Raw genomic sequence first — 54,312 nt, forward strand, 5'->3', positions numbered from 1 at the left:
GACGGCGGATGAAGAGCGCCGTGTTGGAATGGGCAAGCTCGCGCTCGTCGGGTTCGGGAAGCGTGGACATGGGTCAGCTCTTCGAGCCGGAGGGGGCGGCCGCCTCGGGCTCCACCAGCGCCACCGGGCCGCCGGGGCGCAGCGTCTGCACGCCCTCGACCACCACCAGATCGTCGGGGCGGAAGGTGGCCTGCACCAGCACCGCATCGGCGTCGCGCTGCAGGATCCGCGCGGAGACCCGCTCGGAGCGGCCCTCGCGCACCACCCAGACATAGGAGCCGTCGGCGCCCCACTGGATCGCCAGCGGATCGACGGCGGGGCGCGGCTCGCCCGGAAGCTCGAGCCGGATCGAGAAGGACATGCCCGCGCGCAGCCGGTCGTCCGCATTGGGGATGGTGGCGCGGATGCGCAGAGTGCGGCTCGCCTCGTCCACGCGGTTGTCGAGCGCGCTGATCCGGCCCTCGAGCGGCTCCTGCGGGCCCGAGAGCGGCGTGGCCGTCACCCGGTCGCCGATGCCCACCTTGCCCACCACGCGCTCGGGCACGCGGAAATCCACGAGGAGGCTCGTGCGGTCGTCGAGCTGGGTCAGCAGGTCGCCCCGGCTGATCTGGTCGCCGACCTCGACCTCGATGATGCCGACCCAGCCGTCGAAGGGCGCGACGATTCGGTGCTGCGAGAGCTCGAAGCGCGCCTGCTGCAGCTCGAGCTCGGCGGTGCGGACGGCCAAAAGCGCCTCCTGCCGCGCGAGGTCGCTGGTGACGCCCGAGCCTGCGAGCCGCTCGGCGCGGGCCAGATCCTCGCGCGCGTCGGCGAGGATCAGCTCGGCGCGGTTGACGGCGATGCGCGCGGCTTCGCTGTCGAGCGAGGCGATGAGGTCGCCCGCCGCCACGCGGCTGCCGGGCTCGATGGGGATGGCGTCGATCCGGCCCTCGACCTCGGGAGCGAGGGTGACGGCGCGGACGGCGCGGGCGCTGCCCACCGCAGTGACGATGGCATTGAGCGGGCGCTCCTCGGGCGGCGCTGCGACGACCCGGGTGGTGGGCGCGCCGCCCGGGCCGCCCCGCGGGCCCGGAGCCGCCTGCGCCTCGCTGTCCTGCGCCACAAGGCCTATCCGCTCCATCGGGGCGAGCAGCCCCACCCGCGCCAGCATGGGCCGGGCGGCGGGCACATAGAGCACCCAGATGACCAGAACCGCCGCGGCGACGGCCAGCACGAGCAGGCCCTGCTTCACCAGTGACATCGTCCCTCCTCGGTTGTCGCGGCCCCTGATACGCCGCGCCTGCCTCGTTCCGTCGTTTCTTCTAGCGCGAAGGCTGTAAAGATCGCAGCCCCATCCCCGCCGGAGCCTGCACATCATGGCACAAATGCGTGATCGGCGGGGGAGGGCGGCGCGGGTTCACGCGGACGTGCGCTTTCGGCGCGGAACTTGAAACGCGGCGCGCCCTGCTATCATTGAGACTTGCGGTCGCCCGAGGTCACCCATGTTCATCGTCAGTCCCTCCACGATATGGAACCGGAACGCGCTCGAGACGCGGCAGGTGCCGCGGCGGATCTTCGGGCGGGTGATGCTGCTGCCGCGCCGCGGCTTCCCGCTGCGCCTCGTCTGGCGGATGGCGTTCGAGACGCAGATGCTGCGCTTTCTGGGCGTGCTCGCGCCCTTCGTGGCGGCCATGTTCGTCTGGCGGCAGAGCGCGCTCGCCATCGCGCAGGCGCCGCTCCTGATGATCGTGGCCATCCTCTATGTCGAGACGAACGTGCTGCGCATCCCGAAGGAAAGGCGAGCGAAGATGATCGACCGCGCCGAGGCCGACCGGGGGCTCGACCTGCTGCAGGTGCGCGGGCGGGCGATCCTGACGCGGATCGCGGCACGGCGGCAGCTTGCGTCCGGCGTTCTGCATCTGGTCGTGGAACAGTCGGACATGGCCTATATCACGCCGCTGACCTTCGTCTCGGTCCAGTCGGAAGCGGAGCCGGAGGTGGTCCGTCTGAGCCGCGAGGAGGAGGCCATGATCCGCCGCGACCTGTTCGGCGCGCCGCTCACCGAACGGAAGCTGCTGCGGATCAACCTCCTCGAGAATGTCTTCCTGCGCGACGTGGCGCTCGACATGCGAGGGGTCTCGGCGCATGCGCGGCTGGCGGCGCTGTCGGGCTGAGGCGACGGCCGGTTGAGGCGAAGGCCGGGGGCGCTGCCCCCGGACCCCCGGGATATTTGGGCAGAGTGAAAGACGGGAGGTTCAGCCGAACGCCAGGGCCCGCGGGCTGCCGGGGGGCGGCGGGCGGAGGCTGCGGCCCTGACGAGGAGCTAGGGCGGCAAGGGGCGCAGGGTGCAGGCTGGAGGCGGACCCCGAGAGAGCTCGAGCGGTCCTGCTGTGTTCCGGGCGGCGGATCCGAGGAGCCGCCGCCGGGTAATGCCCGCCTTGGGAGGCGGTCTCAGTCGGCCTCTTCGGCGGCCACCAGCACCATCACGCTCTGCCAGCCGACCGGGAGGGTGCCCAGAGCGGGCTCGTCGCAGGCGATGCGCTCGCGCGACGTGTCGATCTTCAGCCGCCACTCGCCCTCGGGCAGCGCGAAGTCGCCGTCGTCGCCCGCGTTCAGCACCACGAGGAGGTCGCGCCCGCGCGGGAGGTCGAGCCGGAGCGCGAAGAGCCTGAGCTCGCCCTCGTTCCAGTCGCCCTCCTCCATCTCGCGCCCGGCAGGATGGAGCCACGTAGCCACCGGCGTGTCGTGCTGCACCGCGTCCGGGCCCACGGCGAAGCGGGCACGCGATATGCCGCCGTCGGCCTTGCGGAACTCGGCGAGGTCCGCCACGGCGCGGATCAACTCGTCGCGCGCCTCCTCCCAGTCGAGCCAGGCGATCTCATTGTCCTGGCAGTAGGCGTTGTTGTTGCCCTGCTGGCTCTGGCCGAACTCGTCGCCCGCGAGGATCATGGGCACGCCCTGCGACAGGAACAGCGTGGCGAGCATGGCCTTCACCCGCCGCAGCCGCGCCTCGAGGATGCCGGGATCGTCGGTCGGCCCCTCGGCGCCCAGATTGTGCGACAGGTTGTGCGAATGGCCGTCGCGGTTGTCCTCGCCGTTCGCCTCATTGTGCTTCTCGTCGTAGGAGACGAGGTCCCAGGCGGTGAAGCCGTCATGGGCCGCGATGAAGTTGACCGACGAGGTCGCAGGCCGGTGCGAATGGGAGAACTGCACCGGCGAGCCCAGAAGACGCTGCGACACGTCGCCGATCAGCCCGGGGTCGCGCCGCCAGAAGGCGCGGAGGTCGTCGCGCGCCTTGTCGTTCCATTCGCGGAACGGCCAGGGGAAGCCGCCGACCTGATAGCCGCCCTCGCCGATGTCCCAGGGTTCGGCGATCAGCTTGACCATCGAGAGCACCGGATCCTGCCGGATCGCCGCGAAGAACGTGCCGCCGCGTTCGAACCCCTCGGGCTCGCGGCCGAGTGTCGAGGCGAGGTCGAAGCGGAAGCCGTCGACATGCATGACTTCGACCCAGTAGCGCAAGGAGTCCATCACCATGCGCAGCACCATCGGATGGGCCACGTTGAGCGTGTTGCCGGTGCCAGTCGTGTCGAAGGAATGGCGCTTCGCCTCGGGCGAGAGCAGGTAGTAGGAGGCATTGTCGATGCCGCGGAACGAGAGCGTCGGGCCCTTCTCGTTGCCCTCGCAGGTGTGGTTGTAGACCACATCGAGGATCACCTCGATGCCGGCATCGTGGAACCGCTTGATCGCCCGCTTCACCTCGCGCATGGAGCCCGACTTCGTGTAGGGCCGATAGGGCGCGAAGAAGGAGAGCGTGTTGTAGCCCCAGTAGTTCGACAGGCCCTTCTCGATCAGGTGGCGGTCGTTGAGGAAGCCGTGGATGGGCAGAAGCTCGATCGCCGTGACCCCGATGGCCTTCAGATGGTCGATCACCGCCGGCGAGGCGAGGCCCTTGAAGGTGCCGCGATCCTCTTCCGGCACGCCCGGATGGCGCATGGTCAGACCCTTCACATGGGCCTCGTAGATCACGGTGTCCTGCCAGCGGTGCCGGAGCGCCTTGTCCGCCTCCCAGTCGAAGGCCGGATCGACCACCACCGCCTTCGGCATGAAGGGTGCGCTGTCGCGCGGATCGAGTTCGAGATCGTCGCCGCCGATCGGATAGCCGAAGAGCGCATCGTCCCAGATCAGGTCCCCGCGCAGTTCGCGGGCATAGGGGTCGATCAGCAGCTTGTTCGGGTTGAAGCGATGGCCCTCTTCGGGCGCATGGGGGCCGTGGACACGGTAGCCGTAGGTCTGTCCTTCGCGGATGCCGGGCAGGTAGCCGTACCAGATCCCGCCCTCGTAGGAGGGCAGATCGAGGCAGTGGGTCTGGGTCTGGCCGGTCTCGTCGAAGAGGCAGAGCTCGACCCGCGTGGCATTCTCGGAGAAAAGGGGGAAATTGGTGCCCTCGCCGTCGAAATCCGCCCCGAGCCGGTTGGGATGGGCCGAGGACATGTCGAACTTGAGCGGCGGGGCCGGGCGGGTCGGGCGCTTCATGCCGAGCGACCCATGCGGGAGTCGGCGAAGGGCGCGACCAGCCGGCCGCGGTCGGCGGCGCGGCGGGCGAGCATGGGGGTCGTCACGAGAACCGTGCCCTCCTCGGTGCGGCGGAACCAGCGGGCGTCCTCGTCGGGATCCTCGCCGATGACGAGACCTGCGGGCACCGAGGTGCCGGGGGCCACGATGGTGCGGGTGAGGCGCACGCCGGGCGCCACGCGCGCGCCGGGCAGCAGCACGCTCTCGTCGAGCATGGTCCAGCGGCCGGGCAGGTCCCCGCCGAGCCGCGGGGAATGAAGCGCGATGCCGCCGGTCTGCATGCGGAAGGCGAACTGGATCAGCTCGCCGGTCGCGGCCTTCATCTCGTGCTCGCTCGCCGCGATGCGCGGCGGCAGCGCGCAGGGTGCCTCGCCCGTCTGGAACTCGAGCTGTGCCAGGCGGTAGGCATCGAGCGTGCCCACGTCGCGCCAGTAGAAGTTGTCGCCCGGCACGCGGTAGGCATGGGCCTCGCCCAGGGCCACCGCGAGCGGCAGGATGTCATGGCCGAAGTCCTGCGTTGCGCCGGGGATGATCCGCAGCACCGAGGCAAGCCAGTCGAGGTCGAAGACATAGATCCCCATGCTGACCTGCGCCCGTCCGGGAATGGCCGGATCGGCGGGCACCACCGCGGGCTTTTCGAGGAAGCTCTCGATGCGGCCGCCTTCGCTCGTGCGCACCACGCCGAATTCCGAGGCGCGGTCGGTGGGCACCGTATCCACGGCCACCGTGGCGGAGGCGCCAGACGCACGGTGGGCCGCCACCATGTCCGCGTAATCCATCTCATAGACATGGTCGGCCGCGAGCACCACGAGCTCGCGCACCCCTTCGGACTGAAGCTCGGCGAGGTTCGCGGCCACCGCCGCGGCCGTCCCGCCATAGCCCTGAGGACTGCCCGTCACCGCGGTGCCCTCGCGCAGACGCAGGCTGCCCCCGGCGAAGCGGCTGGCCCAGCGGCTCTCGAGGTGGTGGGCCAGCGTCTCCGGGCGGTATTGCGTGGCCACGATCATCCGGGTCAGGCCCGAGCGCGCCGCATTGGCGAGGGTGAAGTCGACGATCCGCCGCGGCCCGGCGAAGGGCAGGGCGGGCTTGCATTCGCGGGACGTCAACTCATGCAGGCGGGAGCCGCGACCTCCCGCGAGGAGGACCGTAAAGGTGGTGGACAGGTCCGGCCGTTGGGCGTCGCGCATGGGGTTCGCATCCAGTTGTCGTGAAGTTGCGCGCTTCAACCGCCCGGCTGTCCCGCGGTTCCGCGGCGGCATGAAAAAAGGCTTGCGATCCGGGAGCCTGTGCCACCGGCTGCCTGTCCGCTGTGCAGGCGGCTGCGGCTCTCGGTCAGGCCTGCTCTTTGCGGGTCAGGACTGGGGTGCCGCACGACGTCGCGAGGCACGTCCGCGTCCGCGGTCCGGCGCGCATGGCGCGCCTCGGGACGGGACAGGATGCGGAACCTGCGGCCGGCCTGAGCCACCGATCCGGTCCGGCGGGCGGAGCGGCCGTTCGGGCAGAGATGCTGGCGGAACCGGCAACTTCATGGGACGTTCCTCTGCCCAGATCCGAGGAGTCGCGCATGGCCGACAGCAGCTTCCGCACCACGCCCCGCCGGGCATCTGCCGCGACGGCGCGCAGACCGGACGGGGGTGCGGCTGTCCGCGGCGTCGGTCAGGTCCGGCGCTGCCAGGCCCGCACGAGCGCCGCCGCCGCATCCGCGAGCTGCCGGCGGCTGTCCATCTCGAGCCGGGCGGCCACCGCCCCGATCCGGGCCAGCTCGCGCGTCAAGGCGCCCGCATGACCGGCCGCGGCCTCCTGTTCGGAACTCCCAGACCGCCCAAGCTCGAACTGCGAGCCGAGGAAATAGTCGGGATGCCCGATGCTGCCTCCCACGGGATGCAGGAAGAGGAGATTGTCGAACCGCTCGCCCGAGAATCGGTAGTTGCGCAGCACGACCTGCGTCTCTTGCCCCTTGGACAGCGCCTCGCGGATGTCGGCCCGCGCCTGCTCGTTCTCGCCCTCGCGCTGGAGGAACCGGCAGTTGAACCCGAGGATCCGCCCTTCGGTATAGCCGGTCATCCGCAGGAACGGAGGGTTGGCCAGCACCAGCGGCTGTTCGGACAGGGACATGTCCACCAGCGTCAGGGCCACGCCCGAGCGATCGAAGATCCCGCGGATCTTCTCGAACTGTTTTTGGTCCATTCCCCCTCGCCTCCTGTGCCGCCGGAGCGTATGCGTCGGGTTGTCGCAGTTCCAGACCGAAAGTTTACGACATGACGGAAATGCTTTCCGCCGCCGAATCCGCGGCCGATCGCGACCTGGTCCTTCTCGGGATCGGGGCCTCGGCCGGCGGGCTGGAGGCGTTCCAGAGCCTGCTCGGTGCGCTGAGGCCCACCGACCGGTTCGCGCTGATCCTCGTGCAGCATCTCGATCCGGAACATGAAAGCCTGCTGCCCGAGCTTCTGTCCAAGCGCACGCGGCTGCCGGTGCAGTCCATCGAGGACGGAATGGAGATCGAGAGCGGCAACGTCTATCTCATCCCGCCGGCCTTCGGCCTCGACATCCGCGGCCGGGTCCTGAAGCTCGTGCCGTTCGAGGCGCCGCGGGGGCTGCGCCGGCCCATCGACAGCTTCTTCCAGGCGCTCGCGCGCGAGCATGGCAGCAATGCGGCGGGCGTGATCCTGTCGGGCACGGGATCGGACGGATCGAACGGCGTCCGGGCGATCAAGGAGGCGGGCGGTCTCGTCTTCGCGCAGGATCCCAAGGACGCCCGCTACGACGGGATGCCCCGCTCGGCCATCGGCACGGGGGCGGTCGATCTCGTGCTGCCTGCGGCCGAGATGATCGGCGTGCTGCGCGATTTCCACGACCGCGCCTCGGGGATCGCGCCGACCATCGAGAGCGACGCGGAGTTCATCGAGAAGGTGGTGCGCAACGTGCGCTACCGCACGGGCCACGACTTCTCCGGTTACAAGAGCGGCACGCTCCTCAGGCGAATCACGCTGCGCATGTCGGTGCTGGGGCTTACGGAGCCCGGCGACTATCTGCGCGAACTGGTGCAGAACCGGGGCGAGGCCGATCGGCTGTTCCGTGACCTGCTCATCAATGTCACCAGCTTCTTCCGCGACCCTGCGGCCTTCGACGCGCTGGCGCGGGTGGCGATCCCCGGGATCCTCGAGGAGAAGGGCCGCGGCGACGAGCTGCGGGTCTGGGTGCCGGGCTGTTCGACGGGGCAGGAGGCTTATACGGTCGCGATGATCCTCGCCGACGCGATGACGCGGCTCGACGTGCGTGCCCGGCTCTGCGTCTTCGGGACCGACATCGACGAGGATGCGCTCGCCATCGCGCGGCGGGCGCAATATCCCAATTCCATCGCCTCCGAGGTGCCGCCGCAGTTTCTCGAGCGCTACTTCACCCCCACCCGGCACGGTTTCGAGGTGCGCGGAGAGCTGCGCGACATGGTGCGCTTCTCGTCCCAGAGCCTCGTCAAGGATCCGCCCTTCTCCCGCCTCGACCTCATCACCTGCCGCAACCTGCTGATCTACTTCAATCACGAGCTGCAGGAGCTGGCGCAGCGCGTGTTTCACTACGCGCTCCGGCCCGGCGGTTTCCTGATGCTCGGCCCCTCCGAGACGGCCAAGGCCGAGGGCGACCCCTTCGTGAATGTGGTGCCCGAGCACCGGATCTACCGGCGCAACGATGCGCTGGCGCGTTCGCTCGACCTGCCGCGCGGCTTCCGCAGCATCTCGCTTGCCTCCGAGGCAACGCACGATGCGCTGCCCGAGCAGATCTTCGGGCTGCCCTATGCCGCGGCCGAGGCGCTGGTCGTGCGCCATGTGCCGCCGTTCCTGCTCATCGGACCGCAGGACGAGGTGACGCGCGTGGGGGCGGGCGCCGAGAGGTTCGTGCGTCTCAATCCCGGCACCGCGTCGCTCGGCATCCGCGCCTTGATCCTTCCCGAGCTCGAGCAGCCGCTGAAGCGGCTTCTGACCGGAAGCGGGCTCGCCGGCGGCAGCTTCCGCCAGACACGGGTCGAGCTTTCCCGGGACGGAGAGGCGCAGGAGGTGACGATCGGCTGCGAGACCCTGTCGAACGGTCTGCGTCTCGTGACCTTCGGCACCATCGCCAGCCCCTCCTCCGGCTCCGCCGCGGACCCCGACACGCGGATCGTGCTCGACGAGGCCTATGTGAGCCAGATCGAGGACGAGCTCGAGGAGGCGCGCCTGATGGTGCGCACCACGGTGGAGGAACTCGAGACGTCGAACGAGGAGCTGAAGAGCTCGAACGAGGAAATGATGTCGATGAACGAGGAGCTCCAGTCGGCGAACGAGGAGCTCTCGACCACCAACGAGGAGCTGCAGACCAAGCTTGCCGAACTTGCCGAGGTCAATGCGGACCTCGCGAACTTCATGTCCTCCACCCAGATCGCGACCGTCTTCCTCGACCGCGAGCTGCGGTTGCGCTCCTTCACCCCCGAGGCCGCCACCTGGTTCCGCTTCGTGGAGCAGGACCGCGGGCGCGAGATCACCGACATCCGCGCGCGTCTCGATATCGGGACCATCGCCGACGTCTGCCGTCGGGTGATGGCGGAGGGCCCGGCCGAAGAGGTGGCGATGGTCTCGACCGATGGCGAGTCCGAGGTGATCGTGCGGTTCGCGCCCTATCGCAGCGGTTCGGGCGATCGGGGCGGGGTCGTCTTCTCGATCTTCGATGTGACCGCCGTCACCCGCTTCGCCCGCGCCGCCGAGGAGGCTTCGGCCGACGCCCGCGCCAGTGCCGAGGAAATCGAGGAACTCTATCTCGGCAGTCCCGGCGCGATGGGCCTCGTCGACCGCGACTTCCGCTATCTGCGCGCCAATCCCAAGATGGCCGATTTCAGCGGCCTGCCCAATGAGAACCTCATCGGCCGGTCGATCTCGGAGGTCCATCCCGACGTGGCGGGGCGCATGGTGGCCTCGGTCCGCCGGGTGTTCGACAGCGGCGAGCCGGTGCTGCGGCAGGTGGTGCGCGGCACGACGCCCGCCGATCCCGACGTGCCGCGCGTCTGGGAGATCGACTGGTATCCCGTCCATCGCTCGGACGGGGTGCGGGCCGTGGGCTTCAACGTCACCGACGTGACCCGGCTTCTGGAACTTCAGGCCGACCTGCGCCGCATCATGCGCGAGCTGCAGCACCGGGTGAAGAACATGCTTTCGAACGTGATCGCGCTGGTCAACCGGGCGCGGCGCGAGCAGGGCGACCCGCAGGAGATCCTCGAGACGCTGGCGCAGCGGATCCGGGCGCTCGCCAACACCCACAATCTGCTCACCTCGGAAAACTGGGCCTCGACCTCGCTCAGCGACATCTTCGCGCTCGAGCTTCTGAACGTCTATGGCGAGGAGCGGGTGACGCTCCGCGGCCCCGAGATGCGGCTCAACGCCCGCGCCACGCTGAGCCTCGGCATGGTGATCCATGAACTCGCCACCAACGCGTCGAAATACGGTGCCTTCTCGCGGCCCGAGGGGCGCGTGTCGGTGCGCTGGTCGCGGGTGGACGAGGGAGAAGGCGAGGAATTCCGTCTGGTGTGGCAGGAGAGCGGCGGTCCGGCGGTAAATCCGCCCTCGCGCGAGGGTTTCGGCACGCAATTGATGCGTTCGATGGTAGAGGGCTCCTTCTACGGCAGCATCGAGAGCAACTGGGAACCGGCCGGTCTTCGCCTCGTTGTGGCCCTGCCATGGAATGCAGCAACCGAAGTGGACTATGACAGTGACCTGGACCCCCTCCGCCATGCGGATCCTCTACCTTGAAGACGAAGCCATCATTGCGATGGAAACGGTGGAGACGCTGCGAGACATGGGGTTCGAGCAGATCGACATGGCCTACTCCCTGCCGGCGGCCGAAAAGTTCGTGGCCGAGGCACTGCCCGACATCGCCCTGCTCGACGTGAACCTGAGCCACGGGCGGACCTCGTTCGAGCTCGGAAGCCGCCTTCTGGGCGAGGGCGTGCCTGTCGTCTTCGCCACCGGCTATGCCAGTTCCAGCCTGCCGGCCGATCCCCGGGCGACCGTCATCGAGAAGCCGGTGACACCGGCCGCGCTGGAGCGCGCGCTGAACTCCGCCGCCTGCGCCTCCGAAGGCTGAACCGGAGGGCGCTGCCGGGAACAAGCGCGGCAGCGGGACGTTGAGCTTCAAAGGCGGTGGCCCCGCCGCATCGGAGGATGAAGCCCATGTCCAGCGAGACCCTGTCCCTGAGCCTGACCCTCGTTGTCGCCGCGACGATCGTGGTGACCGCGATCGCCATGGCGCGCCGCGAGAAGCGGCTGGTTCCCGTCACGGTGCCGGCCCGGGTGCGTCAGCGGGGGCGCTGATGGACCGGCTGAGCATCCTCCTCACCCTGATGACCGGAGCGGTCATCACGGGCGTCCTCGTGATCCTGTTCTTCAGCATGGGCTGGTATGGCTGGACCCCGATCGCCATCGGAGCAGGGGCCGGCATCCTCCTGTCGTGGCCGGCTGGCTACCTCATCTCGCGCCGGATCAAGCGCACCGACCCCCAATGGGACGAGAAGCGGGTCGAGCGGGTGCCCACCACGATCCCCAAGCCCGACGCGCCGGAAGTTTAAAAGCGTCTCAGGACGCTCCTGTTCCGAAGCCGTGGCGGACCACCCCTGGCCGAGATCATGAGGGGCGCAGCAGCGCCCCTTGGTTTTGGCGCCTCGAAGGGGCTTCTGGGCGCGGCCGGCCACCTCTCCAGATCGCGCCGCGGACCGGATCTGCCGACAGGGAGGCGCGGGCGGTCCTTCAGCATCGACTTTTTCCCGCGGGCACCGGCTCCAGCCAGAGCCCGGAGTCCTTCCTCCCAACACCGTCTTGCATCCGATTGCCCGGCAGAGGTTCCGCAGCCTTGCGCTTCGCCGAGGCCTGCGAGGTTCCCGCAGGGAGAAACTTCAGGCAGGACCCTCGTGTTCCCGCGATACCGGCGTCAGTCACGCAGCGCGGATCGACGCGCGGAATCGATCAGTCCAGACGCTCCAGCAGCTGTCGGGCCGCCTGAAGATCGTCCCGGAACCGCCTGCGCTCCTCGACGCGCGCGGCCTCGTCCGGCAGGCGCAGGATGTAGGAGGGATGGACCGTCACGAAGACCGGCGTCCCGTCGTCGAGCCTCTCGACCGACCCGCGCCGCTTCAGGATCCCCGCCCCCGAGCCGGTGAGCGAGGCGAGCGCCGTTGCGCCCATCGCGACGATCAGGCGGGGGCGCACCAGATCCCGCTCGAGATCGAGCCACCAGCGGCAGGCGGTCACCTCGCCCGCATCGGGCTTCTGGTGGATGCGGCGCTTGCCGCGTGGGGCGAACTTGAAGTGCTTGACCGCATTGGTGACATAGACCGATCCGCGATCGAGGCCGGCCGCTGCCGCCTCCTCATCGAAGAGCTGTCCTGCAGGGCCCACGAAGGGCCGGCCGGCCAGATCCTCGCGATCCCCCGGCTGCTCGCCCACGATCATCATGCGCGCCGTGGCGGGTCCTTCCCCGAACACGACCTGCGTGGCATTGGCCCAGAGGCCGCAGCGCCGGCATCCTTCGGCCGCGGTCTTCGCTTCGGCCAACGTGCCGGGCGCTGAGCCGTCGCCGGCCGCAGCCGGTCCGCCGGCCGCCGCCGCACGCTGCCGCGCCACGGCCGCCGTTCGCGCGGGCGGCTCGGTCGGCGCTGCGGCCTGCATCTCGGCCGCCCGTTCGGCCGCACCCCGGATCAGGCCCGGAATCAGCTCCGCCTCGGGCAGGTTCTTCCAGTAGCGTTTCGGCATCTCGGACTGCATCGCCTTCACCATCAGCCGCGCCGGATTGAAGATGTTGGCGTAATAGGTCCGCCACAGCTCTTCCGTTCCATCGGCGGGTGGCGCGGTGCGCTCCTCGGTCAGGGCGAAATCGAGCTGCCCTGCCACGAACCGCGCGGTAACCTCGGGCGTGACGATGGCCCAGTCCATGTCGCCGAACCGGCGGGCGAAGAAGGGCGTCGCCGCCTCCTCGACCGGATGGTCCGGCTCGAACCAGGCCGCGAAGGCGCGGCGGGGGCCCTCCGAGGGAAGCTCGCGGAAGCGGACGAAGGCGTGCATCTTGTGGATCTCGCGCCGAACCATCTTCTCCTGCGCAAGGAGCTTGCGCAGCGCGGGATCGCTCCGGTCGCCCCAGCGCAAAGTGCCGTCCGCCAGCCGCAGGAGAAGACCGTAGGCACGGCCGAACCGCTCGGGATCGGCGTGGCAGAGGGCAGTTTCCAATGAGCCGACCGCCTCGCGCGACAGCCGGATCTGGCGCGCCGGGCCCGCGGGCAGGGCGGGCAGGTCGGCAAAAAGGTCGGCTTCGCCCGCGCCCACGCGCCAGACGACGCTTTCCGCCGGAACACCCGCCTGCGCCAGCCGCCGGGCCTCGGCGCGCCAGGCCGCCACGGTTCCCAGACGCGGCAGGACCACCTCGGGCATCAGAAGAGGCTCAACTGTTCCGGCGGCGGCACGAAGCGCGCGCGCAGGCTGGCGTCGTCCAGCCCCTGCGGCCGCCAGCCGGGGGCCACGATGAAGGGGCGCGCCTGTTTCACCACCGCGCCCATCGCCACCAGATGCTCGTAGCGCACCGCCCCGTGCGCCCGCGCGGCAAGGATGCGGCCCACCGTCTTGGTGCCGAAGCCCGGCACGCGCAGCAGCATCTCGCGCGGGGCGCGGTTCACATCCATCGGAAAGGCCTCGCGATGCGCCAGCGCCCAGGCGAGCTTCGGATCGACCTCGAGATCGAGCATCCCCTTGTCCGCGATCTCGCCCACCTCGAAGCCGTAGAACCGCAGGAGCCAGTCCGCCTGATAGAGCCGATGCTCGCGCAGGAGCGGCGGACGCACGAGGGGCAGCGCCTTCGAGGCATCGGGAATGGGCGAGAAGGCCGAGTAATAGACCCGGCTCAGACCGTAGTTGGCATAGAGCGTCGAGGCATTGCCGAGGATGGCTGCATCGTCCGCCCCGTCCGCTCCCACGATCATCTGCGTGGACTGGCCCGCGGGCGCGAAGCGCGAGGGTCTGCGGCCGGAGAAGCTCGGCTCGCGCGAGGCCTCGCGCTTCAGCCGCACCTCGGCCATCGCCTTGCGGATGCCGGTGGCCGACTTCTCCGGCGCGAAGCGGTCGAGCCCGGCTTCGGTCGGCAGCTCCACATTGATCGACAGCCGGTCGGCATAGAGGCCCGCCTGCTCGATCAGCTCGGGCGCGGCGTCGGGAATGGTCTTGAGGTGGATATAGCCCCGGAAATGCTCGCGCTCGCGCAGGGTCTTGGCGATGCGCACCATGTCGGCCATCGTGTCATCGGGCGAGCGGATGATGCCCGACGAGAGGAAGAGCCCCTCGATATAGTTCCGCCGGTAGAATTCGACGGTGAGCGTCACCACCTCTTCGACCGAGAACCGCGCCCGCTCGACCCGCGAGGAGACGCGGTTCACGCAATAGGCGCAGTCGAAGATGCAGAAATTGGTCATCAGGATCTTCAGAAGGCTGATGCAGCGCCCGTCCGGCGCATAGGCGTGGCAGATGCCGCTTCCGCCCGAGGATCCCAGCCCCTTGCCATCCTTCGAATCGCGCCGTGTGCCCCCGCTCGAGGCGCAGGAGGCATCGTATTTCGCGGCGTCCGACAGGATAGCCAGCTTGCGGGCGAGGTCTTTCTTCATCTGTTCTTAATATGTTCCTAGCTGTTCGAAAGCAAGCGCAGAACCAATCATGACCGGAACGTGAAGCAGCGGCGGGCCCTCTTCAGGCGCGCCTTAGCTCCGGGGCAACCACCTCGCCGATCAGCCGCATCAGGTCGCCGAAATAGCCTTCGCTCCGGGCGGGCCGCGTCGGGTCGGAGGTGACGACCACCGTGGCCTCGAGATCGGGCAGGAGGCAGACGAGCTGGCCGCCGTAGCCGCGGGCCAGTGCGATCCGCTCGGTGCCCGCGCGGCCCACGAACCAGCCGTAGCCGTAGCCCAAGCCCGAGAAGGGCGAGCGCGTCCGCGGCTCGAGCGAACGGCGCACCCAGTCGGCGGACAGGACCTGCTCCCCGTCCCACCGGCCGCCCTGGCGGACCATCTCTCCGAAGCGCAGCAGCGCCAGAGGCGACAGCGCCATTTCGTTGCCGCCGAGGTAGAAGCCCTGCGGATCCTGCGTCCAGGGCGGGATCTCGATCCCGAGCGGGCGGCCGAGCCAGTCCCGCATCAGCGCGAGCAGGCTGCGGTCCGTGGCTTCGGAGAGGGCGGCGCCGAGGATGTGGAAGCTGCCCGTGGAATAGAGCATCCGGCTGCCCGGCTCGGCCACCATCGGGCGCGACAGGGCATAGGCCAGCCAGTTCCGGCTCGAGACCCAGGCGCCGTAGTTGCCGCCCGAGGTGCGTTCGAGCCCCGCGCGCATCGTCACCAGATCCTCGAGCGTCAGGTCCCGGACGCGGGGGTCGGCCTCGGCAGGGATGAGGCCGGGCGCGACCTCGCCCAGCGTGGCCCCGAGGGCGGGCACGGCGCCCCGGTCGAGCGCCGCGCCGAGCAGGGCTGCGACGAGCGTCTTCGAGACTGACTTCACATTGACCGCGCGATCCGGAGCGGGTCCGCGCAGCGCCTCGGCCACCAGCGTTTCGCCGCCCTGCGCGACGACGATCGCATGAAGCTGGTCAAGCCCGCGCGCGGCTTCCAGCGTGGCGGCAAGGGGCGGACGGCGCGGCGCCTGCGCGCGGAGGGCGCTAGGCAGGGCGAGCGCGGCGCCGGCCGCGAGAAGAAGACGGCGGGACAGGATCATGAAACCTCCGGGGGCTCCAGCGCACATGGCCCGCCGGCCTCCGGCATCAACCGCGCCGCCTCCTCACGATTTCGCGCGCAGCGAGGGCGGCCTTGCAATGATAAGCACGCTTATTATATGTCCCGCACATGGAAAAGGACACCGACAGATTGGGACTGCTGTTGCACGACGCCACCCGCGCCGTCCGCAAGCGCTTCGAGCAGAGAACCAGCCATCTCGGCCTCTCGACGGCGCAGTGGCGGCTTCTGGCGCAACTCTCGCGCGAGCCGCGGGCCACGCAGGCGCGGCTCGCCGACCTGCTCGACATCGAGCCGATCAGCGTCTCGCGGCTGATCGACCGGATGGAGCAGGGCGGCTGGGTGCGCCGCGAGGCCGACCCCTGCGACCGCCGCGCGCGGCTGGTGGCGCCGACCGACAAGACCAAGGCCGCTTACGCGACCATCAAGACCATTGCCGACGAGGTCTATGACGAGGCGCTCGAGGGGATCCCGGCGGACCGCCGCAGGGAGCTCGTCGCGATGCTGCGGACCATCGTCACCAACCTCAACGACGCGGAGGCCGAGCCCCGCGTTCCCTGCATCAAGGCAAACGGATGAACGCCCAGACCTCTCCCGAGAAGGCCCGCTCCACGCCCGTGGTGGCCGAGCCGAATCCCCGCAAGACGCGCCGCATCCTGCTGATGGCGGCCCTTCCCGCGGCCCTTCTGGGCGGCGCGGGCGTCTGGTGGGTGACCGGCGGGCGCTACGAGACCACCGACAATGCCTATCTGCATCAGGCGGTGGTCGGCGTGGCTTCGGAACTTTCGGGCCGCGTGACGCGCGTCTCCGTGTCCGACAACCGCCCCGTGTCGAAGGGCGAGGTCCTGTTCGAGATTGACCCCGAGCCGCACCGCATCGCGCTGGCCAAGGCCGAGGCGGCGGTGGCCTCGGCGCGTCTCGAGGTGGAGCAGCTGCGCGTGGCCTATGCTCAGGCTCAGGCGCAGGAGAAGCTCGCGGCGGACGACGCGGCCTATCTCGCCAATGAGCTCGAGCGCCAGCAGGCGCTGTCGCAGAAGGGCGTGGCTTCGACGACCTCGCTCGACGATGCGCGCCACGAATCGCTGCGCGCGAAGGAGCTGCTGCTGGTCGCGCGCCAGACCACCGCAAGCGCGCTCGCGGCGCTCGGCGGGGTCGCGGACGGGCCGGTGGACGAGCATCCGAAGGTGCGCACTGCGCTTGCCGCGCGCGACGACGCCGCCTACCAGCTGGCGCGGACCGAGGTCCGCGCGCCGGCCGACGGCATCGTCTATCAGGCCGCCTCCTTCAAGCCGGGCCAGATGGTCACCGCCGGCCAGTCGCTCTTCTCGCTGGTCGAGACAGGCGATGTCTGGATCGACGCGAACTTCAAGGAGACGCAGCTGGCCGGCATCGCCCCCGGCCAGAAGGCCGAAGTCACCTTCGACCTGCACCCCGACCGGCCCTACGAGGCCACGGTCGAGGCGGTGGGCGCGGGCACGGGCTCGGAATTCTCGCTGCTGCCGGCGCAGAACGCCACCGGCAACTGGGTGAAGGTGACCCAGCGCGTGCCGGTGCGGCTGCGGTTCGAAGAGGGGGCCGACATCGCGGGCCTCGCCTCGGGCCTGTCGGCGGAAGTGTCGGTCGATACCGGCCGCGTCCGCCACATCCCGGGGCTCGCGAGTTTCGCCGCCACCGCCGACTGATCCGGAGGGTGCCATGACCGCTGCTCAGAAACAGCCCGTGGAGCACCGCGGGCTGATCACCCTCGTGATCATGCTCGCCACGATCATGCAGGTGCTCGACACGACCATCGCGAACGTGGCGCTGCCCTCGATGACGGGCGACCTCGACGCCTCGGCCGATACGATCAACTGGGTGCTCACCTCCTACATCGTGGCCGCGGCGATCATGACGCCCGTGACCGGCTGGCTCGCCGACCGGATCGGCAAGCGCGAGCTGTTCCTCGTCTCTATCGTGGGCTTCACGCTCGCCTCGATGGCCTGCGGCCTGTCCTGGAGCCTGCCCTCGATGGTGGGCTTCCGGCTGCTGCAGGGCGTCTTCGGCGCGGCCATCGTGCCGCTGTCGCAGACCTTCCTGCTCGACATCAACCCGCGCGAGAAGGCCGGGCAGGCCATGGCGCTCTGGGGGGCGGGGATCATGGTGGGGCCGATCATCGGGCCCACGCTCGGCGGCTGGCTCACCGAGAGCTGGGACTGGCGCTGGGTCTTCTTCATCAACCTTCCCGTGGGCATCGTGGCCTTTCTCGGCTGCGCCGCCTGGCTGCCGCGGGCCGAGCGGGTGGTGCGCCGCTTCGACTTCTTCGGCTTCGCCATGCTCGCCATCGCGCTGGGCTCGCTCCAGCTCATGCTCGACCGCGGTGCCGAGGTGGAATGGTTCGCGGCCCTCGAGATCTGGATCTACCTGTTCCTGATGCTGACCGGCTTCTGGGTGTTCGTGATCCACATCCTCGGCGCCGAAAAGCCCTTCCTCGAGCCCGCGATGTTCGCCGACCGCAACTTCGCCACCGGCCTCGTCTTCATCTTCGTGGTGGGGATCATCCTGCTAGCGAGCCTCGCGCTCCTGCCGCCGATGCTGTCGCACATCTTCGGCTATCCGGTCATCACCACCGGCCTCGTGATGGCGCCGCGCGGGGTGGGGACGATGATCTCGATGCTGATCGCCGGGCGGATGCTGCGCTTCGTCGATGCGCGGCTGATGGTGACGGCGGGTCTCTCGCTCACCGCCCTGTCGCTGCACATGATGACGGGCTTCAGCCCGCAGATGGACAGCACGCCCATCGTGCTCTCGGGCGTCGTGCAGGGTCTGGGTCTGGGCCTCGTCTTCGTGCCGCTCTCGACCGTGGCCTTCGCCACCATCGCGCCGCGCTTCCGCGCCGATGCCACGAGCCTCTTCAGCCTCGTGCGCAACATCGGCTCGTCGGTGGGCATCTCGATGGTAACGGTGATGCTCACCCACAACAGCCAGATCAACCATGCCGAGCTCGGGGCAAATGTGACGCCCTACAATCCGCAGCTCTGGCAGCTTTCGCCCGACGCCGCGCAGGGTGGCCTGCAGTCGCTCGCGGTCATCGACCGGCTGGTGACGCAGCAGGCCACGATGATCGGCTATATCGACGATTTCCGCCTGATGATGCTCATCACTCTGGCGGCGCTTCCGCTGGCGCTCCTGCTGCGCAAGCCCAGGGTGGGCGGCGCGCCGGTCACCGTTCACGCGGACTGAGAGGGGGAAAGTGGCCGCGGGCGCAATGGGGAGGTCGCCCGCGGCCAGAGCCCTCGGTGCGGAAGGGACACGCGGAAGGGCCACTCAGCGGACATAAGCATCCGGCAGACGGGCGCAAGGGCAGGGCTTGCGACGCATTGCCCCCCGCCCGGTGCGGCGGCGGGCCAGGGCCGAGCGGCGCGCTGCTTTCGGTCTCCCCGCCACACTCCCCCGCGCCCAGAACCCTGCTGCATCCGACCCCGTCAGAACGCGCGGAGCGCGCCGCTCAGGAGGGCCGTCACGGCCCCGGCCGCGAGCGAGATCAGAAGCGCATGCGCCCCGATCGCCAGTCGGGAGCGGAAGTCGGAAGCATCGGGAGGGTTGTGACGGCGGAACGAGGGGCTCTTGGATGCCGGTCCCTCGCGGTCGCTTTCTTCGTGCAAACGGGTGTCTCCACCGGACTCGATACGCGCCCATGGTGGGACGCAGCCCGTGGAAGGTTCAACGCGGCGAAGTGGCCCGCTTGCAGGCCGGTCGACGCCTTCGGCAGGTCGGCTTCGGCCGATGCCCCGCCGGATCCCACAGAAAGACCGCTTGTCAGGAAGATGGTGGGCGACCCTGGAATCGAACCAGGCACGAGTCGCCTCGGCGGAGTTACAGTCCGCTGCCGCACCTTGCAGCACGTCGCCCACTGGCGGCGTGATTATCCGAGGGCTCGGGGGCGGTCAAGGGCCGATCTGCGCATTTCTTTCGCCTTGCGCCGCCCCCGGGGAGGGATCATTCTGCGGCCCGTTTTTCAGGAGTTCCAGATGCCGAAACCCGTCAAGCCCGCCTGGGTGATCGAGAAGGAGCGGTCGCGCCGCGCCGCCGCCCAGGAGACCGTCTGGCTGTTCGGCATCCATGCCGTGCGCGACGCCCTTGCCAATCCGCTGCGGCAGAAGCTGCGGCTGGTCCTGACCAAGAACGCCGCCGACCGTCTGGGCGAGGCCATCGCCGAGAGCGGGCTCGAGCCCGAGATCGTCGACCCGCGCAAGTTCTCGGTCCCCATCGACGAGGGATCGGTCCATCAGGGCGCGGCGCTCGAGGTAAAGCCGCTCGACTGGGGCAGCCTCGAGGATCTGGCCGCTTCGGGCGCAGGACAGCCGCTTCTCGTGCTCCTCGACCGGGTGACGGATCCGCACAATGTGGGCGCGGTGCTGCGCTCGGCCGAGGTCTTCGGCGCGCGGGCGGTGATCGCACCGCACCGCCATTCGGCGCCCGAGACGGGGGCGCTGGCCAAGACCGCAAGCGGCGCGCTCGAGCGCCAGCCCTATCTGCGCGTGGGCAATCTCGGCGAGACGATGGAGAAGCTGAAGGCCATGGGCTACATTCTTGTGGGTCTCGAGGGCGAAGCCTCCATGACGCTGGCCGAGGGCCTGGAGGGCACGGCCGGCCGGCCGGTGGCGCTGGTCCTCGGCGCCGAGGGGCCGGGCCTGCGCGAGAAGACGCGCGAGACCTGCGACCGTCTGGTGCGAATCCCGGCCGCGGGGGGATTCGGCTCCCTCAATGTCTCGAACGCTGCGGCGGTGGCCCTTTACGCCGCCGCAAGCAGATAAATGTTCACGGACGCGCGATCCGCTCTTTTCTTTGCCGTTGTGGCGCCCATGTTACAGGAGGAGCGGGGCCGGAACCCCCGTTCTACCTTCACTGTCCCTCGTTCCGCACTAGCGCCCGGCCCTTCGGTCAGGGCGCTTTTTTTTGACCCGCCCGAGTTTGACAGACACGGGGCGGGCAAGGAGGCTTCATGACCGACGATGCCGCGCGGGACATGCCCCTGACCGACGAGGAGGTGCGGCGGATCCTCGCCTTCACCCGCACGATCGCGGTCGTGGGATGGTCGCCCAACCCCGACCGGCCGAGCCATCAGGTCGCGGCCTTCCTGAAGGCGCGCGGCTACAGGGTCATTCCCGTCAATCCGGGGCAGGCGGGGCAGGAGGCGCTGGGCGAGACGATCCGCCCCGATCTCGCGGCGCTGGCGGGCGAAGGGGTTGACATGGTGGACATCTTCCGCCGCTCGGATCATGTGCCCGAGGTGGTCGAAGCCGCTCTCGCGCATCTGCCGGACCTGCGCACCGTCTGGATGCAGCTCGGAGTCCGAAATCCCGAGGCTGCGCAGGAGGCGCGCGCCCGCGGCATCGATGTGGTGGAAAACCGCTGTCCCGCCATCGAGATCCCGCGCCTCGGCCTCTGACCGATCCGGAGCGAGCGGTCCCGGCGCGCGTCCCATGGTGCCCCCGCCCTTCCGGCGAAGGACCGCACCGTCAAACCGGGGGATCAGGCCGAGATCCCGCCCCCGGCTTTCATTCTGGCCCAAATATCCCCGCCGGAGGCTCCCACCGGACGACCGGGCGCGAGGCCGGAGGTTCCGCCGCCCATGCAGAAGCCCGGCAGGTCAGCCCCGCCCGGCCTTCTCCGCGATGCCCGAGGTGCCCTCGCGCGCCTCGAGCACGGCCATCACCTCGGCCAGCGTCACGTCCCGGGCCGCGAGCATGACGAGGAGGTGATAGAGCACATCGGCCGCTTCCGAGGCGAGCTTCGCGCGGTCGCCGCGCACCGCCTCGATGATGGCCTCGACGGCTTCCTCGCCGAACTTCTCGGCGCATTTCTCCGGGCCCTTGGCAAAGAGCTTCGCGGTCCAGGAACTGTCGGGATCGGCGCCCTTGCGCGCCTCGACGGTGGCGGCGAGCCGTTCGAGGACGGTCATGCGAGCCTCACGGGGATGCCGGCGGCGGCCATGTGGGCCTTGGCCTCGCCGATGGTGAATTCGCCGAAATGGAAGATCGAGGCCGCGAGCACAGCGGACGCACCGCCTTCGGTCACGCCCTCGACGAGATGATCGAGCGTGCCCACTCCGCCGCTCGCGATGACCGGGATCGGCACGGCGTCCGAGATGGCGCGGGTGAGGGGGAGGTTGAAGCCCGCCCGTGTGCCGTCGCGGTCCATCGAGGTCAGCAGGATCTCGCCCGCGCCGCGGCTTGCCATTTCGCAGGCGAACGCCACCGCATCGATGCCCGTGGCGCGGCGCCCGCCGTGGGTGAAGATCTCCCACCGGCCCGGAGCCACCGTCTTGGCGTCGATCGCCACCACGATGCACTGGCTGCCGAAGCGGTCGGCGGCCTCGGCCACCACGCCCGGATCGGCCACGGCGGCCGAGTTGAAGCTGACCTTGTCGGCTCCGGCCAGAAGGAGCGCCCGCACGTCCTGATGGGTCCGCACGCCGCCGCCCACGGTCAGCGGCATGAAGCACTGCTCGGCGGTGCGGGTCACGAGGTCATACATCGTGCCGCGGTTCTCATGCGTGGCGTGGATATCGAGGAAGCAGAGCTCGTCCGCCCCTGCGGCATCGTAGGCGCGGGCGGCCTCGACCGGATCGCCCGCGTCGCGCAGATCGACGAAATTGACACCCTTGACCACGCGGCCGTCGGCCACGTCGAGGCAGGGGATGATGCGGGTCTTGAGCATGGCGGGATCTCCTGAACCCTGGGCGGCCGCGTCAGGGCCTGTCGTAGCGCCTCGGGGGAGCGGGGGGAAGGGGGCTCCGCCCCCTCGCCGCGCTGCGGCTCACCCCCGGGATATTTGGGCAGAGTGAAAGCGGCTCAGGCGCGGAGCGCCTGCAGGGCCTGCGTCAGGTCGAGGGCGCCGTCGTAGAGCGCGCGGCCCGAGATGGCGCCGGCGATGCTGCCTGTGTCGCGGAGGGCCAGGAGGTCGGCCAGCGAGGAGACGCCGCCCGAGGCGATGACCGGGATCGAGACCGCGCGGGCGAGCGCGTCGGTGGCCTCGATGTTCGGCCCCGCCATAGCGCCGTCGCGGTCGATGTCGGTGTAGATGATCGCCGCCACGCCCGCATCCTCGAACGAGCGCGCGAGGTCGGTCGCCATCACGTCGGTCTCGGTGGCCCAGCCTTTCGTCGCGACCCGGCCCTTGCGGGCATCGATGCCCACCGCCACCCGGCCCGGGAAGGCGCGGGCCGCCTCGCGCACGAGGCCGGGGTTCTCGACCGCGACCGTGCCGAGGATCACGCGGGCGAGCCCCTTCTCGAGCCACAAAGCGATGGTGGCCATGTCGCGGATGCCGCCGCCGAGCTGGGCCGGCACCGCGATCCGCGCGAGGATCGCCTCGACCGCGGCCGCATTGACGGGCCGGCCTGCGAAGGCGCCGTTCAGATCGACGAGATGCACCCATTCGCAGCCCGCCGCCTCGAAAGCCGCCGCCTGCGCCGCGGGATCGTCGCCGAAGACGGTCGCGGCCTCCATCTCGCCGCGCAAGAGGCGCACGCACTGGCCGTCCTTCAGGTCGATGGCGGGATAGAGGATCATGGCGCTCTCCGGGATGTCACTCTCTCGGGCGGCTTCTGGCACGCCCCGTCCCCGATGCCAAGGACCCGACGTCATGCTTGCCCGCGGGCGGCTTCGGCCGCGATCCTCGGCCGCAGGGATCTTCGGGGAGGAGATGAGGATGAGGCTCGGGATACTGGCGGCCTGTCTGGCGCTGGCGGCGGGGGCGGCGCTGGCCGATCCGGTCGAGGGGGTCTGGCAGACGGAGCCCGACGAGGGCGCCTTCGCGCATGTGACGATGGCGCCCTGCGGGCCGAAGATCTGCGGCACGATCGGCCGCACCTTCAGGGAAGGCGCCGAATATGTCTCGCCCAACCGCGGCAAGGCCATCGTCTGGGACATGGTGCCCGAGGGCCGCGGGCGCTACGGCGAGGGCAGGATCTGGCAGCCCTCGACGGGCAAGATCTACCGCTCGAAGATGGCGCTGGAGGGCGACCGGCTGAAGGTCTCGGGCTGCATCGGGCCCTTCTGCCGGGGCCAGACCTGGGTCCGGGTGAAGTGAGGCCGGGGCCGGGGCGTGCGGTTCCGGCCGTCCGGACAAAGGGAAACCGCGGGGTCTGGCGCCGCGGTGCGGAGTGCGGGAGGGACTTCTGCCTTTCGCCCATATCAGGGCGGGCGGACCTGCCGGGGTGGGGGCCGCGGGGCGCGGTGGCCGAGCCCTCGAGCGGTCGTCGCCGGACCGGGCCATCGGCGGACAGAGTCCGCCCGGCCGGACCTTCCCGCCGCTCAGGGCTTCCAGGTCAGGAAGTTGGCGATCAGCCGCAGGCCGGTCTTCTGGCTCTTCTCCGGGTGGAACTGCGTGCCCACCATCGTGTCGCGCCCCACGATGGCCGTGATGTCCGCGCCATAGTCGGCATGGGCCAGCCGCTCGGCATCGTGGGCCACCTGGAAATGGTAGGAATGGACGAAATAGGCGTGATCGCCCGTCTCGATCCCCGTCAGCACCGGGTGGGGATGGTCGACCGTCAGGTCGTTCCACCCCATGTGCGGCACCTTCAGATGCGGGTCGGAGGGCGCGATCCGCACCACCTCGCCCGCGATCCAGCCGAAGCCCGGCGTCTCCTCATGTTCGAGACCGCGCGTGGCCATCATCTGCATGCCGATGCAGATGCCGAGGAAGGGCCGTGCGCGCCGCGTCACCGCCTCCTCGATCGCCTCGGACAGGCCGCCGTAGCTGCCGAGCGCGCGGCGGCAGGCCGGGAAGGCGCCGTCGCCCGGCAGCACGATCCGGTCGGCGCGCGCCACATCCTCGGGCCTGTCCGACACGAGGACCTGCCCGGCCCCGGTCTCGGTCGCCATGCGCTGGAACGCCTTTTCGGCCGAGTGGAGATTGCCGCTGTCGTAATCGACGAGGACCGTCAGCATCACAGCATCCCCTTGGTCGAGGGAATGGCATCCGCCCGGCGCGGGTCGGGCTCGACCGCCTCGCGCAGGCTGCGCGCCACCGCCTTGAAAGCCGCTTCGGCGATATGGTGGCTGTTCACCCCGTGGATCAGGTCGACATGCAGTGTAATCCCGCCGTGGGTCGCGAGCGCCTGGAAGAACTCGCGCACGAGCTCGGTGTCGAAGCTGCCGATCTTCTCGGTCGGGAAGGGCAGGTTCCAGACGAGGAAGGGACGCCCCGAGAGGTCGAGCGCCGCGCGCACCAGCGCATCGTCCATCGCGAGGTGGAAGCTGCCGTAGCGGCGGATGCCGCGCTTGTCGCCCAACGCGCGCGTCAGGGCCTGCCCCAGCGCGATGCCGCAATCCTCGACCGTGTGGTGGTCGTCGATATGCAGGTCGCCCTCGCAGCGCAGCGTGATGTCGATCAGCGCGTGCCGGGCGAGCTGGTCCATCATGTGGTCGAAGAAGCCCACGCCGGTGCGGATGTCGTAGCGCCCCGTGCCGTCGAGATCGACCGTCACGGAGATGTCGGTCTCGGCGGTCTTGCGGCTGATCTCGGCCTTGCGCATGGGCGGCTCCTTCTCGGTCGGCCACCTTATAGGAAACTGCCGGGTCCGAGGGAAGGCCGCGGGAGAGGCCGAAATCCATTGATTCAGGTCAAGGCAGTGGCGCGGGCGCAGGTGGAGCAATGGGCGCAGGCAGGCCACGAAACACTGGCCAGACTTCCGGCAAGGACGCACACTGAGCCGGGGAGAGGCGCGTTGGCGGCTCTCCGCCTCCGGATTGTGCGATGGGAGAACGATCCATGAGCCATCAACCATCAGGCCCGCGCTGCGCCGCTCTGGTCGGCAGCTATACCTGCGGCAAGACGACCCTCTTCGAGGATCTGCTTTTTGCCGCGGGCGCCATCGACCGGCGCGGCGCGGTCAAGGACGGCAATACCGTGGGCGACGCGGCCCCCGAGGCGCGCGCCCGGACGATGAGCACCGAACTGTCGGTGGCGAACTTCGACTATCTCGGCGAACCGTGGGCGCTGATCGACTGCCCCGGCTCGGTCGAGCTGACCTACGAGGCGCAATGCGCCATGATGGTAGCCGACCTCGTCGTGGTGGTGGCCGAGCCGCTGCCCGAACGCGCGGTCACGCTCTCGCCGATCCTGCGCTTTCTCGACGACCGCAACATCCCCCACCTCATTTATGTCAACAAGATGGACCTTCCTGAGGCCACCGTGCGCGGCACCTTCGAGGCGCTGCAGGCGATCTCGGGCCGGCCGCTCGTGCTGCGCGAGATCCCGATCCGGGACGGCGCGGGCAAGGTCACGGGGATGGTCGATCTGGTTTCCGAGCGCGCCTGGCGCTGGAACCCGCACAAGCCCTCGGATCTCGTGGCCCTGCCCGACACGCTGGCGGATGCGAGCGGCGAGGCGCGGACGGGGATGCTCGAGGCGCTTGCCGATTTCGACGATGCGCTGATGGCCGAGCTTCTCGAGGATGCGGTGCCCTCGACCGACGAGATCTACGCCAATCTCACGCGCGATCTGCAGAAGGATCTGATCGTGCCGGTCTTCTTCGGCTCGGCCGAGAACGAGAACGGCATCCGGCGGCTCCTGAAGGCGCTGCGTCACGAGGCGCCCGGGGCCGAGGTCACGGCCGACCGGCTGGGCATCGCCACCGCGGGCACGATGGCGCAGGTCTTCAAGACGGTCTACGCGGGCCAGTCCGGCAAGATCTCGCTCGCCCGCATCTGGTCGGGCGAGGTGAAGGACGGGATCGGGCTCGGTCAGGATCGCGTGGGCGCGGTGCTGTCGCTGATGGGCCGCAAGACCGCACCGCGTGGCGTGGCGCGGGCGGGCGAGGTGGTGGCGCTCGGCCGGATGGCCGGGGCCGCGACCGGCGATCTTCTGACCGAGAGCGGCGTGGTCGAGGCCGACTGGCCCGCGCCGCCCGCGCCGCTTCATGCGCTGGCGATCCGGGCCGAGAAACAGTCCGACGATGTGAAGCTGCAGGCGGCCCTCGCGCGGCTGGCCGAGGAGGATCCCTCGCTCGCGGCGGCCCATCAGGCCGAGACGTCCGAGCTGGTGCTGAGCGGGCAGGGCGAGATGCAGCTTCAGATCGCGCTGGCGCGGATGAAGAACGAATACGGGCTGGCCGTGACCGCGGCCAAACCCGCCATCCCTTACCGCGAGACGATCACCAAGGCCGCCACGATCCATGCCCGGCACAAGAAGCAGTCCGGCGGGCACGGCGAATTCGCCGACGTCCATCTCGAGATCCGGCCGCAGCCGCGCGGGGCGGGCTTCGCCTTCGACGAGCGGATCACCGGCGGCGTGGTGCCCAAGTCCTACATCCCCGCGGTCGAGAAGGGGGTGCAGTCCTATCTCGGCAAGGGGCCGCTCGGGCACCGGGTCGTCGATGTGGCGGTGACGCTGACCGACGGCAGCTATCACACGGTCGACAGTTCGGACATGGCCTTCCAGAAGGCCGCGCAGAAGGGGATGGCCGAGGCCATGCCGGGCTGCGGGCCGGTCCTGCTCGAGCCGGTGCTGACGGTGGCGATCTCCGTCCCGTCCGAGTTCACGCCCAAGGTGCAGCGGATCGTCACCGGGCGGCGCGGCCAGCTTCTCGGCTTCGATGCCAAGGACGGCTGGCCGGGATGGGACGAGGTGCAGGCGCTGATCCCGCAGGGCGAGATGGACGGGCTGATCGTCGAGATCCGCTCGCAGAGCCTCGGCGTCGGCACCTACAGCTGCCGGTTCGACCATCTGCAGGAACTGTCGGGCCGCGAGGCCGAGAAGATCCTGGCCGAACAGGCCTGAAGCGGGAGGGGCGGCGTCGGCATCCGGGCCGCCCCTTCCTCGGTGCCGGAGGCGGAGGTGCTGGCTTTACCGTCATCCGCGGGGGCGCTCCCGCTTGCCCCTCCGGTGGCAGAGGCGCGTCCGCCCCGCCCCTCAGGCAGCGTCCCTCTCCGGCTGTCCCGCACCTCGGACATGCAGCACCAGCGCGCCCACCATCAGCAGCGAGGCGAGCAGGAACGGCGCGCCGGGCAGGTGCAGCGGCGCGCCCGGCGCGGTGAAGGCGCGGAAGGTCGCGGTCATGACCAGCGGCGAGGCGATCATGGCGATGGCGTTCAGCGAGGCCAGCACGCCCTGCAGCTCGCCCTGCGCATCCGCCGGAGTAGCGCGCGACAGGATGGACTGGAGCGCGGGCACCACCACGCCGCCGAGCGCCGTCACCGGGATGAGAAAGAGCACCCCCGTGCCGGATGCAAGGACGCCCAGAATCGCCAGGGTGACGATGTCGACCCAGATCCCCACCAGCGCCGTGCGGTGCTCGCCGAGGTGCCGGATCGCCGGCCCCACCAGCGCCACCTGTCCCACCGCAAAGCTGATGCCGTAGAGCGCGAGGGACGCCCCGACCATGCCCGCGCCCCAGCCGAACTGCGCCTGTCCATAGAAGGCCCAGACCGCCGGATAGACGTTCATGGCGATCCCGAGGATCAGGAACACGGCGAGCGGACGGCTGAGGCCGGGCAGGCGGGCGACCGCGCGCAGGGCGCCCAGAGGGTTCGCGCGCGAGAGCGTGAAGGCGCGGCGGGTGGCGTCCGTCACCGTCTCGGGCAGGATCAGGCTTCCGAGCCCGAGGTTGAGCAGCGCCATCAGCGCCGCCGCATAGAAGGGCGCGCGCGTGTCGAGCCCCGCCAGAAGGCCTCCCAGCGCCGGCCCCAGCACGAAGCCGATCCCGAAGCCCGCGCCCACCAGGGCGAAGCGCTTGCCGCGGTCCTCGGGCGGGGTCACGTCGGCGATGAAGGCCGAGGCGGTGGCATAGGTGGCCGACACGATCCCCGCCACGATCCTCGCTGCAAGCAGGATCGCCATCGTGGGGGCGAGCGCCATGGCGAGGTATGTGCCCGACATGAGGACGAGCGAGCCGAGAAGGATCGGCCGCCGGCCGAACCGGTCGGAGAGGCTGCCGATGGTCGGGCCGAACAGGAACTGCATCACGGCGAAGGAGGCCGACAGAAGGCCGCCCCAGACCGCCGCCTCGGACAGCGGCTGGCCCGTGATCTCGAGGATGAGGTCGGGCATCACGGGAAAGATCAGCCCGATCCCGATCGCGTCGAGCGCCACGGTGATCAGGATGAAGGCAAGGGCGAGCCGGGGCTGTTGCATGATGCATCCGCGGGGAAGGGCGGGCGGACCCTAGCCGGGGGTCGGGCGGCAGGAAAGCGGATTTGCCGCCACCGAGATGAGACGTTTTGCCAGAGCCTCGGGGCAGGAGAGGAAGGGCGAGTGGCCTGCGGGCAGGGTCGAGACGCTGCCCGCAGGCCAGTCCGCGGTCATGGCCTCCTGCGTCTCGGGCGGGATGGCGCGATCCTCGAGACAGCGGATGTAGTGCTTGGGCAGGGCGTGATAACGCGCGCTCAGGCGGATCCTCTCTTCCTGCGGGCCCACGGGTTCGGCGCCCATGCGGGCCAGCGCCGCGGCGCGCACCTCGGGCGGGCAATCGTGAAAGAGCGCCTCGCCCGCGAGGTCGGGGTCGAAGCTGTAGCTCAGCCGGTCGGGCGCGAGCCGGATCGCGGGGCGGAGCGGCTGGCGCGCCTGCGCGCGGCGCATCGAGGCCACGGACGCGCCGTCGCGGGGCGCATAGGCGCAGAGGAAGATCAGCCGCTCGATGAGGCCGGGGGCTGCGGCCTCGGCCGCAGCGGCGATGGAGAAACCGCCCGCCGAATGCCCCACCAGCGTGACGGGCGCGCGGATTTCCTGAAGGATTGCCGCGGCATGGTCGGCGAGGCTCAGACCGGGCGTGAAGATCCGCCCCGGCAGGTCGAGGGCCCGGGCGCGGGCGCCGTGGGCTGCCAGCGCCCGGATCGTCGCGTCCCAGCACCAGCCGCCATAGCCCGAGCCATGGACGAGCAGGATGTCAGACATGGCCGATGGAGCGGAGGAACTCGGTGACGAGCGCGGCCACCTCGGCCGGCTTGTCGACCGAGGGGACATGGCCCGCGCCGCGCACGATCTCGAACCGGCTGCCGCGGATCAGCTCGGCCGTCTCGCGCACGAGGTCGGGCGGGGTCGAGCCGTCCTCGGATCCGACCAGCGCCAGCGTGGGCAGGGTCAGGCGTGCCGTCGTCGTGTAGAAGTCGGTGCCCGCGATGGCCGCCGCGCCGCCCGCATAGCCGTCCGGATCGCCCTCGATGAAGCGCTCGCGCCAGAGCTGGCCCTCCGGTCCCTGCCGGAAGGCCGGCGCGAACCAGCGCTTCATCGTGGGATCGGCCAGCGACTCGAGCCCGTAGCTGCGCACCTGATCGATCCGGTCCTGCCAGATCTCGGGCGTGCCGATCTTCGCCGCCGTGTCGCAGAGGACGAGCCCGCGCACCAGATCGAGCCGCTTCACCGCGAGTCCCTGCGCGATCATCCCGCCGATGGAGCAGCCGACGAAGACCGCCTCGCGGATGGACAGCGCCTCCATCAGCCGTTCGGCGTCGCGGATGAGGGCGCCCATCGCATAGGGCGGCTCGGGTGTGGTGGATCGGCCATGGCCCCGCAGGTCGTAGCGCACGAGGCGCAGGTCCTGCGGCAGGAGGGGGATGAGATTGTCCCAGATCCGCAGGTCCGAGCCGAGCGCATGGGCGAAGACGACGGGCGCGCCGGTCGCGCGGCCCTCGTCGAGATAGTTGAGGCGCAGATCGCCGATTTCGATATGGGGCATCGCTGGCTCCGGGGCGCGGAAGGAGGCTTCAGGGGCCGCCATTCGCGAAGCGCGAACGGCAGGAGGCAGTAGGGTGCCACTCGCAACGCGCGAACGGCAGGGGGCTTGGGGTTGCCATTCGTGAACGGCGGGAGGCTTCGAGGGCGCCATCCGCGACGCGCGAACGGCAGGAGGGGTCGTGCGGCCCGCAGGAAGGCTTGCGGGCCGTAAGGCTCATCGGCGCGCGCTCAGTCGGCGGCCTCCGCGAGGGCGCGGGCAAAGAGGGGCGGATCCACATTGCCGCCCGAGGCGGTGCAGATCACGGCGTCGCCCTCGAGCGCGTCGGGCCGGAAGAGCGCCGCGGCCAGCGCCACCGCCCCGCCGGGCTCGAGCACGATCTTGAGCCGCAGGAAGGCCAGCGCCATGGCGCGGAGCGCCTCCGCGTCGGTGACGGCGAGGCCCGGCCCGCAGAGCCGCGCGAGGATCGGAAAGGTGATCCGGCCCGGCTGGGGCGTCACGATCGCATCGCAGATCGAGCCCGAGAGCGCCGCGTTCGACCGGATCTCGCCGGCGGCGAGGCTGCGTGCCGTATCGTCGAACCCCACCGGCTCGACCGGGCGGACCCGGAGGCCGGGCGCGCGCGCCTCGAGCGCCAGCGCGATGCCCGCGGTGAGCCCGCCGCCGCCGCAGCAGGTGAGGACATCGGCAGAGGTCACGCCCTCCTCGGCCGCCTGCTCGGCGATCTCGAGCCCGGTCGTGCCCTGACCGGCGATCACGAGGGGCTCGTCGAAGGGGCGGATCAGGGTGAGACCCCGCTCGTCGGCCAGCCGCGCGCCGATCGCATCGCGGTCCTCGGTCGCGCGGTCGTAGAGCACCACCTCGGCGCCGAGCGCGCGGGTGTTCTCGATCTTCAGCTGCGGCGCATCGGCGGGCATGACGATCACGGCGGGCGCGCCGTGGCGGGCCGCGGCCAGCGCCACGCCCTGCGCATGGTTGCCCGAGGAATAGGCCATCACGCCCTGCGCGCGCCGGGCCGGCTCCAGCGCCGAGAGCGCCGACCAGCCGCCGCGGAACTTGAACGAGCCCGTGTGCTGCAGGCACTCGGCCTTCACCAGCACCCGCCGCCCCGCGATCTCGTCGAGAAAGGGCGAGGAGAGAAGCGGCGTCCGCCGGGCATGGCCCGCAAGCCGGGCCGCTGCAGCCTCGATCATCGCGATGTCGCTCATGCCACCCGCTCCAGGAAGGCGCGGATCGCGGAAAGGCTCTCGGGCTCGTCGAGGAAGGGGATATGGGCGCGCCCGGGCACCTCGGCAAAGATCATGTCGGGCCTGCGCCGCCGCATCTCGGCGGCCGTTGCGGGCGACAGGAGATCCGAGTTGGCGCCCCGGATCAGCGCGAGCGGCAGGCCCTCGCAGGCGTCGAACAGCGGCCAGAGATCGGCGGGCTCGCCCTCGAAGGCGGCGAGGAAGGCCTCGCGCAACGCAGGGTCATAGGTGATGCGCAGCCCCTGCGGGGTCTCGGTGTAGTGGAGCTGCGCCTCGGCCAGCCAGCGCTCCGCCGGCACGTCCGAGAAGCCGGTCATGAGCTTCGGCAGGGCCGCCGCCAGCTCGGCATGGGTGGCGGGCGAGGGGTTGCGGCCGACATAGGCAAAGATCTTCTCGAGGCCCGACCGCTCGATCTCGGGCCCCACGTCGTTCAGGCAGAGGCCCCGCATCCGGTCCTTGACGGTCGCGGCGAGGAACATGCCCACCAGCCCGCCGCGCGAGGTGCCGAGGATGGCCGCCGCGCCCAAGCCCAGATGGTCGAGAAGCTCCACCGCGTCGCGCGCCTCGCGCGGAACGGTGTAGGTGGCGGCCCCGGTGAAGTCCGAGCGGCCCCGTCCGCGATAGTCCGGCCGGATCAGCCGGACGCCGGACAGGTGCGGCGCCAGATAGTCGAAGTCGGCGCCGGTCCGGGTGAGTCCCGAGAGGCACAGGAGCGGCAGGCCCTCGCCCTCGTCGGTGAAGGCCAGGCGGGCACCGTCGCTCGCGGTGAAGAATTGGGTCATGGGAAGGCTCTCGTGGCGTCGGTCGGGCGAGAGCCTTGCACAGCTTCGCCCGCGGCGGAAGCCCCGCGCGTGTGGCGATGGGGGCCGGACGGGTCTGCCTCGGGACGCCGCGGGCCGGGCGAGAGGCGCAGGCACGGTGGAGGGGCAGGTCAGGTGCCCCCGATGGCCTGCACCGTGCGGTGGGCAGCAACCCGGGGATGCTCCGGCTGCGGGCCTCCGCGCGGCACGCCGGCCGGCACATGATCCGCCTGCTTCCACTCCGTGAAACCTTCTGCCGTGAAGTCAGTCCGAAGGGTGCGCTTGCCGCGGGGGGCATTGCGGCCTAAACCACGCCGCGACAAGAGGAGGACGGGACGCATGGCATGAAGACCCACCACCCAGCTCGAGGATCGTCCGAAGTCGAGGAGGATGAGCGCGCTGCGGGGCCTCGTGCCGTTCCTCGCGCCCTACCGCAAGCTCACCTTCGGCGCGCTGGGCGCGCTCGTTCTCACCGCGATAATCAGCCTGATCCTGCCGGTGACGGTCCGGCGCGTGGTCGACGGCTTCATGGAGAACAATGCGGCCCTGCTCGACCAGTATTTCGCCGCCGCCCTCTTCATTGCGGCCGCACTCGCTGCAGGCACGGGGCTGCGCTACTATCTCGTGACGCGGCTCGGCGAGCGGGTCGTGGCCGACATGCGCCGCGCGCTCTTCGACCGGATGATGGGCATGAGCCCCGCCTTCTTCGAGCGGATCATGACGGGCGAGGTGCTGTCGCGGCTCACGACCGACACGACGCTGCTTCTGTCGGTGATCGGCTCCTCGATCTCGGTGGCGCTGCGCAACCTCCTGATCCTGATCGGCGGGCTGGTGCTTCTCCTGTTCACCTCGACCAAGCTCACTGGCCTCGTGATGCTGCTCGTGCCGCTCGTGGTGGTGCCGATCGTCATCCTCGGCCGCAAGCTCCGCCGCCTCTCGCGCGAGAATCAGGACTGGATCGCCCAGAGTTCGGGCAATGCGTCCGAGGCGCTCCTGTCGGTGCAGACGGTGCAGGCCTTCACCCACGAGCGCCAGTCGCGCGCCTTCTTCGGCGATGTGACGGAGAAGTCCTTTCTGTCGGCCAAGGACCGGATCGGGACGCGGGCGCTGATGACGGTGATCGTGATCTTCCTCGTCTTCACCGGGATCGTGGGCGTGCTCTGGGTGGGCGCGCGCGATGTGCGCGCGGGCACCATGACGCCGGGCGAGATGGTGCAGTTCCTCATCTATGCGGTGATGGTGGCGGGCTCGGTCGGCGCGCTCTCCGAGATCTGGAGCGAGCTGCAGCGGGCGGCGGGCGCGACCGAGCGGCTGAACGAGCTGCTGACGGCCGAGGATCCGGTGCAGGATCCGGCCACGCCGGTGGCGCTGCCGCGGCCGGTGAAGGGCGAGATCAGCTTCGAGGGCGTGCGTTTCCGCTATCCGGCGCGGCCCGAGGTCTCGGCGCTCGACGGGATCGATCTCGTCGTGCGGCCGGGCGAGACGGTGGCGCTTGTGGGGCCGTCGGGGGCGGGCAAGACCACGATCCTCCAGCTGCTCCTGCGCTTCTACGATCCCCAGCAGGGGGCCGTGCGCATCGACGGGGTGGATCTGCGCGACATGACGCGCGACGATTTCCGCCGTGCCATCGCCCTCGTGCCGCAGGATCCGGTGATCTTCGCCACCTCCGCGCGCGAGAACATCCGCTTCGGCCGTCCCGAGGCCACGGATGCCGAGGTGGAGGCTGCGGCCCACGCCGCCGCCGCGCACGATTTCCTGAGCCTCCTGCCGCAGGGCTACGACACCTATGTGGGCGAGCGCGGCGTGATGCTCTCGGGCGGGCAGAAGCAGCGCGTGGCGCTGGCGCGGGCGATCCTGCGCGACGCGAAGATCCTGCTCCTCGATGAGGCGACCTCGGCACTCGATGCCGAGAGCGAACGCGCCGTGCAGACCGCGGTCGAGGCGCTGGCGCAGAACCGCACGACGCTGGTGGTGGCCCACAGGCTCGCCACCGTGAAGCGCGCGGACCGGATCGTCGTCTTCGACAAGGGCCGCATCGTGGCCACCGGCACCCACGATGCGCTGGTGGCCGAGGGGGGGCTCTATGCCCGTCTCGCGCGGCTCCAGTTCACCGACGGGTCGGTCTGACGTTGCGTTTGTCGCGGGCGGGTGCCTTGCCGTGCGCGACAAAAGACCCCATCGTTCCGACCAATAAAGGGGTTTCCGGGGAACGGGAGCCGGGAGGAGGAAGATATGGGGAGTTTCGCCTGCGCCGCCGATCTCAGGGCGATCGGGGCTGAAGGGGCGTGGGCGGATCTCGGGACGCCGCGCACCATGCACCGGTTTCTGGGCCGGGCCGCGGCCGAACATGGCGACCGGCCGGCGGTGAGCTTCCAGCTCCTGTCCGCGCCGAAGAGCCGGGCCGAGACGCTGAGCTGGAGCCAGCTGCACCGCCGCGTGACGCAGGCCGCCAACCTTTTCCGCAGCCTCGGCGTGGGCGAGCGCGACGTGGTGGCCTTTGTGCTGCCGAACTGCACCGAGACGGCGGTGACGCTTCTCGGCGGCGCGGTGGCGGGGATCGTCAATCCTATCAATCCGCTGCTCGAGGCCGACCAGATCGCGGCCATCCTGCGCGAGACGAAGGCGCGGGTCGTGGTGACCTTGCGCGCCTTTCCGAAGACCGACGTCGCCCAGAAGGTGGCCGAGGCGGTGCGCCATGCGCCCGAGGTGCGCACGGTGCTCGAGGTCGATCTCTTGCGCTACCTCGGGCCGCCGAAGAGCCTGATCGTGCCGCTGATCCGGCCGAAGCTGAAGCCCGCGCATCACGCCCGGGTGCTTTCGTTCAACGCGGAGCTTGACCGACAGCCCGCGACGCTGGCCTTCCCCGATCCCGAGATCGACCGGGTGGCGGCCTATTTCCACACCGGCGGCACCACCGGCATGCCGAAGGTGGCCCAGCACAAGGTATCGGGCATGATCTACAACGGCTGGTGCGGGCAGCGTCTGCTGTTCCAGCCGACCGACACCGTGATGTGTCCGCTGCCGCTGTTCCATGTCTTCGCGGCCTATCCGATTCTGATGTCGATGATCGCGAGCGGGGCGCATGTGGTCTTTCCGACGCCCGCGGGCTACCGAGGCGAGGGGGTCTTCGACAATCTGTGGAAGCTGATTGAGCGCTGGCGCTGCACCTATCTGGTGACGGTGCCCACGGCGCTCGCCGCGCTGATGCAGCGCCCCATCGATGCCGACGTGAGCTCGCTCCGCGGGGCCTTCTCGGGCTCTGCGCCGCTGCCGGTCGAGCTTTTCAACCGGTTCGAGAAGGCCACGGGCGTGCAGATTGTCGAGGGCTACGGGCTGACCGAATGCACCTGTCTCGTCTCGGTCAATCCGCCGGAGGGGGCGAAGAAGATCGGCTCGGTCGGGCTGCCGTTCCCGCACACCCATGTCCGCATCCTCCATTCCAACGGCAGCGGTCATGTGCTGAAGGAATGCGGCGTGGACGAGGTGGGCGAGATCTGCGTGGCCAATCCGGGAGTCTACGAGGGTTCGACCTACACGGAGCTCGACAAGAACCACGGGCTTTTCGCCGAGGACCGGTTCCTGCGCACGGGCGATCTCGGGCGCCTCGATGCCGAGGGCTATCTCTTCATCACCGGTCGCGCCAAGGACCTCATCATCCGGGGCGGGCACAATATCGACCCGGCCGGGATCGAGGCGGCGCTGATGAGCCATCCGGCGGTGAGTTTCGTCGGCGCCATCGGCCAGCCCGACGCCTTCGCGGGCGAGCTGCCCTGCGCCTATGTGGAGCTGGTGCAAGGGGCCGAGGTCGAGACGGCGGCGCTCTTCGATCATGCCCGGGCCCATATCCACGAACGGGCGGCCGTGCCGAAACATATCGAGATCCTGCCCGAACTGCCCAAGACGGCGGTGGGCAAGGTGTTCAAGCCCGACCTGCGCCGCCTCGCCATCGCGCGGGTCTACGATGCGGCGCTGGCCTCTGCCGGGCTCCCCGTCCGTGTGGCCGAGGTTGTCGAGGATCGCAAGCGCGGCCTCGTGGCGCGGCTGGAACGGGCGGGCGAGGTGGATGAGGAGCGGCTGGCCCATGTGCTCGGGGAATATACAAGGCCGTGGGAGTGGGCCTGAGCGCGTGCCCTCGGCGGGAGGCACCGGGGGCCGCCGGCGCGCGGGGGCTGTCTGCCCCCGCACCCCCGAGGATATTTGGGCAGAGTGAATGGCGGGTGGGGCAGCCCCGCCGGGGCCGTCTGATTGCCGGGCTCGGGGCGGGCGGATGCGGGGGTGCGGCTGGCCGGCGGCTGGGGCCCGGAGCCTGTCGGCCGTGGCGGCCGGAACGCCCGGACGTCAGGGGTCCCGGGGTGCGGGCGGTCCGCTGACGGGGAAGAGCGGTGCCGGGGGCGTCGCGGCGCGGAGCGGATCGGGGGTGGGGCCGGCCGGACGGGCGCCATCGAGCGGAGACGGCGCGTCGTCGGGGGGGCGGTGACCGGACCCGCCCGGTCGTCAGGTCTCCATCCAGATCGTGACGGGGCCGTCGTTCAGGAGGCGCACCTTCATGTCGGCGCCGAAGCGACCGGTGGCGGTGGGGATGCCACAGGCCGCGATCTCGGCGGCGAAATGGCGGTAGAGGCGCTCGCCGTCGGCGGGAGGGGCGGCCGCCGAGAAGCCGGGACGGTTGCCGCGGCTGGTGTCGGCCGCGAGCGTGAACTGGCTCACCACCAGCGCGGCGCCGCCCGTGTCGCGGACCGAGCGGTTCATCTTGCCGGCCTCGTCCCTGAAGATCCGCAGCTTGGCGATACGGGCCGCCAGCGCGCTGGCCTGGGCCTCGCCGTCGCCCTGCATGGCGCAGACGAGGATCAGGAGGCCCGGGCCGATCTCGCCCAGAAGCTCGCCCTCGACGGTGACGGAGGCCTCGCTTACCCGCTGAATCAGGGCGCGCATCAGAGCTCGTCCACCCAGGGCGGGTTGGCGCCCGGCCGCGAAACGGTGACCGCCGCGGCCCGCGTGCCGAGCGCGAGGGCCGCGGCGAGGGTTTCAGGGGAGAGGGACGCCACTGCCGACCTGGACAGCGCACCCGCCTCGTGCAGCGCGGCCAGAACGCCTGCGTTGAACGTGTCGCCCGCGCCCACCGTGTCGGCCACCTGCACCGGCGTTGCGGCGCAGAACCGGTCTTCCGTGGCGGTGACGGCGCGCGCGCCCACCGCGCCCTCCGTCACGAGGACGAGCTTCGGGCCGCGGGCCAGGAGGCCGCGGGCGAGGGACAGGATCTGTCCCGGCCCCTCGAGCCAGTGCAGATCCTCGTCCGAGAGCTTCAGGATGTCGGCCAGCGCGATCATCCGGCCGATCCGGGCGCGGTAGGCCGCCGCATCGGCGATGAAGCCCGGGCGGATGTTCGGATCGAGCATGGTCACGCGGCGCGGCGCCTCGCGCGCCATCAGCGCCTCGTAGGTGGCGGCCGCAGGCTCGTTCACCAGCGAGATGCCGCCGAAGAAGAGCGTGCTCACCCGGTCGGGCAGGGCGGGCAGGTCGGCCGGGGCCAGAAGCCGGCCGGCGGTGTTCTCGTCGTAGAAGGCGTAGCTCGCCTGCCCGTTCGTGAGCCGCACGAAGGCGAGCGTGGTCGGCCGGTCCGAGCGGGCGCAGAGATCGGTCTCGACCTGGCTTGCGGCCAGCGTCTCGGCGAGCTGCACCCCGAAGAGATCGGTCGAGAGGCCCGAGAAGAAGCCCGCGGGCGCGCCGAGCCGCCCGAGCGCGATGGCCGTGTTGAAGACGGCCCCGCCCGCATAGGGCGCGAAGGCCGCCTCTCCTGCCGTCGTCTCGCGGGGGAGCATGTCGATCAGGGCCTCGCCACAGCAGAGGATCATGGCCGTCTCCCGGTCAGCGGGTGAAGTGGGGCGCGAGGTTCGCCCGGATCCGCTCGAGCGGCGTGGCGCCCGAGAGATCGGGCTCGAAGGGCCGGCCGGTGATCGTCTCGAAGGCCTCGATATAGACCTCGGAGGTGCGGCGGATCATCTCGTCGGGGATCTCGGGGATCGGATCGCGGTAGGGGTCGCAGCGCGCGGCGACCCAGGCGCGGATCACGTCCTTGTCGAAGGACGGCGGGCGCTGGCCGGTGCGGAAGGCCTCCTCATAGCCCGAGGCGATCCAGTAGCGGCTCGAATCCGGCGTGTGGATCTCGTCGGCGATGAGGATCCGGCCCTCCTCGTCGAGGCCGAATTCGTATTTCGTGTCGACGAGGATCAGGCCGCGCTCGGCCGCCATCGCCTGTCCGCGTGCGAAGAGCGCGAGGGCCTTGGCCGAGACCTCGTCCCACTGGGCGCGGGTGAGAAGCCCCTGCGCCACGATCTCGGCCTCGGTCAGAGGCTCGTCATGACCGCCGTCGAAGGCCTTCGAGGTGGGGGTGATGAGGGGTGCGGGCAGCACCTCGTTGTCGCGGAGCCCGTCGGGCAGGCGGTGGCCGTACATCTCGCGCACGCCCTGCTTGTAGAGCGTGAGCACCGAAGTGCCGGTGGTGCCCGCGAGATAGCCGCGCACCACCACTTCGACCGGAAGGATCGTCACGCGCCTGGCCAGCACCACGTTCGGGTCGGGGTAGGAGAGCACATGGTTCGGACAGATGTCGGAGGTGGCGTCGAACCAGAAGCGCGCGGTCTGGGTCAGCACCTGCCCCTTGAACGGGATCGCCGCGAGGATGCGGTCGAAGGCCGAGATCCGGTCCGACGAGATCAGGAGCCGCCGCCCGTCGGGCAGGTCGTAGCAGTCGCGGACCTTGCCGTAATAGGGATCGGGAAGCTCGGGGATATGCGCCTCGGGAAGGACGCGGGAGAGGTCGGGCATGGGGCCTCCGCTGCTGGTGCGGGCTCTATCTGCCCCACGGGTCCGTCTGTCAACGGGGAAGGGGCCTCAGCCCGCCACGGCGGAGAAGCCCGCGGCGAGAAGCGCGTAGCGCGCGGCCTTGCCGAGACCCACGAGGAGGAGGAAGGGCCAGAAGCCCACCTTAAGCATGCCGGCGGCCACCGTCAGCGGATCGCCCACCACCGGCACCCAGGCGAAGAGGAGCGACCAGAGCCCCCAGCGGCGGTAGCCCCGCTCGGCGCGGGCGAGGGCGGCCGCGGAGACGGGAAACCAGCGGCGGTCGCGGAAGCGGATGAGGAACCGCCCCAGCGCCCAGTTGACGAGCGAGCCCGCGAGATTGGCGGCCGTGGCCACCGCCACGAGCGGCGCTGCGGGCTCTCCGGCGGCCAGAAGGGTCAGCAGGAGCGCCTCGGAGGAGCCGGGCAGCAGGGTCGCCGAGGCGAAGGCGCTGAGCGCGAGCAGGAGGACCGCGGAGAGGCCGTCCACCGGATCAGCGCGCCTGCGAGATATAGGCCGCGATCCCGGCTGCGATCAGCCCGAGCAGGACCGCGAAGGCGATCTTCCAGGCCGACCAGGGCCGCTCGCCCTGCACGCGGCCGGTCTGGCCATTGACCACGAAGCGGTAGCTCTTGCCGCCGTAGCGGTAGGCCGCCATCCAGACCGGCAGCAGCACATGCTTGAAGGTCTCGCGGTCGTAGGCGGTCTCGACCTGGCCCACCCGCTGCTCGTCGCCGCCGATGTCGCGCGCCACGTCGCCCCGGATCGTGCGCGCCATGATCTCCTGCGCGCGGGACCAGCCCTCCGGCAGCCCGACCGTGTAGCCCTCGGCGGTGAAGCCCGCGAGCCAGTCGGCGCGGTAGGGCTCGAGCGCCGACAGGTCCCACGGTTCGAGCGCCTCGGTATAGTGGCGCGGAAGGCTCTGCGAGGCGAGCACCAGCACATCGTCGAACTCGCGCGCGACGCGGCCCGAGACCGGGGTCCAGCGGATCTGGCGCACGCGTTCGGTGCGCCGCTGCGGGCGGCCGTTCACCTCGACCGTGACGGTGCGGGTCGTGTAATAGGCGTCGCCCCGCTGGCCGGTGTAGCGGCTGCGGGTGGCGGCGTCGAAGGTCCAGTAGGGGACATAGAGGCCCGAGAGCGCACGGCCCTTGCGGGCATATTGCACGAGCCCGTTCGGCGCGAACCAGAGCCGGCCCAGCCAGTCGGTCATCGCCTGACGCGCCTCGCGCTCGGTCAGGCGAAAGGGGATGACGGCCTGCGGCTTCAGCAGCCGGGTCTCGCCGGTGCCCGCCACCACGGGCGTGGCGCAGAAGGGGCACTGGGTCGCGTGGGTCGCGCCCTCGAACTCGACCAGCGCGCCGCAGGAGGGGCAGGGGGTCGTGCGCACCTGCTCCGAGGCCGAGGCGGGCAGCCTGTCGGCCAGCGCGGCATGGAGGTCGAGCTCGCCCATGCCGCGGCGGTCGGTGGGGGCGGTCGCGGGGATCTCCTGCACATGTCCGCAATGGTCGCAGACGAGCCGGGTCTGCCCCGGCGCAAAGCGGAGATCGGCCCCGCAGCTTTCGCAGGGCCAGTGCCGGACGTCCTGCACCTCAGGCGCCCGGCGGCAACGGCGGCGGGATCCGCGCGAAGAGCGGCGCCAGAGCCGCGACCTCGCCCGCGGGAACCCAGCCCTCCTGTCCGGGGGTCCAGACGAGGGTGGCGCGCGTCACCTGACCCGCCGCCACGCGCCGGGCCAGATCGGCCTGCGCGATGGGTCCCTCGGACTGGCCGTTCGCCGCCACATGCCAGACCGGCTCGGTGGGCGGCGGAGGGGGTGGGGGAGCCGCGGGCTCGGCCGCCGCAGGCGCTGCGCCCCACGGGCCCATGCGCTGCGCCATCCCGAAGCCCATGGCCGCGCCCATGCCGCTTGCCACCGCGGCGCCGGCGGCCGAATTCGGCGCCGCCATGGCCTCGGCCGCGCTGTATTGGGTGAACTTGCCCAGATCGCCCACGATCCCCATCGAGGTGCGCTTGTCGAGCGCCTTCTCGACCTCCTGCGGCAGCGAGATGTTCTCGATGTAGAGCTCGGGGATCGAGAGGCCGTAGGCCGCGATGGTGGGCGCGATGGCCTCGGCCACGAGCTTGCCCAGATCGGCGGTGTTGGCCGCCATGTCGAGCACCGGGATCGACGAGGCGGCAAGCGCGCGGCCCATCTCCTGCACGATCACGTTGCGGATCTGGAAGCTGATCTCGTCGGCGGTGAATTCGCCGTCGGTGCCCACGATCTCGGTCATGAAGCGGCCGGGATCGGTCACGCGCATCGAATAGGTGCCGAAGGCGCGCAGGCGCACGGGTCCGAATTCGGGATCCCGGCAGATGATCGGGTTCTTCGTCCCCCACTTCTGGTCGTTGAAGCGGGTGGTATTGACGAAGTAGACCTCGGACTTGAAGGGCGAGCGGAAGCCGTGGTCCCAGTGCTGGAGCGTGGTCAGGATCGGCAGGTTGTTGGTCTCGAGCATGTAGAGACCGGGGGTGAAGACATCCGCCAGCTGGCCCTCGTGGATGAAGACCGCGGCCTGCCCCTCGCGCACCGTCAGCTTGGCGCCGTATTTGATCGCATGACCCTGCCGCTCGAAGCGCCAGACCATCGTGTCGCGGGTGTCATCGACCCAGTGGATGACGTCGATGAATTCGCCGCCGAGGAAATCGAACAGAGCCATGGCTATTTCTTGGGAGCCGCCGTGGACCAGTCGCCCCGCGCAGGAACGACGATGGCCGAGACCGCCTTCGGCGGCTTCGGCGCGGCGCCTTCGGCGGGCTTCCGCGGCGCGCGCGCGAACCAGCCCCGGTCGGGCCGGGCGCGGCTCGGCTGGTAGCCGTCGATCAGCAGGGTCCGTCTGTCATCCGGCATCGTCGGTCCTCTCCCGCTCGCCCTCCAGTTCGAGAAACTCGATGGAGCGCATCCCTTCCAGCGACAGCAGCATCGCGCGCGGCGGCACCACCTCGGCCCACTGCCCGTCGTCTGCGACATGATATAGGCGTTCGAGATAGATGTCGCCACGGTTTCCATCGCTCGCCGCCAGCGACTCCTCGCCGAAGAGGCCATGGACGACCGTTCCGTCGGTGAAGGTCACGATCACGAAGCTCGGTCCCCTGTGCTTGCCGAAGGCGAAATCGTAGGCGCGCCGCGCCGGGTTCTGCACCGGCATGGAAAGCCTTCGCAGGAGCGAGCGGTTCCAGCCGAGCGAGAGGTTCCAGCCGAAGAGCGCGCCGAGGGTTGCGGGCAGCACCAGCACCTCGAGGAAGAAGACGCCGCGCGCGGGCAGGACGGGCGCCGCGGGCACGAGCGACCAGAGGCTTGCGAGGAACAGGAAGGCGAGCTGGTTGATGAGCGAGAGCGCCACCGCCTCGACCAGCTGCTCGGTGAGCTTCGGCCGCTCGCCCACCACGAAGCGCGAGCGCACCGAGATCACGATCAGTCCCGCCAGCAGGTAGCGCGCGAAGAACTCGAAATTGTCGGGCGTGATCAGGCTGTTCATCGCCCGGTCGCGCCTTCAGCTTTCGCCGCCGAGCAGCTCGTAGGCGATCGTCTGGACGATGGGCCGGGCCTCCTCGACCGTCATGCCGGGCTTCAGGCGCCGGTCGTAGAGGATCTTCAGCATCAGCTCGTCCTGGGTGGTCAGAAGCGCGAATTCCTCGTCGTCGTTGAAGATCGAGGGCCGCGCGTTCGGGCTGTCGTTGGCCAGCCCCAGCCCCTGCGCGATCTCCTCGTGCAGGCAGGCGAGGCGCAGCAGGTCGGGATGTTCGGAGCGGATCACCGCGAAGGCGCGGTTGTAGACGCTCGTCGCATCGTCCGAGAGCGCATAGACGAGGCAGTAGGTGGTGGTGGGAAGCTGCGTGATCCCCGCGATCTCCGCGGCGGAGAGGGTGGGCAGCGCCTCGGCCACCTGGGGCCCGAGCGCGCGGCGCTCGTCCTCGGAGACGACCTGAAGCCAGAAGTTGATGCCGCTGTCGGCCAGCGCGATCGGGTGGCCGGTGATCTTGGCCAGCCGCGCCAGATACGAGGCGATGCGCGCCCGGTCTGTCGCCCGCCGCTCCTCGGGAACCGAAGCGCCGAAGCGCAGGCCCACGCGCACCGGCGCTTCCCAGCGGCGCAGCCGGCTTTCGACCTCGCGCTGGGCGAAGCCGCCGCCCTGCCGCTCGTATTCGTCATAGAGCGCGATGCGGATGAAGTTCTCGGCCAGCATCCGGTCGGTATAGGGCGTGTCGCGCCCGCCGCCGTCGGTCCGCAAAAGGCCCTGCGCCAGAAGGTCGGTCTGCACCTTGGCGAAATAGGCCCGTATTGCCTGCGACTCGGGGCTCTCCTTCACCGGACCCTGAAGATCCGCCGGCCGCGCGCGCGGACCGAGTCCGTGCGCGGGCTCGCGCGGGGCGGGCGGCGTGCAGGCCGACAGGATCGCGCAGGCGGCCAGCGAGAGGCCGCCGTGGAGAAGGGTCGAGAGGCGGACGCCCCGGTGCATGATGGCCTTTCCTCAGGGTCGGACGGATGTTCCGGCAGTGTCGCCGGTCCCGGTGCGGCGGGCGCGGGCGGAGGCGAGCGTGTCGCGCAGCTCGGCCTCCATCCGCTGAAGCTCGGTCTCTGCCGTGGCACGGCGGGCGCGGCCCTCGTCGGCGATGGCGAGGCTTTCGTTGATCGTGGCGATCAGCGTCGCATTGGCCTTCTTCACCGCCTCGATGTCGAAGACGCCGCGCTCCATCTCCTTGCGGACGATCTTGTTGGCCTGCTGGAGATTTTCGGCATTCGCCGTCAGCAGCTCGTTCGTCAGGTCCGAGGCGCCGCGCACGGCCTCGGCCGCCTCGCGCGACCGCTGGATGGTCACGGCCTGCGCCAGCTGCGTCTCCCAGAGCGGGACCGTGTTGACGAGGGTCGAGTTGATCCGCGTGACCAGCGCCTTGTCGTTCTCCTGCACGAGGCGGATCGAGGGCAGCGACTGCATCGTGACCTGACGGGTGAGCTTGAGGTCATGCACCCGGCGCTCGAGATCGTCGCGGGCGGCGCGCAGGTCGCGCAGCTCCTGTGCCTTGATCATCCGGTCGCCCTCCGGCGTCGCCGCCACCTCGGCCTCCTTGGCCGGGATCACCCGTCCGTCGAGATCGGCCAGCACCTCGTCGCCCGCGGCGATGTAGAGCGCGAGCTCGTCGTAGAAGTCGAGCGTGCGGGCATAGAGGATGTCGAGCCCCTTGATGTCCTTCAGCAGCCGGTGCTCGTGGGTCAGGAGCGACTGGGTGATCCGGTCGATCTGCTGCTGCACATCCTCGTAGCGGGCGACGAAGCGGGCGAAGGGGGCGGTGCGGCCCAGAAGCCGCTCCCACCAGCTGGCCTTGCGGCGCACGTCGAACTCGGAGACCGAGAAGCCGCGGATGGTCGAGACCACCTCGCGCAGCGAATCGCCGGCAGGCCCCACGTCCTTGTTCTTCACGTCGGCCAGCATCTGCTGGCTGATCGTCTGCAGTTCGGCCTGCGCCTTGGACCCGAAGCCGATGATCGACTGCGAATCGCTCACGTTCAGCTCGGCCATGCGGCGGCGGATCTCTTGGGCCTTCTCGGGCGGGGCGGAGGCCAGAGGCGTCACGGCCGGAGCGGGCTCGGGCAGGTCGGGGGCGGTCACTTCCGCAAGCCGGGGAAGGGCTTCGGCGGCCTCGCGGCGGCTGCTGTCGGTCATCTGAAAACCTCGCTCTCTGGAAGATCGCTGCCGGCCGCGCCGCGATGCGGCGTCAGCCTCCTGTATAGCAGGCCCCGGCCTCTTCTCAATCGAAGCGCGCGGCCGCGGCCAATCGGGCGGCAGGCGATGCAAGCCTGCCGCAGGGGGGTCAGGTCTCGCGCCCCAGACGGTCGCGCAGCACCTCGATCTCGAGGTCGAGCCCGGCCCGGTCGTTCTGCAGAAGCCGCCGGGTGCGGTCGGCGAAGCTGGTGCCCAGATCCTCGAGCAGCCGCTCGTAATCCGCGCGCACCTGCGGATCGCGCTCGCGGCCGTAGAGGTCGGCGAACTTCAGCGTCGCGTCGCGCGCGCCCATCAGATAGACGCCGAGATAGCGGCGCGCGGCCGTGAGATCGCCGGGATCGGCCTCGACGCTGCGGAAGAGCCCGCGCGCCGTGGTGGCGAAGGTCTCGAGCCGTCGGTCGAGGCTTGGATCGCGGAGGCGCGCCACCGCCTCACGCATCGCCGTCAGGTGGCTCTCGGCCTCCGCCACGGCGCGGCTCACCCGGTCGCTCTGGAAGCCGTCGACGCCGTCCGGGATCTTGTCGGTCAGCGGATCGGGCCCGAAGGCCGCCAGATGCAGAAGGCCGCCGATCCCGCCCCAGGCCGCCGCCACCAGCAGGCCCGCATCGCCCGCAAGCCCGCCCGCCAGGAGCCCGGCGCCGGTCAGGACCGAGGCGAATATCTTGCGCGGGATCGCCGGGCGCTTGGCCACGGGGCGGGCATCGTAGGCTTCCTCGGCGAGGATGCCCTGCCGGGTCAGCCAGGCGGCGAGAAAGAGCGCGGCGAAGGCTGCAAAGGCGGGAACGAAATCCTGCGCGGGGCCGAGGAAGGCATCCCACAGGAAGAGGAACGGCAGGAAGAACAGGATGTTCGAGCGTCCGCCCGCGCGGCTCCGGCGCTTGCGGTCCCAGCGGCTGACCGGCGGCCCCGGAGGGCCCTCGCGCCGGGCATTGGCGGGGCTGAAGCGGCCGCCGTAGCGTTCGGCCATCTCAGGCGCCTCCCTGCGCCGCGACGTAGAGGGTGAGCCCCACGAGCAGCAGGAAAGCCAGCGTGCGCAGGCCCTTCGAGTTCATCGCCATCCCCTTTCCGGTCCTTGGTCCCGGCCAATATAGGATGCCCGGGACCGGCTCGCCAGAAAAGGCGCGGAGACCCGCGGCCCGGGGGTGCCGGGGTCAGCGCCCGCCGGGCCGGCCTTTCGGTCCGCGCGAGGGCGGGCGGGGGCCTGTGGGCTGCGGTTTCCGGTCCCCCTGGGCAGACGGCGTGCCCGTCCGGGGGCCCCGTCCGCCGGCGGTCTCGCCCGGTCCCTTGGCGCGCGGAGTGGGGGCGACCTTGGCCGCGCCGCCGCCCTTGGCCTTCGGACCCGCCGCGGCGCGACCCCGCGGCGCACGGGCGTCGATCGGCGTGTCGGGCAGGGCTTCTCGCCGGCTGCGGGCCGGACCCGCGGCCTTGGCCGGACCGCGCGGACCCTTGGCGGGCGCCTCGGCGCTGCGGCTACGGAACGCACGCGGCGCGTCGGCCGCCTCGGTCTTGCCGGACCGTCCTGCAGCGGCGGGTTTGCCGTCCGCCGGCCGGGTGCGTGCCGTGCCCTCGGCGCTGCCCGGGCGGGAGGTGCGCGCCGGGCCCGCTCCGGCGCCCCGCGCCGGGCGCGCAGCCTCGGCCGCGCCTTTGCCCGCCGAGCGCGCGCTGTCCTTCGGTGCCCCTGCCCTGCGCGCCGCCCCGTGGGGCGAGCGTCCCTTGGCCGGGCCTGCGGCGCCCTCGGACCCCGCCCCCCGACCCGCGCGGGCGGGTCCCTCCGCCGCGGCGCCGCGCGGCGGACGCGCGGTTCTTTCGGAGCGTGCGGCGCCTTCGGCTCGTGCAGGGCGTGCACCACCTTCCGCTCGTGCGGGACGTGCGGCGCCTTCGGATCTTGCCGGACGCGCGGCGCCCTCGGGTTTTCGTCCCCTGGCCGGGCGTGCCTCGCCGTCGGCATGCGGATCGAGGCCGAGCTGGTCGCGCAGGATCTTGGGGCGCACCTCCTCGACCATGCCGGGCTCGAGCTCGTTCAGCCGGAAGGGACCGTAGCTCACGCGGATCAGCCGGTTCACGGTGAGGCCCAGGGCGGACATGGCGCGGCGGATCTCGCGGTTCTTGCCCTCGCGGAGGCCCACCGTGAGCCAGGCGTTGGCGCCCTGCACCCGGTCCAGCGAGACGGTCATCGGCTGGAAGCTCTCGCCCTCGACCGTTATCCCCTTGCGCAGCGGCTCGAGGTCGGCGTCGGTCGGGTTGCCCTTCACCCGCACGCGGTACTTGCGCAGCCAGCCGGTGGAGGGCAGCTCGAGCCGGCGCTTCAACTCGCCGTCATTGGTCAGGAGGAGGAGACCCTCGGAATTGAGATCGAGCCGTCCCACCGACATGACGCGGGGCATCCCCTCGGGCAGGTGGTCGAAGACCGTCTCGCGGCCCTTCTCGTCCGAGGCCGAGGTGACGAGCCCTTCGGGCTTGTAATAGAGCCACAGGCGGGCGGGCTCGGGCGGGGCCAAGGGCTGGCCGTCGACGGTGATGCGGTCCTTCGGGCCCACATTCAGCGCCGGGCTGTCGATGGTGCGCCCGTTCACCGCGATGCGGCCAAGCTCGATCATCCGCTCGGCGTCGCGGCGCGAGGCGATGCCCGCACGAGAGAGAACCTTGGCGATGCGCTCGCCGTCTTTGCTGTCGGTCATGAGGGGTCCCGGATTGAGGCTGTTCCGCTGGCGGAACCCCCGGGGGTTTTCCACCCCCGGACCCCCGGAGGATATTTGGACCAGAGTGAAAGGGCAAGGCGGGGAGGGGACCAACCTCGCGGCAGCCCCCGCGTCCTGAGGCGGCGTGTGCATGTGAGCTGGGAGGTGAAAGGGAGGTTCGGAGCCTGCGGGGCGAGAGAAGGCGGCAGTTCCCGAAAGGGGCGGCCGGGACCGGCACCGCAAGCGGGTGCGCGGCGGCCGATGAGTGGGCTGCCGATATGACCCGCAACGGGCGCCGCTTGCGCGGGCGCGGGGGGCGCGGCATGAGGGGGCATGGAGTTTCGCAGTCACATGCAGGCGGCGCTTGCCGAGGCCCGCGCGGCGGGCGCGCGGGGCGAGGTGCCGGTCGGCGCCGTCGTCGTGGCGCCGGGCGGGCAGGTTGTCGCGCGGGCGGGGAACCGCTGCCGCGAACTGTCCGATCCCACGGCCCATGCCGAGATGCTGGCGATCCGGGCGGCCTGCGCGACACTGGGCGAGCGGCTGACCGGCTGCGATCTCTATGTGACGCTCGAGCCCTGTCCGATGTGCGCGGCGGCCATCTCGGCCGCGCGGATCGCCCGGCTCTATTACGGCGCGGCCGATCCCAAGTCGGGCGGGGTGGCGCAGGGGGCGCGGGTCTTCGCGCACCCGCAGTGCCACCATGTGCCCGAGGTCTATGACGGGATCGGCGAGGCCGAGGCGGCGGCGCTCCTGCGCGGCTTCTTCTCCGCGCGGCGGCCGGGCTGAGCCGGGGCGCTCAGATGTCGATCGGGACGAGCACCTGCGGCTCGATCACCTCGACGCCGGGCAGGCCCTCCTTCAGCGCCTCGGCCGACTGTTCGAGCAGCGGGAAGGTGCGGTAATGGCAGGGGATCACGGTGCGGAAGTCGAAATATTTGCGCGCTGCGAAGGCCGCCCGCTTCATGTCCATGGTGAAATGACCGCCCGCGGAGAGGATGCCCACGTCGGGGCGGTGATATTCGCCCATCCAGCCCATATCGGCCATGATGTCGGTATCGCCCGACAGGTAGATCACATGGCCCTCGCCCGCGATCATGTAGCCCGATTCGGTGCCGGTATAGATCGGGCCCGCCTCGCCCGACATGGAGGAGGAATGGGTGGCCTGCACCATGGTGACCCGGGCCCCGCCCAGCGTCACCGTGCCGCCCTTGTTGAAGCCGATCCCGTCGATCCCCTCCTTCTCCTGCAGCCAGGTCACGAGATCGTAGATGCCGACCACCGGAAGGCCCCGCTCCTTCGCGATGGCCACAGTGTCGCCGGTATGGTCGCCATGCCCGTGGGTGATGAGGATATGGGTGGCGCCCGCCAGCGCCTCCTCGCGCCGGTCGGCGGGGAAGAGCGGGTTGCCGGTGAGCCAGGGGTCGACAAGCAGCACGGCCTGCTCGATGGCGATGCGGAAGCCGGAATGGCCGAGCCAGGTGATCTTCATGGGGATATCTCCCGTAGCGGATTCGGTTCGGCTGCAATCTAGGGCAGGGGAGGGCGAGGGAAATGGAGTGGTTCGCCGCGGTCGACGGCTATTGCGAGCGCGGAGGGACAGGGCTCTGGGCCGAGCCGCTGAATGCCGCGACGAACGCGGCCTTCCTGATCGCGGCCGCCCTGCTCTGGCCGCGGGTGCGGGGCTTGGCCCGCGGCCGGGCGCTCTGCCTCTCGCTTGCGGCCATCGGGCTCGGCTCGGGGCTCTTTCACACGGCGGCGAACCGGCTGACCGGGCTTCTCGACGTGCTGCCGATCCTCGTCTTCATCCTTCTCTATCTCCATGCCGCGGCGCGCGACCTGCTGGGGATGGGCCGCGGAGCGGCGCTGCTCGCCACGGCGGCCTTCCTGCCTTACGCCGCGCTCACCGTGCCGCTTTTCGCGCGCCTGCCCGGGCTCGGCTCCTCGGCAGGCTATGCGCCGGTGCCGGTCCTCATCCTGGGCGTGGCCGCCTGGCTTGCGCCGCGGGCGCCCCCCACGGCGCGGGGGCTTGCCGGGGGCGGGGCGCTTCTCCTTCTCTCGCTCGCCTTCCGCACGCTCGACGGGCCGCTCTGCCCGGCCTTTCCGATCGGCACGCATTTCCTGTGGCATCTCCTGAATGCGCTCCTCCTCGGCTGGATGATCGAGGTCTGGCGGCGGCACCGGCTTGCAGCCGCAGGGCGGCCTCGCTAAACGGACCCAAACGGCAAGCGGAGCGAAGGACATGTCGATCGACATCGAGACCGCGCGGCGGGTGGCGCATCTCGCGCGGATCCGCGTGGACGAGGCGGACCTGCCGGCCTTGGCCGGCGAGCTTTCGGGCATCCTCACCTTCATGGAGCAGCTGAACGAGGTGGATGTCGAGGGTATCGAGCCCATGACCTCGGTCACGCCCATGCGGCTGAAGCGGCGGCAGGACGTGGTGACCGACGGCGACATGCAGGACAAGGTGCTGTCGAACGCGCCCGACGCCCGCGAGGGCTTCTTCGCCGTGCCGAAGGTGGTGGAATGAACGCGAACGAACTGACGATCGCCGACGCCCGCGACGCGCTGGCCAAGGGCGAGCTCTCGGCGGTGGACCTGACCATGGCCTGCCTCACGGCCATCGATGCGGGCACGCCGCTCAATGCCTTCGTCCATGCGACGCCCGAGATCGCGCTCGATCAGGCGCGGGCGGCGGATGCGCGCCGGGGCGCCGGGGCGGGCGCGCTGAACGGCATCCCGCTCGGGATCAAGGATCTCTTCTGCACCAGGGGCGTGGCCTCGCAGGCGGCCTCGAACATCCTCAAGGGCTTCAAGCCGGAATATGAATCGACCGTCACCTCGAAGCTGTTCGAGGCGGGGGCGGTGATGCTCGGCAAGCTCAACATGGACGAGTTCGCCATGGGCTCGTCGAACGAGACCTCCTGCTACGGCGACGCGGTCAACCCCTGGAAGGTGGACGACCGCAGGCTGACGCCCGGCGGCTCGTCGGGCGGCTCGGCCGCGGCGGTGGCGGCGGATCTCTGCCTCGCAGCCACGGGCACCGACACCGGCGGCTCGATCCGGCAGCCGGCCGCCTTCACCGGCATCGTGGGGATCAAGCCCACCTACGGGCGCGTCTCGCGCTGGGGGATCGTGGCCTTCGCCTCGTCGCTGGATCAGGCGGGGCCGATGACCAAGAGCGTGCGCGATGCGGCGATCCTGCTCGGCGCCATGGCCGGGCACGATCCGAAGGATTCGACCAGCGCCGACATTCCGGTGCCGGATTTCGAGGCGGCGCTGACGGGCGACATCCGTGGCAGGAAGATCGGCATCCCGCGCGAATATCGCATGGAGGGCATGCCCGCCGAGATCGAGGCGCTCTGGGCTCGGGGCCGCGAGATGCTGGCCGATGCGGGCGCCGAGATCGTCGACATCTCGCTGCCCCACACGAAATATGCGCTCCCTGCCTATTACGTCATCGCGCCGGCCGAGGCCTCGTCGAACCTCGCCCGCTACGACGGGGTGCGCTACGGCCACCGCGCGCGGCTCGGGCAGGGCGACGGCATCGTCGACATGTACGAGAAGACCCGCGCCGAAGGCTTCGGCAAGGAGGTCCAGCGCCGGGTGATGATCGGCACCTATGTGCTCTCGGCGGGCTTCTACGACGCCTATTACAACCGGGCGCGCAAGGTGCGGGCGCTGATCAAGCGCGACTTCGACGAGGCCTTCGCGGCCGGGGTCGATGCGATCCTGACGCCCGCCACGCCCTCCTCGGCCTTCGGGCTAGGCGAGATGGCCGATGCCGATCCGGTGGCCATGTATCTCAACGACGTCTTCACCGTGACGGTGAACCTCGCGGGGCTGCCGGGCATCTCGGTGCCGGTGGGTCTCGACGCCAAGGGACTGCCGCTCGGGCTTCAGCTCATCGGCCGTCCGTGGGACGAGGCGGGGCTCCTCAATCACGCCCATGTGCTCGAACGGGCGGCGGGCTTTGTGGAAAAACCCCGGAAATGGTGGTAAGGCCCCTCGGATCCATGCGACACAGGACCGATACCATGCGCGCTTCCGCGGCACTTCTTCTCGCCGTCGCCACCGCGGCCTGCCAGCCTGCGCCGCCGCAATCGGGCGCGGGCTTCGAGGATTATTCGAGCTACCTGCACCGCCGGGAAGCGGAGCTGATGGGGCAGGGCCGCTCCACGACCATGCCGCTGCCCGACGGGCCGGCGGGTGCGGCCGCGCAGCCCGGCTTCTCGACCGAAGCCATCGGCTCGGCGATCGACGCGGCCGACGGCGGTGCGGGCTACGGCGGGCAAGGGTCCACCGTTCCGGGTCAGGCGGCTCCGGGCGCGCTGATCGGCGGCACGACGAGCTACACGACCGGCGAGGCGGGCCTGCCCGCCAACCGGCCGCGCGGCAACGCACCGGTGGGGATTCGCGAGGAATCGGGCGAGATGGCGGGCGTGGGCAGCCATACCGGCATTTCGGACGAGAACGACTTCAGCGCGGTGTCCGAGCGCCGGAGCCGGGAGGACGATGCGCAGCTCATGGCGCAGAACCGCGCCAACTACACGGTGATCGCGCCCCAGCCGGTGCCGCAGCGCACCCAGTCCGACGGACCGAACATCGTCCAGTTCGCGCTCTCGACCAATCATGCGCCGGGAACGCAGATGTACAAGCGCTCCTCGCTGCGCCTGACGGATCCGGGCGCGGCCTGCGCGAAATTCGCCTCGCCCGATCTGGCGCAGCAGGCCTTCCTCGCCTCGGGCGGCCCCGAGCGCGACCGCAAGGGCCTCGATCCGGACGGCGACGGCTTCGCCTGCGGCTGGGACCCCCGGCCGTTCCGCGCTGTCCGCTGAGGCGTGAGCCTCTCGCCCAATTGCGGGCCGCGGCGCGAGGGTGCGCGGCCCGATCTCGTGGTGATCCATTACACGGCCATGGCCAGCGCCGAGGCCGCCCGCGTCCGGCTCTGCGATCCGGCGGCGGAAGTCTCCGCCCACTGGCTGGTCCCGGAGCGGGGTGAGCCGCTGGCCCTGGTGCCGGAGGAGCTGCGCGCCTGGCACGCGGGGGCGGGGTCCTGGGGAGGCGTGACGGATGTCAACTCGCGCTCGATCGGGATCGAGCTCGCCAATCCCGGCGACAGGCCCTTTTCCGAGCCGCAGATGGCGGCGCTGGAGCGGCTGCTGGCGGGGATCCTCGCACGGTGGCGGATCCCGCCCGCGCGGGTGATCGGCCATTCCGACATGGCGCCGGAGCGGAAATGCGATCCGGGACCGCGCTTCGACTGGCGCCGTCTGGCCCGCGGCGGGCTCTCGGTCTGGCCCTCGGACGGCTGTCCGCCTGCGGAGGCGGAGACCTTTGCCGCTTCGGCCCGCGCCTTCGGCTATCCCGCCGTGGAGGCGGAGCTTCTGCTCGCGGCGGTCCGCCTGCGGTTCCGGCCCTGGGCGCGGGGGCCGCTCACGGGCGAGGACGCGGGGGTGATGGCCGATCTTGCGGCGCGCTATCCGGTTGACGGAGAGACGTCCCAAGCGTAAGCCACCGCCGTGCGGGTGGCCGGATGACCGCGAGCCTTCGGGCGCGAGGAAAGTCCGGACTCCATGGGACAAGGGTGCCGGGTAACGCCCGGCCGGGGCAACCCGAGGGAAAGCGCCACAGAGAACAGACCGCCCCACCGGCCTTCGGGCCCGGGGCAAGGGTGAAACGGTGGGGTAAGAGCCCACCGCGGGACTGGCAACAGGACCGGCATGGCAAGCCCCACCCGGAGCAATGCCGAATAGGGGTTCCGCGCGGGCCTGATCCTTCCGGGGATATCGCCGCAGGGACGTCTCAGCCCGAGGAACCCGGGTTGGCAGCTCGATCCCGTCGGCAACGGCGGGGCCAGAGGAATGGTCATCGAAGGGGGCAACCCCGGAACAGAATCCGGCTTACAGGCTGCCCGCACAACTGATCCCGGCCGAGGCCGGGGGCTTCGCGCCCCCGGACCCCCGCGGGATATTTGGGCCAGCGTGAAAGACGGGCGCCTCAGCCGTAGGTGCGCCGGTCCTCGATCACCTTGCCGTCGTTGGGCAGGGTGCCGGGCGTCACGATCTCGATCCGGCCACGCAGCTTCAGCGCGGCCAGCACCGAGGCCTCGTAGACGGCCGGATTGGTGGCGCGGCTTTCGATCTGGACCGTCATCGCATCCATCTCGCCCTCGCGGGTGGCGATGACTCGGGCGCGGCTGACCTCGGAGTGGCGGGCGACGAGATCGGCCACCTGTTCGGGGCGCACGAACATGCCCTTGATCTTGGTGGTCTGGTCGGCGCGCCCCATCCAGCCGCGGATGCGCCGGTTGGTGCGGCCGCAGGGGCTCTGGCCCGGCATCAGGGCGGAGAGGTCGCCCGTGGCGAAGCGGACGAGGGGATAGTCGCGGTTGAGCGTGGTGACCACCACCTCGCCCACCTCGCCTTCGGGCACCGGATCGCCGGTGCCGGGGCGCACGATCTCGACCAGCACGCCTTCGTCGAGGATCATCCCCTCCATCGCCTCGCTCTCGTAGGCGATGTTGCCGAGATCGGCCGTGGCATAGCATTGCAGGCAGAGGATGCCGCGATCGGCATAGTCCTTGCGCAGCGAGGGAAAGAGGGCGCCGCCGCCCACCGCGGCGCGGACGATGCCCAGCCGCTCGCCCATCTCCTCGGCGCGGTCGAGGATCACCTTGAGATAATCGGGCGTGCCGGCATAGGCGGTGCTGCCCACATCCGCCGCGGCGCGGACCTGCAGGTCGGTCTGGCCGGTGCCCGCGGGCAGGACGCGGGCGCCCACGGCGCGGGCGCCGGATTCGAAGATCATGCCGGCAGGCGTCAAGTGGTAGCCGAAGCAGTTCTGCACGATGTCGGCCGGGCCCACGCCGCAGGCATGGAGGAAGCGGCCCATCCGCCACCAGTCGGGCGTCGTGCGGCCGATCTCGTAGATCGGCCCCGGCGACTGGAAGATATGCTCGAAGGCGCCGCCCTCGGGGAGGAAGCCGCCGAGCGGGGGAT

At 70.5% G+C, this 54,312-nt stretch carries 52 protein-coding genes, 1 tRNA gene and 1 other RNA gene (2 of these 54 only partly in view); 21 read left to right on the forward strand and 33 right to left on the reverse strand.

Going from position 1 to position 54,312, the window contains the following annotated elements:
• On the reverse strand, positions 1-70 hold the 5' end (the start) of the coding sequence (locus tag RSP_RS04135) for an efflux RND transporter permease subunit (RefSeq protein ID WP_011337325.1). It extends 3,077 nt beyond the left edge of the window; 70 of the gene's 3,147 nt are visible here — the first part of the coding sequence; the start codon lies at positions 68-70; the stop codon falls past the left edge of the window.
• Positions 71-73: 3 nt separating this feature from the next.
• The gene (locus RSP_RS04140; protein ID WP_011337326.1) at positions 74-1,240 is read right to left on the reverse strand and encodes an efflux RND transporter periplasmic adaptor subunit; all 1,167 of its coding nucleotides are present in this window, start codon (positions 1,238-1,240) and stop codon (positions 74-76) included.
• Positions 1,241-1,481: 241 nt separating this feature from the next.
• Between RSP_RS04140 and RSP_RS04145 the strand changes: the two genes are divergently transcribed.
• Positions 1,482-2,153, forward strand: coding sequence for a hypothetical protein (locus RSP_RS04145; RefSeq protein ID WP_011337327.1), 672 nt, complete (start codon positions 1,482-1,484; stop codon positions 2,151-2,153).
• A 277-nt stretch (positions 2,154-2,430) separates the two neighbouring features.
• Here the strand turns inward: RSP_RS04145 and glgX are convergent, their stop codons facing one another.
• The 3 genes from glgX to RSP_RS04160 all read right to left on the reverse strand — a co-directional run bounded on the left by glgX (position 2,431) and on the right by RSP_RS04160 (position 6,741).
• Complete coding sequence (gene glgX / locus RSP_RS04150; RefSeq protein WP_011337328.1) at positions 2,431-4,515, reverse strand: glycogen debranching protein GlgX; 2,085 nt, start codon at positions 4,513-4,515, stop codon at positions 2,431-2,433.
• Positions 4,512-5,741, reverse strand: a complete 1,230-nt coding sequence (locus RSP_RS04155) for a sugar phosphate nucleotidyltransferase (protein WP_011337329.1) — start codon at positions 5,739-5,741, stop codon at positions 4,512-4,514. Before RSP_RS04155 ends, glgX begins: the two co-directional genes overlap by 4 nt.
• A gap of 469 nt (positions 5,742-6,210) precedes the next feature.
• Positions 6,211-6,741, reverse strand: coding sequence for a PAS domain-containing protein (locus tag RSP_RS04160; RefSeq protein ID WP_009562854.1), 531 nt, complete (start codon positions 6,739-6,741; stop codon positions 6,211-6,213).
• A 71-nt stretch (positions 6,742-6,812) separates the two neighbouring features.
• On the opposite strand from RSP_RS04160, the gene RSP_RS04165 reads away from it, so the two are divergent.
• From RSP_RS04165 to RSP_RS04175, 4 genes are all read left to right on the forward strand, one after another.
• A complete protein-coding gene (locus RSP_RS04165; protein ID WP_011337330.1) occupies positions 6,813-10,325 on the forward strand; it encodes a chemotaxis protein CheB in 3,513 nt (1,170 codons plus the stop codon).
• A complete protein-coding gene (locus RSP_RS04170; RefSeq protein WP_227590631.1) occupies positions 10,279-10,659 on the forward strand; it encodes a response regulator in 381 nt (126 codons plus the stop codon). Before RSP_RS04165 ends, RSP_RS04170 begins: the two co-directional genes overlap by 47 nt.
• 86 nt (positions 10,660-10,745) lie before the next feature.
• Positions 10,746-10,886, forward strand: coding sequence for a hypothetical protein (locus RSP_RS22175; protein WP_002719390.1), 141 nt, complete (start codon positions 10,746-10,748; stop codon positions 10,884-10,886).
• Positions 10,886-11,140 (forward strand): hypothetical protein, encoded by a 255-nt coding sequence (locus RSP_RS04175; RefSeq protein WP_011337332.1) that lies wholly within the window; start codon positions 10,886-10,888, stop codon positions 11,138-11,140. Before RSP_RS22175 ends, RSP_RS04175 begins: the two co-directional genes overlap by 1 nt.
• 394 nt (positions 11,141-11,534) lie before the next feature.
• Here the strand turns inward: RSP_RS04175 and RSP_RS04180 are convergent, their stop codons facing one another.
• From RSP_RS04180 to RSP_RS04190, 3 genes are all read right to left on the reverse strand, one after another.
• The gene (locus tag RSP_RS04180; protein WP_017140129.1) at positions 11,535-12,992 is read right to left on the reverse strand and encodes a UdgX family uracil-DNA binding protein; all 1,458 of its coding nucleotides are present in this window, start codon (positions 12,990-12,992) and stop codon (positions 11,535-11,537) included.
• Positions 12,992-14,212, reverse strand: coding sequence for a putative DNA modification/repair radical SAM protein (locus RSP_RS04185; protein ID WP_011337334.1), 1,221 nt, complete (start codon positions 14,210-14,212; stop codon positions 12,992-12,994). Before RSP_RS04185 ends, RSP_RS04180 begins: the two co-directional genes overlap by 1 nt.
• An 82-nt stretch (positions 14,213-14,294) precedes the next feature.
• Positions 14,295-15,308: a serine hydrolase domain-containing protein gene (locus RSP_RS04190; RefSeq protein ID WP_023003564.1), complete on the reverse strand. Its 1,014-nt coding sequence runs from the start codon at positions 15,306-15,308 to the stop codon at positions 14,295-14,297.
• A gap of 128 nt (positions 15,309-15,436) precedes the next feature.
• Here RSP_RS04190 and RSP_RS04195 point away from each other — a divergent pair, with 128 nt between their 5' ends.
• From RSP_RS04195 to RSP_RS04205, 3 genes are read left to right on the forward strand one after another with little or no spacing between them, the layout of a single operon-like run.
• On the forward strand, positions 15,437-15,904 hold the full coding sequence (locus tag RSP_RS04195) for a MarR family winged helix-turn-helix transcriptional regulator (RefSeq protein WP_011337336.1): 468 nt from the start codon (positions 15,437-15,439) through the stop codon (positions 15,902-15,904).
• Positions 15,901-17,007, forward strand: a complete 1,107-nt coding sequence (locus tag RSP_RS04200) for an HlyD family secretion protein (RefSeq protein WP_011337337.1) — start codon at positions 15,901-15,903, stop codon at positions 17,005-17,007. The genes RSP_RS04195 and RSP_RS04200 overlap by 4 nt, the downstream gene beginning before the upstream one ends.
• Before the next feature lie 13 nt (positions 17,008-17,020).
• On the forward strand, positions 17,021-18,544 hold the full coding sequence (locus RSP_RS04205; RefSeq protein ID WP_011337338.1) for a DHA2 family efflux MFS transporter permease subunit: 1,524 nt from the start codon (positions 17,021-17,023) through the stop codon (positions 18,542-18,544).
• A gap of 585 nt (positions 18,545-19,129) precedes the next feature.
• On the opposite strand, the gene RSP_RS04215 is transcribed toward RSP_RS04205, so the two are convergent.
• A tRNA-Tyr gene (locus RSP_RS04215) sits at positions 19,130-19,213 on the reverse strand.
• A 119-nt stretch (positions 19,214-19,332) separates the two neighbouring features.
• Between RSP_RS04215 and rlmB the strand changes: the two genes are divergently transcribed.
• Together rlmB and RSP_RS04225 are read left to right on the forward strand one after the other, a co-directional pair.
• On the forward strand, positions 19,333-20,118 hold the full coding sequence (gene rlmB, locus RSP_RS04220) for a 23S rRNA (guanosine(2251)-2'-O)-methyltransferase RlmB (protein WP_011337339.1): 786 nt from the start codon (positions 19,333-19,335) through the stop codon (positions 20,116-20,118).
• Positions 20,119-20,306: 188 nt separating this feature from the next.
• On the forward strand, positions 20,307-20,753 hold the full coding sequence (locus RSP_RS04225) for a CoA-binding protein (RefSeq protein ID WP_011337340.1): 447 nt from the start codon (positions 20,307-20,309) through the stop codon (positions 20,751-20,753).
• 201 nt (positions 20,754-20,954) lie between these two features.
• On the opposite strand, the gene RSP_RS04230 is transcribed toward RSP_RS04225, so the two are convergent.
• The 3 genes from RSP_RS04230 to hisA all read right to left on the reverse strand — a co-directional run bounded on the left by RSP_RS04230 (position 20,955) and on the right by hisA (position 22,878).
• The gene (locus RSP_RS04230; RefSeq protein WP_011337341.1) at positions 20,955-21,266 is read right to left on the reverse strand and encodes a phosphoribosyl-ATP diphosphatase; all 312 of its coding nucleotides are present in this window, start codon (positions 21,264-21,266) and stop codon (positions 20,955-20,957) included.
• Positions 21,263-22,024 (reverse strand): imidazole glycerol phosphate synthase subunit HisF, encoded by a 762-nt coding sequence (gene hisF, locus RSP_RS04235; protein WP_009562844.1) that lies wholly within the window; start codon positions 22,022-22,024, stop codon positions 21,263-21,265. Before hisF ends, RSP_RS04230 begins: the two co-directional genes overlap by 4 nt.
• A gap of 134 nt (positions 22,025-22,158) precedes the next feature.
• Complete coding sequence (hisA, locus tag RSP_RS04240; RefSeq protein WP_011337342.1) at positions 22,159-22,878, reverse strand: 1-(5-phosphoribosyl)-5-[(5-phosphoribosylamino)methylideneamino]imidazole-4-carboxamide isomerase; 720 nt, start codon at positions 22,876-22,878, stop codon at positions 22,159-22,161.
• 139 nt (positions 22,879-23,017) lie between these two features.
• Here hisA and RSP_RS04245 point away from each other — a divergent pair, with 139 nt between their 5' ends.
• Entirely contained in the window at positions 23,018-23,398 is a 381-nt protein-coding gene (locus RSP_RS04245) for a DUF2147 domain-containing protein (protein ID WP_011337343.1), read from the forward strand.
• 224 nt (positions 23,399-23,622) lie between these two features.
• Here the strand turns inward: RSP_RS04245 and hisH are convergent, their stop codons facing one another.
• Together hisH and hisB are read right to left on the reverse strand one after the other, a co-directional pair.
• Positions 23,623-24,261: an imidazole glycerol phosphate synthase subunit HisH gene (gene hisH / locus RSP_RS04250; protein ID WP_011337344.1), complete on the reverse strand. Its 639-nt coding sequence runs from the start codon at positions 24,259-24,261 to the stop codon at positions 23,623-23,625.
• Entirely contained in the window at positions 24,261-24,848 is a 588-nt protein-coding gene (gene hisB / locus RSP_RS04255; protein WP_009566359.1) for an imidazoleglycerol-phosphate dehydratase HisB, read from the reverse strand. Before hisB ends, hisH begins: the two co-directional genes overlap by 1 nt.
• Positions 24,849-25,084: 236 nt before the next feature.
• Here hisB and RSP_RS04260 point away from each other — a divergent pair, with 236 nt between their 5' ends.
• Positions 25,085-27,094 carry an elongation factor G gene (locus RSP_RS04260; protein ID WP_017140130.1) on the forward strand — a complete coding sequence of 670 codons (2,010 nt, stop codon included), beginning with the start codon at positions 25,085-25,087 and terminating at the stop codon, positions 27,092-27,094.
• Between the two features lie 132 nt (positions 27,095-27,226).
• On the opposite strand, the gene RSP_RS04265 is transcribed toward RSP_RS04260, so the two are convergent.
• The 5 genes from RSP_RS04265 to RSP_RS04285 all read right to left on the reverse strand — a co-directional run bounded on the left by RSP_RS04265 (position 27,227) and on the right by RSP_RS04285 (position 32,013).
• On the reverse strand, positions 27,227-28,447 hold the full coding sequence (locus RSP_RS04265) for a TCR/Tet family MFS transporter (protein ID WP_011337346.1): 1,221 nt from the start codon (positions 28,445-28,447) through the stop codon (positions 27,227-27,229).
• 30 nt (positions 28,448-28,477) lie between these two features.
• Positions 28,478-29,206, reverse strand: coding sequence for an alpha/beta fold hydrolase (locus RSP_RS04270; protein WP_011337347.1), 729 nt, complete (start codon positions 29,204-29,206; stop codon positions 28,478-28,480).
• Positions 29,199-29,987 carry a 3-oxoadipate enol-lactonase gene (gene pcaD / locus RSP_RS04275; RefSeq protein ID WP_011337348.1) on the reverse strand — a complete coding sequence of 263 codons (789 nt, stop codon included), beginning with the start codon at positions 29,985-29,987 and terminating at the stop codon, positions 29,199-29,201. The genes RSP_RS04270 and pcaD overlap by 8 nt, the downstream gene beginning before the upstream one ends.
• A gap of 227 nt (positions 29,988-30,214) precedes the next feature.
• On the reverse strand, positions 30,215-31,192 hold the full coding sequence (locus RSP_RS04280; protein WP_011337349.1) for a threonine ammonia-lyase: 978 nt from the start codon (positions 31,190-31,192) through the stop codon (positions 30,215-30,217).
• On the reverse strand, positions 31,189-32,013 hold the full coding sequence (locus RSP_RS04285; RefSeq protein WP_011337350.1) for an alpha/beta fold hydrolase: 825 nt from the start codon (positions 32,011-32,013) through the stop codon (positions 31,189-31,191). Before RSP_RS04285 ends, RSP_RS04280 begins: the two co-directional genes overlap by 4 nt.
• A 408-nt stretch (positions 32,014-32,421) precedes the next feature.
• On the opposite strand from RSP_RS04285, the gene RSP_RS04290 reads away from it, so the two are divergent.
• Together RSP_RS04290 and RSP_RS04295 are read left to right on the forward strand one after the other, a co-directional pair.
• Positions 32,422-34,158 carry an ABC transporter transmembrane domain-containing protein gene (locus tag RSP_RS04290; protein WP_011337351.1) on the forward strand — a complete coding sequence of 579 codons (1,737 nt, stop codon included), beginning with the start codon at positions 32,422-32,424 and terminating at the stop codon, positions 34,156-34,158.
• 105 nt (positions 34,159-34,263) lie between these two features.
• Positions 34,264-36,153 carry an acyl-CoA synthetase gene (locus RSP_RS04295; protein WP_011337352.1) on the forward strand — a complete coding sequence of 630 codons (1,890 nt, stop codon included), beginning with the start codon at positions 34,264-34,266 and terminating at the stop codon, positions 36,151-36,153.
• Between the two features lie 372 nt (positions 36,154-36,525).
• Here RSP_RS04295 and dtd read toward each other — a convergent pair whose 3' ends face one another.
• The 12 genes from dtd to RSP_RS04355 form a co-directional block, all read right to left on the reverse strand.
• Positions 36,526-36,963 carry a D-aminoacyl-tRNA deacylase gene (gene dtd, locus RSP_RS04300; RefSeq protein WP_011337353.1) on the reverse strand — a complete coding sequence of 146 codons (438 nt, stop codon included), beginning with the start codon at positions 36,961-36,963 and terminating at the stop codon, positions 36,526-36,528.
• Positions 36,963-37,883, reverse strand: coding sequence for a carbohydrate kinase family protein (locus RSP_RS04305; RefSeq protein WP_011337354.1), 921 nt, complete (start codon positions 37,881-37,883; stop codon positions 36,963-36,965). Before RSP_RS04305 ends, dtd begins: the two co-directional genes overlap by 1 nt.
• 13 nt (positions 37,884-37,896) lie before the next feature.
• Entirely contained in the window at positions 37,897-38,856 is a 960-nt protein-coding gene (locus tag RSP_RS04310) for a phosphoribosylaminoimidazolesuccinocarboxamide synthase (RefSeq protein WP_011337355.1), read from the reverse strand.
• A 66-nt stretch (positions 38,857-38,922) separates the two neighbouring features.
• The gene (locus RSP_RS04315; protein ID WP_011337356.1) at positions 38,923-39,360 is read right to left on the reverse strand and encodes a YqaA family protein; all 438 of its coding nucleotides are present in this window, start codon (positions 39,358-39,360) and stop codon (positions 38,923-38,925) included.
• A gap of 4 nt (positions 39,361-39,364) precedes the next feature.
• Positions 39,365-40,462 (reverse strand): hypothetical protein, encoded by a 1,098-nt coding sequence (locus RSP_RS04320; protein ID WP_011337357.1) that lies wholly within the window; start codon positions 40,460-40,462, stop codon positions 39,365-39,367.
• 1 nt (position 40,463) lies between these two features.
• A complete protein-coding gene (locus RSP_RS04325; RefSeq protein ID WP_011337358.1) occupies positions 40,464-41,573 on the reverse strand; it encodes an SPFH domain-containing protein in 1,110 nt (369 codons plus the stop codon).
• Between the two features lie 2 nt (positions 41,574-41,575).
• Positions 41,576-41,764: a hypothetical protein gene (locus RSP_RS04330; protein ID WP_002719421.1), complete on the reverse strand. Its 189-nt coding sequence runs from the start codon at positions 41,762-41,764 to the stop codon at positions 41,576-41,578.
• Positions 41,754-42,392 (reverse strand): DUF6338 family protein, encoded by a 639-nt coding sequence (locus RSP_RS04335; protein WP_011337359.1) that lies wholly within the window; start codon positions 42,390-42,392, stop codon positions 41,754-41,756. The genes RSP_RS04330 and RSP_RS04335 overlap by 11 nt, the downstream gene beginning before the upstream one ends.
• A 15-nt stretch (positions 42,393-42,407) precedes the next feature.
• A complete protein-coding gene (locus tag RSP_RS04340; RefSeq protein WP_011337360.1) occupies positions 42,408-43,373 on the reverse strand; it encodes a DUF2927 domain-containing protein in 966 nt (321 codons plus the stop codon).
• Between the two features lie 12 nt (positions 43,374-43,385).
• Positions 43,386-44,576 (reverse strand): toxic anion resistance protein, encoded by a 1,191-nt coding sequence (locus RSP_RS04345; RefSeq protein ID WP_011337361.1) that lies wholly within the window; start codon positions 44,574-44,576, stop codon positions 43,386-43,388.
• 148 nt (positions 44,577-44,724) lie between these two features.
• Positions 44,725-45,603: a 5-bromo-4-chloroindolyl phosphate hydrolysis family protein gene (locus RSP_RS04350; RefSeq protein WP_011337362.1), complete on the reverse strand. Its 879-nt coding sequence runs from the start codon at positions 45,601-45,603 to the stop codon at positions 44,725-44,727.
• A gap of 184 nt (positions 45,604-45,787) precedes the next feature.
• A complete protein-coding gene (locus RSP_RS04355; protein ID WP_011337363.1) occupies positions 45,788-47,314 on the reverse strand; it encodes a pseudouridine synthase in 1,527 nt (508 codons plus the stop codon).
• A gap of 333 nt (positions 47,315-47,647) precedes the next feature.
• On the opposite strand from RSP_RS04355, the gene RSP_RS04365 reads away from it, so the two are divergent.
• Positions 47,648-48,100, forward strand: coding sequence for a nucleoside deaminase (locus tag RSP_RS04365; RefSeq protein ID WP_011337364.1), 453 nt, complete (start codon positions 47,648-47,650; stop codon positions 48,098-48,100).
• A 10-nt stretch (positions 48,101-48,110) separates the two neighbouring features.
• Here RSP_RS04365 and RSP_RS04370 read toward each other — a convergent pair whose 3' ends face one another.
• A complete protein-coding gene (locus RSP_RS04370; RefSeq protein WP_011337365.1) occupies positions 48,111-48,803 on the reverse strand; it encodes a metal-dependent hydrolase in 693 nt (230 codons plus the stop codon).
• 62 nt (positions 48,804-48,865) lie between these two features.
• On the opposite strand from RSP_RS04370, the gene RSP_RS04375 reads away from it, so the two are divergent.
• From RSP_RS04375 to rnpB, 6 genes are all read left to right on the forward strand, one after another.
• Positions 48,866-49,522 carry a ceramidase domain-containing protein gene (locus tag RSP_RS04375; protein ID WP_017140133.1) on the forward strand — a complete coding sequence of 219 codons (657 nt, stop codon included), beginning with the start codon at positions 48,866-48,868 and terminating at the stop codon, positions 49,520-49,522.
• 31 nt (positions 49,523-49,553) lie between these two features.
• Entirely contained in the window at positions 49,554-49,841 is a 288-nt protein-coding gene (gene gatC / locus RSP_RS04380) for an Asp-tRNA(Asn)/Glu-tRNA(Gln) amidotransferase subunit GatC (RefSeq protein ID WP_002719430.1), read from the forward strand.
• The gene (gatA, locus tag RSP_RS04385) at positions 49,838-51,313 is read left to right on the forward strand and encodes an Asp-tRNA(Asn)/Glu-tRNA(Gln) amidotransferase subunit GatA (protein ID WP_011337367.1); all 1,476 of its coding nucleotides are present in this window, start codon (positions 49,838-49,840) and stop codon (positions 51,311-51,313) included. The genes gatC and gatA overlap by 4 nt, the downstream gene beginning before the upstream one ends.
• A gap of 35 nt (positions 51,314-51,348) precedes the next feature.
• Complete coding sequence (locus RSP_RS04390; RefSeq protein ID WP_009566974.1) at positions 51,349-52,149, forward strand: hypothetical protein; 801 nt, start codon at positions 51,349-51,351, stop codon at positions 52,147-52,149.
• Between the two features lie 3 nt (positions 52,150-52,152).
• The gene (locus RSP_RS04395; RefSeq protein ID WP_011337369.1) at positions 52,153-52,824 is read left to right on the forward strand and encodes an N-acetylmuramoyl-L-alanine amidase; all 672 of its coding nucleotides are present in this window, start codon (positions 52,153-52,155) and stop codon (positions 52,822-52,824) included.
• Positions 52,825-52,835: 11 nt separating this feature from the next.
• An RNA gene (gene rnpB, locus RSP_RS04400) (RNase P RNA component class A) lies at positions 52,836-53,233 on the forward strand.
• Between the two features lie 78 nt (positions 53,234-53,311).
• Here rnpB and RSP_RS04405 read toward each other — a convergent pair.
• Positions 53,312-54,312, reverse strand: the 3' portion of a protein-coding gene (locus tag RSP_RS04405; RefSeq protein WP_017140134.1) for a phenylacetate--CoA ligase family protein. 214 nt of this gene lie beyond the right edge of the window; only the last 1,001 of its 1,215 coding nucleotides appear in the window; its start codon lies off the right edge, out of view; it ends in the stop codon at positions 53,312-53,314.

It is taken from the genome of Cereibacter sphaeroides 2.4.1 (genome assembly GCF_000012905.2).
GTDB lineage: Bacteria > Pseudomonadota > Alphaproteobacteria > Rhodobacterales > Rhodobacteraceae > Cereibacter_A > Cereibacter_A sphaeroides.

Bases quoted from the DNA above. Each gene is read 5' to 3' on its own strand.
- RSP_RS04140 (WP_011337326.1), bottom strand. From the start codon at position 1,240: ATGTCACTGGTGAAGCAGGGCCTGCTCGTGCTGGCCGTCGCCGCGGCG.
- RSP_RS04145 (WP_011337327.1), top strand. From the start codon at position 1,482: ATGTTCATCGTCAGTCCCTCCACGATATGGAACCGGAACGCGCTCGAG.
- glgX (WP_011337328.1), bottom strand. From the start codon at position 4,515: ATGAAGCGCCCGACCCGCCCGGCCCCGCCGCTCAAGTTCGACATGTCC.
- RSP_RS04155 (WP_011337329.1), bottom strand. From the start codon at position 5,741: ATGCGCGACGCCCAACGGCCGGACCTGTCCACCACCTTTACGGTCCTC.
- RSP_RS04160 (WP_009562854.1), bottom strand. From the start codon at position 6,741: ATGGACCAAAAACAGTTCGAGAAGATCCGCGGGATCTTCGATCGCTCG.
- RSP_RS04165 (WP_011337330.1), top strand. From the start codon at position 6,813: ATGACGGAAATGCTTTCCGCCGCCGAATCCGCGGCCGATCGCGACCTG.
- RSP_RS04170 (WP_227590631.1), top strand. From the start codon at position 10,279: ATGACAGTGACCTGGACCCCCTCCGCCATGCGGATCCTCTACCTTGAA.
- RSP_RS22175 (WP_002719390.1), top strand. From the start codon at position 10,746: ATGTCCAGCGAGACCCTGTCCCTGAGCCTGACCCTCGTTGTCGCCGCG.
- RSP_RS04175 (WP_011337332.1), top strand. From the start codon at position 10,886: ATGGACCGGCTGAGCATCCTCCTCACCCTGATGACCGGAGCGGTCATC.
- RSP_RS04180 (WP_017140129.1), bottom strand. From the start codon at position 12,992: ATGCCCGAGGTGGTCCTGCCGCGTCTGGGAACCGTGGCGGCCTGGCGC.
- RSP_RS04185 (WP_011337334.1), bottom strand. From the start codon at position 14,212: ATGAAGAAAGACCTCGCCCGCAAGCTGGCTATCCTGTCGGACGCCGCG.
- RSP_RS04190 (WP_023003564.1), bottom strand. From the start codon at position 15,308: ATGATCCTGTCCCGCCGTCTTCTTCTCGCGGCCGGCGCCGCGCTCGCC.
- RSP_RS04195 (WP_011337336.1), top strand. From the start codon at position 15,437: ATGGAAAAGGACACCGACAGATTGGGACTGCTGTTGCACGACGCCACC.
- RSP_RS04200 (WP_011337337.1), top strand. From the start codon at position 15,901: ATGAACGCCCAGACCTCTCCCGAGAAGGCCCGCTCCACGCCCGTGGTG.
- RSP_RS04205 (WP_011337338.1), top strand. From the start codon at position 17,021: ATGACCGCTGCTCAGAAACAGCCCGTGGAGCACCGCGGGCTGATCACC.
- rlmB (WP_011337339.1), top strand. From the start codon at position 19,333: ATGCCGAAACCCGTCAAGCCCGCCTGGGTGATCGAGAAGGAGCGGTCG.
- RSP_RS04225 (WP_011337340.1), top strand. From the start codon at position 20,307: ATGACCGACGATGCCGCGCGGGACATGCCCCTGACCGACGAGGAGGTG.
- RSP_RS04230 (WP_011337341.1), bottom strand. From the start codon at position 21,266: ATGACCGTCCTCGAACGGCTCGCCGCCACCGTCGAGGCGCGCAAGGGC.
- hisF (WP_009562844.1), bottom strand. From the start codon at position 22,024: ATGCTCAAGACCCGCATCATCCCCTGCCTCGACGTGGCCGACGGCCGC.
- hisA (WP_011337342.1), bottom strand. From the start codon at position 22,878: ATGATCCTCTATCCCGCCATCGACCTGAAGGACGGCCAGTGCGTGCGC.
- RSP_RS04245 (WP_011337343.1), top strand. From the start codon at position 23,018: ATGAGGCTCGGGATACTGGCGGCCTGTCTGGCGCTGGCGGCGGGGGCG.
- hisH (WP_011337344.1), bottom strand. From the start codon at position 24,261: ATGCTGACGGTCCTCGTCGATTACGACAGCGGCAATCTCCACTCGGCC.
- hisB (WP_009566359.1), bottom strand. From the start codon at position 24,848: ATGCGCAAGGCCGAGATCAGCCGCAAGACCGCCGAGACCGACATCTCC.
- RSP_RS04260 (WP_017140130.1), top strand. From the start codon at position 25,085: ATGAGCCATCAACCATCAGGCCCGCGCTGCGCCGCTCTGGTCGGCAGC.
- RSP_RS04265 (WP_011337346.1), bottom strand. From the start codon at position 28,447: ATGCAACAGCCCCGGCTCGCCCTTGCCTTCATCCTGATCACCGTGGCG.
- RSP_RS04270 (WP_011337347.1), bottom strand. From the start codon at position 29,206: ATGTCTGACATCCTGCTCGTCCATGGCTCGGGCTATGGCGGCTGGTGC.
- pcaD (WP_011337348.1), bottom strand. From the start codon at position 29,987: ATGCCCCATATCGAAATCGGCGATCTGCGCCTCAACTATCTCGACGAG.
- RSP_RS04280 (WP_011337349.1), bottom strand. From the start codon at position 31,192: ATGAGCGACATCGCGATGATCGAGGCTGCAGCGGCCCGGCTTGCGGGC.
- RSP_RS04285 (WP_011337350.1), bottom strand. From the start codon at position 32,013: ATGACCCAATTCTTCACCGCGAGCGACGGTGCCCGCCTGGCCTTCACC.
- RSP_RS04290 (WP_011337351.1), top strand. From the start codon at position 32,422: ATGAGCGCGCTGCGGGGCCTCGTGCCGTTCCTCGCGCCCTACCGCAAG.
- RSP_RS04295 (WP_011337352.1), top strand. From the start codon at position 34,264: ATGGGGAGTTTCGCCTGCGCCGCCGATCTCAGGGCGATCGGGGCTGAA.
- dtd (WP_011337353.1), bottom strand. From the start codon at position 36,963: ATGCGCGCCCTGATTCAGCGGGTAAGCGAGGCCTCCGTCACCGTCGAG.
- RSP_RS04305 (WP_011337354.1), bottom strand. From the start codon at position 37,883: ATGATCCTCTGCTGTGGCGAGGCCCTGATCGACATGCTCCCCCGCGAG.
- RSP_RS04310 (WP_011337355.1), bottom strand. From the start codon at position 38,856: ATGCCCGACCTCTCCCGCGTCCTTCCCGAGGCGCATATCCCCGAGCTT.
- RSP_RS04325 (WP_011337358.1), bottom strand. From the start codon at position 41,573: ATGGCTCTGTTCGATTTCCTCGGCGGCGAATTCATCGACGTCATCCAC.
- RSP_RS04330 (WP_002719421.1), bottom strand. From the start codon at position 41,764: ATGCCGGATGACAGACGGACCCTGCTGATCGACGGCTACCAGCCGAGC.
- RSP_RS04335 (WP_011337359.1), bottom strand. From the start codon at position 42,392: ATGAACAGCCTGATCACGCCCGACAATTTCGAGTTCTTCGCGCGCTAC.
- RSP_RS04340 (WP_011337360.1), bottom strand. From the start codon at position 43,373: ATGCACCGGGGCGTCCGCCTCTCGACCCTTCTCCACGGCGGCCTCTCG.
- RSP_RS04345 (WP_011337361.1), bottom strand. From the start codon at position 44,576: ATGACCGACAGCAGCCGCCGCGAGGCCGCCGAAGCCCTTCCCCGGCTT.
- RSP_RS04350 (WP_011337362.1), bottom strand. From the start codon at position 45,603: ATGGCCGAACGCTACGGCGGCCGCTTCAGCCCCGCCAATGCCCGGCGC.
- RSP_RS04355 (WP_011337363.1), bottom strand. From the start codon at position 47,314: ATGACCGACAGCAAAGACGGCGAGCGCATCGCCAAGGTTCTCTCTCGT.
- RSP_RS04365 (WP_011337364.1), top strand. From the start codon at position 47,648: ATGGAGTTTCGCAGTCACATGCAGGCGGCGCTTGCCGAGGCCCGCGCG.
- RSP_RS04370 (WP_011337365.1), bottom strand. From the start codon at position 48,803: ATGAAGATCACCTGGCTCGGCCATTCCGGCTTCCGCATCGCCATCGAG.
- RSP_RS04375 (WP_017140133.1), top strand. From the start codon at position 48,866: ATGGAGTGGTTCGCCGCGGTCGACGGCTATTGCGAGCGCGGAGGGACA.
- gatC (WP_002719430.1), top strand. From the start codon at position 49,554: ATGTCGATCGACATCGAGACCGCGCGGCGGGTGGCGCATCTCGCGCGG.
- gatA (WP_011337367.1), top strand. From the start codon at position 49,838: ATGAACGCGAACGAACTGACGATCGCCGACGCCCGCGACGCGCTGGCC.
- RSP_RS04390 (WP_009566974.1), top strand. From the start codon at position 51,349: ATGCGCGCTTCCGCGGCACTTCTTCTCGCCGTCGCCACCGCGGCCTGC.